Below are 57,671 nucleotides of genomic sequence, written 5' to 3' on the forward strand. Positions count from 1 at the left end.
ATAGTATTTCCACTTATGGCTGGTTTGATATATTTCAGTATTGCTCAAAAATCTTTAGGAGCAATGGTTGCTAATGGCTACTTGCCTAATATACTAGGTAAACTAACTCCAATTACTAAAAAGCCAGTGTATGCTATAGGTTTTAACTTTTTAATTGCTCTAGTAATGTTTGCACCGTTTCCGGGATGGCAAGAAATGGCAACTTTTTTAACGTCTCTTATTGCCTTAACATATGTTACTGGATCGACATCTACAATGGCATTGAGACATCATCTACCTGATATACATAGGCCTTTCAGACTTAAATTTGCTTATTTAATATGCACTTTAGGTATATTTGCTGCAAGTTTGGTATTTTTGTGGAGCGGCTGGGTTATTATATCTAAAGCAGGTGTGGCATTGATTATTGCTATAGTAATGTTAGGTGCTTATAGAATATTTAGACATGATAAATCAGAAGACATTCATTGGAATTTTAGAGAGTCTATATGGTTCTGGTTTTATATTGTCGCTGTTACATTAGTGTCGTATTTCAGTACATTTGGTGGAACGGGACTACTTAATTTCTATTATTCAACATTAGCTTTATTGGTAATAAGTTTTATAACAATAACTATAGCTAAATATCTTTGTTTATCAGGAGATGAAATGCTTGAGGGTATAAAGCAAGCTATATCTAATGATAATTACGTATAATAAGTTCGAAAAACTTTTCATTTTATTGTCTACTATTTTATAAACCTGTATTATTAGTTCAGAATTTAAAAATATTATATTTTATGATAAAAATTTCTTTTCAAGGTGAGCATGGAGCTTATTCTGAGCAGGCTATAATAAGTTTTTTCAACTCTCAAGGCATAGATAATATTGAAACAAAACCGCGTTTGTCTTTTTATGATGCAATAGAAGAGGTTGTGAAAGGTGGGGCTGATTTTGTAATGTTACCTGTGGAAAATTCTTTGGCGGGATCAGTTATTCCAGCATATGATGAGTTGATAAAAAGCAACCTCAAAATAAAATCTGAAATTATATTGAGAGTGGAGCATTGTTTAATGGGGTTGGCAAACAGTAGCCTTTCAAAGATTGAGGGAGTGATATCTCATCCTCAAGCATTGTCACAATGCTCAAATAGTCTTAAAAAAATGGGACTATCTCCCCAAGTATTTGGTGATACAGCGGGTGCAGCTAAGTATATTTCAGAGAGAAAGAAAAAAAATCTTCTGGCAATAGCTAGTAAATTAGCAGCTGAAACTTATAATTTAGAGATTATACAAAGTCAATTCGAGGATGAAAGCTTTAATTTCACAAGATTTTTCCTAATGGGTTACTCAAACATAGATAAGACAAATACTTCTAATAAATATAAAACATCTATTATATTCTCAGTTGAGGATAAGGCTAATGCACTTGTTGGGATACTAAATATTTTTGGTAAATATAAAGTTAATTTAACAAAAATTGAATCTAGACCTTCGCGTGACAGGGCTTGGAATTATTTATTTTTTATTGATTTTGAAGGCTCTGAAGATGATGAAAATGTTCAAAAAGCTTTATTAGAGACTCTAAAAAATAGTACCTTTTTGAAGGTACTTGGATCTTACCAGACTAATCAGTATTAGGATTTAAATGAAGAAAATAGTTTTTTTTATAATTTTTTGTTTTAGTTTTTCTATAGTATTTGCTTATGATGATATGACTGTATTATCGTTAAATGATTTTCATGGACAAATGCAGCCTAGCAGGAACATGGTAGGAGCTGCAAAAATAGCAGCATTTATTCAAGATTATAAAAAAACGCATCCAAATTTAGTGGTGGTATCTGCGGGAGATAATTATCAAGGAACAGCTATTTCAAATATATCTCATGGAAAAGTAGTAAATGAGTTTTTTAATTATATTGATTTAAAGTTTTCTGCTGTGGGTAATCATGAGTTTGATTATGGTCAAGAATGGTTCAAAGTTTGGGCGAATAATGATTTTGAATATTTAGCGTCAAATATATTTTATGAGGGATCAGAAAAACCACTTGATTATACTCAGCCTTATGGATATCAAACATTTGATGATGGTAAGACTATATATTTTATAGGTTTGGCTACTTTAGAGACTCCAGAAACAACAGCAGAAAAAAATATAAGTAATCTTGAATTCACAAATCCAGTACCGAGCTCTAATAAGTGGGTTGAATATATTAATAATTATGAAAAAAATGGGTTGCCAAAGCCAGATGCTATAGTTCTTTTAACGCATATTCCTACAGAGCAAGATGCAAGTGGAAAAATTTTCTATTTATCTACAAGAGAAGAGCTTAATAATGAAACAGAAATAGATTATGTAACTAAAAATATAAAAGGAGCTTCAGCGTTAATTTCTGGACATAGTCATAAGCTTGTAAATGGTTTTCTTAATGGTAAAGCGATTATACAAGGAGCTAGCCAAGGTAAGGATATTGGAGTTTTACATTATGATTGCCATACTAAGAAAGACTTATGTGCAGTTGCACCTGAAGTTATTAATTTAGCAGCAGCAACAGAAAATCTAAAAAATGATCCAAAAGTTTTAGAGATTATTGATAAATATTATAATCAAGCAAAAGAAAAGCTTAATGAAGTTATTGCAATATCAGAAGAGGCATTATCAAATGAGCCAGCAGATAATGGATTTTATAACATTCAGCTTACATATTTGATAGCTAATATCATGAAAGAAGCTACTAATAGTGATATAGCTTTGCAAAATACATATGGTGTTAGAAGGTCGCTACCAGTAGGTCAAATTACATATGGAATGATTTATGAGGCTCTACCTTTTGATAATATGGTTGTAGCCCTAAAGCTAAAAGGTAGCGATATTAGAAAAATTGTGGAACATAGTCTTCCTAAAGGAAAAGAAGAGCTTGGGGTGATTGCAGGTATAAAAGTATTTATTAGTTCTGATGGAGAGATTCAAAAAATTCTTATAAATGATAAGACTATAGAAGATGATCGTTTATATAAGGTGGCAACTGTTGATTTCTTAGCAACAGGTGGCGATGGTTTTGATTTTTCAAATATGAAGGATTATAAGGATACTGGAGAACCATCTAGGGATTTTGTTATAAGCTATTGGAAACAAAATGGTGTGCATTTGCCTAGAAGTTGGAAAAATATAACTATTACTAAGTAAAGAATGTTTGAGAAAGTAGAAATAACGTATAAAAGAGTTAAAAACTTAAAAATATCTGTAAAAGCTTCAGGCGTAAATGTTGTAGCTCCAATAGGTATTTCTCAAACGAAAATCTTAGATATATTGAAAGAAAAAGCTAAATGGATAGAAAAACAGCAAAATAGAATTAGTTTAAATAATAAGTTTGACTATTCTCAAGTAACATTTTCTAATATGGATGAAGTATATTTTCTTGGAGAGAAGCATACAATTCAATTAATAGATTCGGTTAATAATTTAATTCATGAAAAAGATGGAGTTTTAAAATTTTACTTAAATAGTAGCGTTATAAATAATGTTAAATTCAGACAGAAGTTGTTTCATGAATTTATCTTTGATAGAGCAGATATTATTTTAAATAATTTAGTCGCTAAATACTTAAAAATTACAAATCAAGAAATAGAAAGAGTATCAATAAAGAAAATGAGAACACGATGGGGTTCTTGTAATCATGTGAAGCGAACTATTAATTTAAATGTTGATTTGATTTTAAGAAATATAAAATCAATTGAATATGTAGTTTTACATGAGATCGCTCATTTAACTCACCCAAATCATAGTAGAGAATTTTATAAATATATAGAGCAATATATGCCTGATTGGAAGGCTAGAGAACGCGCTATTAAATAAAATTACATTATTACCAAATTGTGATATCATGATTTTCGGTTAAAAATAGCTTTATATGTTATGGTTATTCATCTGAAAATGCTGCTTTTTTAAAAAGTACTCTAGCGATGAAAGAAATATCATTGAAGATTAAAACGGTATATTATTAAATAAAAAAGGGGTGTTTTATGGAAAGCACTTTTGAACTTTTTTCAATAGGTATAGGTCCCTCATCTTCTCATACAATAGGCCCAATGAGAGCAGGTTGTGATTTTGTTTCTATAAATGAAAATTTTCTAAAAGATACGACCAGAATAAAAATAGATTTATATGGCTCTCTTGCTTTAACAGGTAAAGGTCATAAAACAGATTATGCTGCTATTTTAGGGATTATGGGATTTTTACCAGAGTCAATAGATATTGAGTTGGCTAAAAAGTTATACGAAGAGTGTCTTCTAAATAAAAAAATAAGTTTAAAAAACGAACATGTATTAGATTTTGATTATGATAGGGATTTAGAATTTCATTTTAAAGAGTTTTTGCCAGAGCATGCTAATGGCATGAGATTTTCGCTTTTCAATAATGATGAGCTTCTCACCTCTAAAGAGTATTTTTCCATTGGTGGAGGATTTATTGTCGATAAGAAACAAATTAAAAAAGATGAGATTCCTACAGAAATAACTTGTAATAAACCATATCGTTTTGCGACTATGAAGGAATTAGCTAACCTTTGTGAATCAGCTAATAAAAGTATTGCTCAATTAATGTTTGATAATGAAATAGCGGTATTTGGTGAAGGGGTTGCTATAGAGAAGCTAAATGCTATTTGGAATGTGATGGAGCTTTCTATAGAGAAAGGTCTAACCTCTAAAGAGGGGATTTTGCCTGGAGGATTAAAGGTAAGGAGACGTGCCCCAAGCTTATATAAGAAACTTAGAGATTTAAATACAGAAATAACAGACTTTAATTATCTAAATGCTTATGCCATAGCTGTGAATGAGCAAAATGCTTGTGGTGAAAGAGTTGTTACTGCACCAACAAATGGAGCTGCTGGAGTGATACCAGCTGTTTTGAAATACTATTTAGAAGTTAATAATATCGCTGATGAGTCAAAGAGACTGAAAGTAATTAAAGAGTATTTATTTACTTGTGCAGCAGTAGGTATTTTATATAAAACAGGTGCTTCAATTTCCGCAGCTGAGGTTGGATGTCAAGGGGAAGTTGGAGTAGCTTGCTCCATGGCGGCAGCAGGATACTGTGCTTTGCTTGGTGGCGATGTTAATTCTATTGAATCAGCGGCTGAAATAGCTATGGAGCATAATCTTGGACTTACTTGTGACCCTATTGGTGGATTAGTGCAAATTCCTTGTATAGAAAGAAATGCGATGGGAGCTGTTCAGGCCATAAATGCTGCAAAGCTTGCTCATCTAGATAGTGGAGAAAAACATTTTGTCGGTTTAGATTACGCTATTAAGGTTATGTTTGAAACAGGCTTGGATATGAATACTAAGTATAAAGAAACCTCTCTTGGTGGTTTAGCTGTTAATGTCCCTATTTGTTAAATTTCAATAGTGGTAAAATTATACTAATCTAGTATAATTGTTTAGTTCCTTGTTTTAGAATAATTTAAGTATTTAAAATAATATGTATGATGTTATAAAAATAAGAAAAGATTTTCCTTTTCTTAGTCAAACTATAAATGATAAGCCTGTTATCTTTTTTGATACGGGAGCTTCTGCACAAAAGCCTAAAGTGGTTATAGATGCAATAGCAGATGCATATGCTTTTAGTTATGCAAATGTTCATAGAGGGGTGTACTTTTTAAGCCAAGAAGCAAGTGGTAAGTATGAAAGAGTTAGAGGGTTGGTTAAAGAATTTATTAACGCATTTAGAGAAGAAGAGATTGTTTTAACAAAAGGAACAACTGATTCAATAAATATATTGGCTTCTTCACTAGGAGAATGGTATTTAACCAAAGGCGATGAAGTTATTGTTACTGAGATGGAGCATCATGCAAACTTTGTACCATGGCAAATGTTGTGTTACAAAAATGATCTAGAATTTAAAGTTGCAAAAGTGAAAGATAATGGTGATTTAGATATAAAACAACTTCTATCTTTGGTTACTAGTAAAACAAAGGTTTTAGCTATCACACAGTGTTCAAATGTGTTGGGAACTATTAATCCAATAAAAGAGATTGTTAAAGAAGTTAAGAAAATTAATCCAAAAATTTTAGTTGTTGTTGATGGTGCGCAAGCTATAATACATCAATCTGTGGATGTGCAAGATTTAGGTTGTGATTTTTTTGTTTTCTCAGGACATAAGTTATATGGAGCTACTGGAGCAGGAGCTTTGTATGGGAAGTATGAACTTTTAGATCAAATGCCTCCAGCTAGGTATGGTGGCGATATGGTTGATATGGTTAGTATTGAGAAAACTACTTTTGCTAAGGCGCCACTTAAGTTTGAAGCAGGAACGCCAGATATCATAGGCACTGTTGGGCTTGGGGAAGCGATTAAGTATATAAATTCCATAGGGATGAAAAATATAGAAGAGCATGAGCAAAAGCTTCTGAAATATGCGACTAAGTTATTAAAAGAGATTGAAGGCTTAAAAATCATTGGTGAGTCTGAACACAAAGCTGGTGTGATCACTTTCATTGTTGATGGTTGTCACTCTAGTGATATAGGCGAATTGTTAGCTATTAAAGGCATTTGCGTTAGGACTGGGCAACATTGTGCACATCCACTTATGCAAAGATTTGGTTTAACTTCTACAGTTAGAATGTCTTTTGGAATGTATAATACTTTTGATGAGATTGATACATTTGTGTTAGCTTTAAAAAGAGTGATAAAACAATTAAAATAACATTTATATTTTAAAGAGGATTTATGGTTGAAGTATTTGACCCTAATAAGAATATTTTAAATATTACAGAAGCAGCAGCTAAACATTTTAGAAAGCACTTAGAAAAAGAAAGTGGAAGTGTGGGTGTTTATATAGGCACTAAACTTATGGGATGTTCTGGACTTGCGTATGATGTTGAATTTGTTAAAGAAAAACCGGCCGATGTCACGGAAACAAATTTGTTTGATATAAAGTTTTTTATTTCAAATAAATCTAGAGATTTTCTCAACGGTTTGAAAATAGACTATGTTAAGCATGATTTTGGCTTATATAAATTAGAATACACAAATCCAAACGAGTCAGCTCGTTGTGGTTGTGGTGAAAGTTTTACTGTATAGAGAGTGATTTAATGAAACCGACTGATGTTACTATTATAAGACGAGAGGTTGTAGCTGTTGCAGTTCCTTTCGGTAATGAAATTACATTAATGCCAGGGCAAGAGGCACTAGTTACTCAAGATAAAGGAGGGAGTTTTACTTTAAATGTAAATGGCAATCTTCTTCACTTGGATGGCAAAGACGCTGATGCAATTGGCAAAGCGATAGTTAAGTATCCAGTAGAAAAGTATGATATCAAACCGGGAGATCCAATAAACATGGATGCTATTTGGGATCAGATGAAAACTGTATATGATCCAGAAATTCCTGTTAATATAGTTGATTTAGGTTTGGTTTATAATGTTTCTACTAGAGAGTTAGAGAGTGGCAATTTCCATGTTATTGTTGATATGACATTAACAGCTCCTGGATGTGGAATGGGCCCGATTCTTATGAAAGATGTAGAAACTAGAGTGGCTATGCTACCAAATGTTGATAAGGTTGATGTTATAATGGTGTTTGATCCACCATGGAATTCTGAATTAATGACAGAAGAAGCTAAGTTAGAGTTAGGATTATTTTAGACTATATGAAGCAAAAAATAGCAATCTATCCTGGAACCTTTGATCCCATTACAAATGGACATTTTGATTTAATCAAAAGAGGTTTGTGTATTTTTGACAAGATTATTGTAGCTATATCTACAGGTTATGGAAAAAATACTTTATTTGACTTAGAAGATAGAAAGAAACTAGTAGAAACTGTTTTTAAAAATGAAGATAGAGTTGAAGTTATAAGTTTTACAGGACTTTTGGTAGATACTGCAAAAAAACATAATGTTTGTGCGATCTTAAGGGGCCTGAGAGCTGTTTCTGATTTTGACTATGAATATCAGATGTCTAGTATAAATAGTAAATTAGATGATTCTATTCAGACTGTTTTTTTAACTCCTAGTGAGAGTTTTTCTTGTATTTCTTCCACTATGGTTAGGGCTGTAGCAATCCATGATTATACTAGACTTAAGGAATTTGTTCCTGAGTGTGTATATGATGAGCTGAAAAATAAAGTGCAAAGAGGATAGTAATGGCTTTATTAATAACAGATGATTGCATAAATTGTGATATTTGTGAGCCTGAATGTCCTAATCAAGCAATTTCACAAGGTGAAGAATATTATGAAATTGATCCTGATAAGTGTACTGAGTGTGTAGGGCATTTCTCTGTATCTCAATGTACAAAAGTTTGCCCAATTCGATGCATAATCGTAGATCCTGATCATATTGAAACAAGAGAAGATTTAATGTCAAAGTATAAAAAGCTTACTTCAAATTAATTAATAAATATTTTTATAAAAACTAAGCAATTTTATGTCAAATATTCTTAAAACATGTATTTTAAAATAACGTAAAAATATATTGGTAGCTTTAGTTTAACAAGGTTTCTTAATTTATTTCTGAATTGAAAATCTTATTAACTTAAATTTTTCTTAAAATTTTTCTTGATTATAAACTTTCTTTTATCTAGAATATTTGCATTGACTATTTCCAGTCAAGAAAATTTTATTAAATGTTATAAAATCTATAGAGGAGATTTTTGATGAAATTAAGAAGTATGGCTATTGCTACGTCTTTGTTGTTTGGTTCAGCTAGTTTTTCTTTTGCTGATAATATAATCGATGCATTTGGAAGTACTTGGGGAAGTATTACTAATAGCGATAACACTTGGGGTCCTCAAGATAGGACGGGTCAATGGTATTTAGGTGTAGATGCTAATGGTCTTGCTGGAACTCCTAACTCTCCATCAGGTGCTGGCGCTAACTTCATAATGGGTTATAACATTAATAAATATTTTGCTGTGCAATATAACCAATTGGTTGGTAGAGACTTTGCTGGTCTAGGTGAAGGTGTTATCAATTTTAGTAACAGTACAATGTTTACTCCATACGCTGCAGGTGGTGCCGGTTGGGCAAACTTAGCAGGTCAAGCAACTGGGGCTTGGGATGTTGGTGGAGGTCTTAAGTTTGAACTTTCTAGAAATGTTCAAGCGAGTGTTGATTATAGATATATTCAAACAATGGCACCTAGTAATGTTTCTGGGGCAAATGGTAGAGCCGGTACTAATATGATAGGTGCTGGATTAACTTGGTTCTTTGGCGGAAAAGAAGATAATACAGTTAATACATCTAATATTAAAGATAATGGTGCTACAACTGCTGCAGAAACTACTGGTGCATCTGCTTTACCAACTATAGATGAGGGTAAATACAATCTTCCTGAAGGTATTAAGCAATGTGAAGGTAACTTCAACTTAACAAAAGATGGAGTTGCTTGCTATACAGTTGATGGCGATGATGTTACTGTATATTTAGATACTAAGTTTGCTTATGATAGTGCTGAGTTAAATACTAAAGGCAAAGCGGCAATAGCTAGTTTTGTTAAATTTGTAAATAGTTATGATATAGCTAAAGTAACAGTTAAAGGTTATGCTTCTCAAGGTAAAACTGGTCCTCTTTATGAGAAGTATAATAAAGACCTTTCTGAAAGAAGAGCAGCATCTGTTTCTAACTATATGAAGCAATTAGGTCTTGATGATACAAAAATTGACACTAAAGGCTTTGGTTATGAGTTTCCATTAGTTCCTAATACAAACTCTGAGAACAAAGGTTATAATCAAAGAGCTCAAGCAAGTGTTTCAGCGCCTTTAAAAGAAGAAGCTTCTAACTAATATATTTACTACAATCAATTATTTATTCTTAAAAGCTTAGAGTTTATAATATTTAGACTCTAAGCTTTTCTTATTTTTAGATATGTTAAATATTGTTCTTTATGAGCCTGAAATTCCTCCAAATACTGGCAATATAATTCGTTTATGTGCTAATGTGGGTGCAAGTTTGCATCTTATTGAGCCACTAGGATTTAAGCTTGATGATAAGCAGTTAAGAAGAGCGGGTTTAGATTATCATGAGTTTGCAAGTATTAAAATATATAAAGATTTTAAAGATTTTATTGAGCAAAACAAAGATAAGCAGATTTGGGCTTGTACCACTAAAGCTAGTAGTTATTATCATCAAGTAAAGTTTTCTAAAGATGATATGCTTTTGTTTGGTCCAGAGACTAGGGGGCTACCTGCTGAGATTCTAGAATATTTGGGAGAAACACAAATTAAAATCCCTATGAATAAGAATAGTAGAAGTCTAAATTTATCGAATGCAGTGGCTGTTATTTTATATGGGGCATTAGACAATATTGGTTTTGAAAACTTACAATTAATTTAATTTGTTTTCTTTATAAAATTTTGGCTCAAATCTTATACCGTATTTTACATTCATCCACATTCTACTAATAAATGATTGTGTTTCAGCATCGTGAATATTTAATACATACATTTTTTCTAACATTTCATTAGTGGGTTTTATATTTGTATCATTGAATAGTTTTGATAGGTATTTTTCATTACCAGTCATAGCATTTGGTTGATATAAATAATTACTATTTTGAGCTGCAACATAAGGATCAATTATGTAATTTATAAGCTCATAAACTTTATCTAAATTTTTAGCACCTTTAGGAATCATTAACATATCAAACCAGATGTTAGTCCCTTCTTTAGGAACAATATATTCTAGTGTAATATCTGGATTTATTTCTTTTGCTCTCTCAACAGATCTTACCACATCACCAGAATATCCCATTACTAAACAGAGATTTCCAGCTGTAAAGTCATTTTGATATTTATTACTATCAAAATACTTAATGTAAGGCCTTACATTATCAATCAGATATAGTGCGGCTTCTTCATAGGCTGCTTTATCTGTTGTATTTGGGTCTATACCTTTATAGAAGAAATAGTTGCCAAAGATTTGTTCAGGTTCATCTAATAGGGATATTCCACAATTGGAAAGCTTACTTAAATATTCAGGATTAAAAACATAATTCCAGCTATTTGGTATAGCATCTTTACCTAGCCTTTCTTGAATTTGCTCTTTGTTATAAGCAAGTCCAGTTGTGCCATAGCTATAAACTATTCCATACTTATTGTCAGGATCATTTATTTCTGAGATTTTATTGTAGATAATGTCATTTTTATATTTTAAATTTGGTAGCTTTGATTTATCTAATTCTATAAGAGCATTAGATTGGATTTCACTTGGTAGATATAGTGAGCCTTGTTCAATTAAATCAAAACCTGATGAACCTGTTAAAACTTTTGTTCTTGTCATGTTGTCATCAGATGTGTAAATATATTTTACTTGAGTATTACTAAGCTTAGAAAAACAAGGGATAATATTGGGTGAAATATAGTCAGCCCAATTTGTAAAATTTAGCATCTGTCTCTCATCAGTTTTTGTAAGAGGGGTCTTTAAGATACTATTCTTACAGATATATTTACTATCTTTAGCGTATAAGCTTGAAGCTGAAGTAAGCATTAAAGCAAGTGTTAAATATTTTACTTTTTCCATCTTAATTTAAACTTAATGATCCCTTGTTCTAATTCGGTATAAAGTATATACTAAAATGCTATATCGTATAAACTTTTTTAAGATCTTTGTGGAACAAATCCTGACTAGTAAAAAACTAGGTCTTATTCGTCTAGTTATGATTAATATAATAGCTGTCGATAGTTTGAGAAATATTTCAATAACAGCTCAAGCTGGCTGGATTGTAATAAGCTTTTACATTCTTGCAGCTATATTTTTTCTAATACCTTGTGCATTGTTGACGGCTGAAATGGCTACGGGCTCTTCAGATGAAACAGGTGGTATTTATATTTGGGTTAAAAAAGCTTTTGGAAAAAGATTTGGTTTTGTTATTTTATGGCTTCAATGGGTTTATAACCTAGTATGGTTCCCATCAATATGTGGTTTCTTTGCAGGAGTCATTGCCTATGTTATGGCACCTTTATTAGGGCAAAATGCTAATGATCTAGTCTCTAATCCTTGGTATATGATGTCGATGAGCTTGGTTATGTTTTGGAGTGCTACAGCTATAAATCTTTTTGGAATAAAAACATCTAGTACAGTTAGTACATTGGGAGCTATTATAGGAACATTATTACCTATGATAGTTATAATTTTAATAGCTTTTGTATGGTCAACAACTCATACAAATAATATAACAATGCCAAGCCTTAATGATTTTGTTCCTTCAGAAAATAATGTAGGAAGTTGGGCTTTATTTATTACAGTAATGTTTAGCTTGTTTGGTTTGGAGATGAGTGCAATTCATGCAGCTAATGTAAGAGATGCTAAGAAAAATTTTCCTAGAGCTTTGTTGATTTCTGGTTTTGTTATTTTATTAACATTAATTTTGTCAAATATTGCTGTAATCTTAGTAAGTGAACAGCTCGAGATAGGAGATGTTGATATTGTGACAGGGCTTATGGTTTCATTTCATTATTTTTTTTCACAGATAGGTATGCCTTGGTTGTCTTATTTAATAGCGGTCACATTAATTTTTGGGGCATTTACAACAACATCTGCATGGATAATGGGGTTATCTAGAGCTTTTATGGTTGTTAGTAAAGATAACTTGCTACCAGCTGTTTTTAGTCAAACCAATAAAAATGATGCTCCAGATAAGATTTTAGTATTCCAAGGGCTTATATTTACTATATTTTGTTTCTTTTATATATTTATGCCTTCTGTTCATTCAGCATATTGGTACTTGAGTGATCTTACTGCTCAGTTAGCAGTAATTGCATATATGGGGATGTTTGCTACAGCACTCAAGCTTAAGTTGACTCAGCCCTTGCAGGAAGGTCAATTTGAAATTTTCAAAGGAGCTATAGGCACATTTGTTATGTCTACTTTGGGTATCATTGGATGTGTTATAGCTGTTGTAGTTGGCTTTATTCCATTAGACAGTTCTGAGATGTCTGTGTTGTATTTTGACTCTTTACTCCTTGGTGGAATAGTATTAGCCCTGGTAATTCCTTATGTATTTACCTTAAAAATGGCTAAGTAGTCCTATTTCTCATAGCCTACATATTTAATATCTTTATTATTTATTTCAAATTTAAATACTATTCCTCTAAAGTAAAAATTAAAGTTGTTACGATCCTTTTCTTGATGTGCTCTATCCAAAACTTCTTTTTTTAAAGCATCATCTGTGTAGTGACATAAAGTAAAAAAATTTTGAAAATCAGAATAAAGTTTATCAAAGTTAACATCATTCATTTGCAGTATCCTTACTATTAATCTTAACTTTAAAAAAGTTTAAAAAAAATTATTTGTTACTGTATAATACATCTAGTTAAATATTAAATACAAATAAAAGGTTTGTGTAGTGAGACTATTAGTTGTAGAAGATGATTTGAATTTGGGTGAGGGACTATTAGAAGCTCTCCAAAAAGAAGGTTATTCTGTTAATTTAGTTTCTGATGGTGAGGCTGCTCAATTATTTATCGAATCAGGTCTTTATGATGTTGTTGTGCTTGATGTTGGTTTGCCTATAAGAACAGGTTTTGAAGTGCTAAAACATGCTAGAGATAAGGGTGTTAAAACACCTATATTATTATTGACTGCTAGAGATAGTTTAGAAGAGAGAGTTAAAGGCTTAGATTTAGGGGCTGATGATTATTTAACTAAACCGTTTGAGTTAGAAGAATTAGTCGCTAGAATAAAGGCTATTTCTCGTAGAGTTGCAGCGAAAACCAATAAAACGTTAAATGAAGAAGTTAAATTTGGAGATTTTTGCTTTAATTCAGCTTCTGAAACTGTAACTAGAAATGGTGTGATAATCCCTATTTCTAAAAAAGAATTAGCTTTACTTTCTATCTTATTAAATAATGCTGGTCGCGTGGTACCTAAGACACAGTTATTAGAGGAAGTTTATTCGACTGATAAAGAAATGGATACAAATACTCTTGAAGTTCATATGCATAATCTCAGAAAGAAAATTAATATGTCTGATTTTATTCAAACAATAAGAGGTGTAGGCTATTTCATTCAAAAAGATAAAATTGAAAAGTAAAAGAGCTAATAGCTTGTATATTGTTGAATGTATAAAAAATTAAGTTTTATAAATGAGTTTTAATTTTACTTTCTGGTTATTGTTTCTTTCTATTGCTTCAGGAGTTATTTACTTAATTGATTTGTTTTTCTTTCAAAGAAAAAGACTTAAGCCGTATAAGGCTGAATTAAAAAAATTATCTAAAAAAGAGAAAAGACAGTTTTATAAAAACCATAATTTAAAAGCACCATTAGTAGCAGATTATGCAAGATCTCTTTTTGGTGTTTTTGTAGCAGTTTTTATAATAAGAACTTTTTTAATTGGAAACTTTTTAATCCCTACAGCATCAATGACACCAACACTTCCTGTTGGAGATTTTATTTTTGTCGATAAAACTGCTTATGGGGTAAGAGCTCCTTTTTCTAATAATGTGTTAATTCCGATTGGAGAACCAAAAAGAGGAGATATAGTGGTATTTCATTTCCCTGTGAATCCTAAAGTTGATTTTATAAAAAGAGTTATAGGAGTTCCTGGAGATGTGATTTCTTATAAAGATAAGAGATTAACTATTAATGGAAAGCCTTTAAAATATACAGATTGTGATTACCATACAAAAAATTACTATAATCAAGGCGGAAATAGAGAGTCGCAGGATATAGTCTGTGTAGAGCATTTAGGTGATATTCAATATAAGGTTGATTGGATGAGTATAGCAGAGCCTACCAATTTTGATGGAGTAACTGTGCCTGAAGGAAGCTATTTTGTTATGGGAGATAATCGTGATAATAGTGAAGATAGTCGCTATTGGGGATTTGTTTCTAATAAAGATTTAGTTGGTAAAGCTAAAATAGTCTGGTTCAGCTGGGATAGTCATGATAAATCAGTAAGACTAGGTGAAATAGGTAGGACTTTTTAGATAATGTCTAAAGACTATATATCTCTATATAAAAAAATTAATTATTCATTTAAAGATCAAGCTTTTGCGATAAGAGCACTAACTCATCGTAGTAAAGGTAAAAAAAACTATGAACGGTTGGAATTCTTAGGGGACTCGATATTAGGATTTCTAATAGCAGAGGTGTTGTTCTCTATGTTCCCTGAACAATCTGAAGGTAAACTTTCTCAGATAAGAACTAAGTTAGTGAAAGGATATACTTTAGCACAGCTAGCTCTAAAGTTAGGTCTTGATGAGTATATAATTTTGGGCGCAAGCGAGTTAAAAGGTGGGGGACATAAGAGGGAGAGGATTCTTGAAGATGTCTTAGAAGCTTTAATCGGTGCTATATATTTAGATAGTGATTTTGAGACAGTTAAAAAATGTGTGATTAGCTGGTATAGGCCTATATTAGAAAATATAGATCTTGATGTTGTTAAAATAAAAGATAACAAATCAAAATTACAGGAAATTTTATTACAAAATACTTATGAGTTACCCGACTATGCTCTTGTGAAAACTGAAGGGGAAGATCATCAGCAAATATTTACTGTAAAGGTTTTAGTGAAAGAGCTTGATTTGGAAACAGAGGGTGTCGCAGATAGTAAAAAAAAGGCTGAGCAATTAGCTGCAGGAGAGATGATTAGATTCCTTGCAGAAAAGGAGCTGTATGAAAAAAAGAAATAAACTCAATTTGAACGGGGTGGTAGTGATTAATAAACCCCGGGGTTTATCATCAAATAAAGTTCTTCAAGAGGTTAAGCATCTATTTAATGCTCAAAAAGCTGGTCACACAGGCACTTTAGATCCAATGGCTACAGGAGTTTTACCTATTTGTTTTGGTAGAGCAACTAAAATAGCGCAGTATTTATTAGACTCTGATAAAGAGTATATGGCTACAATTAAGTTAGGTGTAGAAACTGATTCGGGAGATGCTGAAGGGCAGATTATAACTGAAAGTAAGCAAGTACCTAGTTTAGATGAGAGTTTAATAGAGAAAATATTAAGTAAATTTAGAGGAAAAATTGAACAAGTTCCACCAATGTTTTCAGCTTTAAAATATAATGGACAACCTTTGTATAAACTAGCTAGAGCTGGCGAGAAGGTTGAGATAAAGCCAAGAAATATAAACATATATAAGTTAGAGTTAAAATCTTTCGCAGAAGATAATATAAAAATATTAGTTAAATGTTCTAAGGGGACATATATTAGGAGTTTAGCTATAGATATTGGTAGAGAGTTAGGGTGTGGCGGGCATTTGATAGAACTTCATAGAGTTGCAAGTGGACCTTTTAATATTCAGCAAGCTTTTGAGCTAGAAAATTTAAAATCATTAAGTTTAGTGCAAAAAATTGATACCATTAATCATGTAGAAAAAGTTTTTGAGGATAAGCCAATTTATTATTTGGCAGAAAACCTTAAAGATGATTTGTTAAAAAGAGGGAAGTTACCTGTTAAACTGGAATTAGATGGAGTGGTGAGAATTTATAGTGACGATATATTTATTGCAATTGCAGAGTTTGATCAGGGTAAATTAAAAAATAAAAAGTTCTTTGAACAGGATATATTTATAAGTGAGTAAATACAATATTGAAAATGACCCTAATAAAGAGTTAGAGGCACAAAAATACACCAACCCAATTCCAAGTAGAGAGTTTATTCTCAAATACCTTAAAGATCTTGGTTTTCCAGCAACGATAGAAAATATTGCACAAGCTTTGGAAATAGATAAAAGATCGCAGCTTGAAGGCCTTATCAACAGACTTGGGGCTATGGATAGAGATGGGCAAGTTGTTAAAGATAAATCATTTTATAGATTGGCTGATTATAAGCATCTATATATAACATCAAAAGTAAGATCTGATAAAGATGGGCGACTAGTCTTATTTTCCCATATTGAGCAAGCTGAAGTAGTTATTTCATCAACATATTCAAAGATGTTATTTGTGGGAGATGAGGTTGCAGCTAAGATTATTGGTTTGAATAAGAAAAATCAGTTAGAAGCAGAAGTGACAACCATTTTAAAAAGAAATACAAAAACTTTAGTTGGTTATTATGATACCTGCTTTGATGGTCATTTTTTAAGACCGGTAAGTAAAAATATAAGTTCTAATATTATCTTATTGCCTCCTAGAGAAAAAATAGAACAACATTCGCTTATTGAAGCTGAGATTATAGTTCAACCAAGTATTATAGGCGCAGCTGTAGGAAGGTTTTTAAGAACTGTGGAAGAAATGTCTCCTGTTAAAGAAGCTATGATGATAGCTAGTAAGAAGTATGATTTAACAGAGGAGTGGAGTAAAACGGCCTTAAAATATTTAGAAAAAATATCTGAAGATGTGAAGTTAGAAAATAGAGTGGATTTAAGATCGCTAGACTTTGTAACTATAGATGGTGAAGATGCTAAAGATTTTGATGATGCTGTTTATGCAACAAAAACAAAGAGTGGTGGTTGGAAGTTATATGTTGCGATAGCAGATGTTTCTAATTATGTAAGAAAAGATACTGCTTTAGACCTGGATGCTAAAAAGAGATCCACATCAGTATATTTCCCTGGCTATGTAATACCAATGCTACCAGAGAAGTTATCAAATGAACTATGTTCGTTACAACCTAAAGTCGATAGATATTCACTGGTATGTGAAATGAATATTAGTAGTAATGGGACACTTTCAAGATATAAGTTTTATTCTGCGGTTATTAGATCAAAAGCAAGACTTACTTATACTGAGGTTGCTAACTTGTTGGATAAGAAGAAAAACTCTATTGTAGAAAAATCCCCAGAAGTTATCCCTAGCTTATTTACTTTATATGATTTATATAAAATATTACATCAGGCTAGAGATGAGCGTGGCGCTATAGATTTTGATACGGTTGAAACGCAAATACTTCTTGATGAACATAATCATATTGAGTCAATAGTTCCAAGGCATAGAAACGATGCGCATAGATTAATTGAAGAATGTATGCTTATAGCAAATACAGCAGCAGCTAAGTTTATGATTAAGCATAAAAAAACTTCACCATTTAGAGTTCATAGTGAACCTAAAGAAGAAAAAATGCTTGCGCTAAAAAAATATTTGGGCTCTCAAGGAATACATCTATCACAAGGTAAAGATGGAAAAGTCACACCTCAAGCAATATCTGAAATGCTTGAAAGTGTTAAAGATCGTAAAAACTTTGACGATATACAATTGATGACTTTAAGAAGTATGAATCAAGCTGTTTATAGTATTGATAATCAGGGACATTTTGGATTAGCATATAAAGCTTATACTCATTTTACCTCTCCTATAAGAAGATATCCTGATTTAGTAGTCCATAGGCTTATAAAATCAACAATTGATGAATATGGTTACGGAGGTAGTGACTATAAAGCAGGAGAATTAGCTGCTATTTGTGATAATGCATCTAATCAAGAAAGAAATGCTGACGGCGCTTCTAAACAAGTTGAAAATTGGCTGAAGTGCTACTTCATGAAAGATTATATCGGAGAAGTTTTAGATGCTCATATAGCACATATTAACGGTTTAGGAATATTCGCTGAATTAAAAAATATGTACATAGAAGGGCTTATCCATGTTTCGGCTATTAAAGGAGACTATTATATTTTTGATGAGCCTAAAAATATTCTTATAGGAAAGAGAACTAATAGAGTATTTAGGTTAGGTCAAGAAATAACAGTACGTGTTGTAAGGGTTGATCTTGATAAAATCCATATAGATTTTGAATTGGTTGATAGTAAGACTGATCCTGAATTGGAAAAATCTTTAACGCCAAGAAAAAGCAAAAGAGCTAAATTTAAAGCATCTAGAAAACGTTCAGAAAGGAAAAAAAGAGCAAAAAAGAAAAAAATAAGTGAGCTTGAGTCTTAAAAATTAAAACCATCTTTTTTGCAAGCATCTAAGAATTCTGGTCTTTGAGATATTTGCTTAGCTAAACGTTTTACATTTTCACCAGTGGTAACAGTTAAGTAAGGAAAGAACTTAGCTGCCCATTTGGTATATATGGTTATTAAATAGTCTACAATTGTTGCTTCATTGCCAAACATGAATTCATTTTCAGAGAGGTGATTGTCAACTATTACCCATAGTTCAGAAATTTTATCAGCTAGTTTTTGTAAAACTTCTATATTCTTATTTTCTCCCATAGCGTTAGCTGTACCTGTGGCACGGGTGTAAGAAGGATGAAGGGTAGCATAGTTAAACATTAATTTTTGATAAAACTCTCCCTTATCCTCTATAGATATTTTTTTTAATGAATCACAATGTTTATCTAGTAGATATAAAGTAATAGCAGCACCTTCAGAAATTACTCTTTTGCCAGTGTCTAAAGCAGGTACTTGGTTAGTTGGTACTATTTTAGAATAGTTCGGAACATCCTTGCGATGGATTATTTTGTAATCTACTTTTAATTTTTCTAGTAGAACAGCTATTGCTGTAGAACATGATCCTGGAATTGAATAAAGAATATACATATTTTCTAAGTTTTTTCTTTTTGGTGAAAATATTATATATATTTCTGATTTAGATGAGTAGTTTATTCAAATACTTAATATTTATGAATATTTGGTTAGATATGGGTTATGAAAGCTTTGGAATAAGTGCTTTTAAAGCTTTTCCTAGGATTATTTTTTTGAAATGTTTTTTCATAAATTTCTCCTTTAAAATGTTTTATTAATTTAATAAAGGAATGAAGTCTTCCTTTTATATATAATTGTAAGTGGAGAGAAATATATTGTCTCTATACAAAATTGTATATCTGCTATACAAAAAGGAATATAAGGTATGAATTATAATGATTTATTTTTGTTTATAAAGCTTATAAAACTAGGATCATTTACAGCTCTTGCTGAATCACTGAATACTTCGCAAGCCACTGTATCTAGAAGAATAAAGCAATTAGAGGAATCATTAGGAATAAATCTAATGAGAAGAAACTCTAGAGGGCTTATTGAAATGACATCTCAAGGTAGAGAGGTTTTTGAAAGGTTTGAGGGAATAGAGCAGAATGCTAGTGATGCATTACAAGACATTGTTAATAAGACAAAAGATGTTGAGGGTATACTAAGAATAGCCTTACCAAAACAATTCTTTGATAATATTTTATTAGAAAAATTAAAGCACTTTTATTTAAAATACCCAAAAGTTGTATTAGTCTTCTCTTATAATGGAGGGGCAATAGATCTATTAAAAGAAAACTGTGATATAGGGATTAGTTTTCACAAGCCAGTCGCTCAAAGCAATACTATAAAGTTGTTAATAAAGACTAAAAATAAATTATATGTTTCACGAAAATATATGGAAGCTCATGGTATTCCAGAAACACTACAAGAGTTAAAAGATCACCGTCTAGTTGGATTTTTACAAAATGGTGAAATACAGACAAAGCTAATTGCAACATCTGAAAAAACTAATAGAAAAGAGGAATTCAATTTTAAACCTAGGTTTATACTAAATAATGCCTTTTGTGATGTTAAAATCGCATTTAGTGATGCAATTGTTATTAATACTTTTGACATTTTCATAAACCCTTCTGATGAAAAAAAGTTAGTACCAGTTTTAGATGATTATCACTTTGGAGAGTTTAATTTTTATTTGATTAGAGGTGCGGGAGTAAGAAGTAAATTGGAAGATACTTTTGTAGATTTCTTAAAAGTTTGTTTATCAAAAGAGAATTAAAATACTCTATAGTTGCTTCAACTATTATAATCTTTTTATCAATGCTATAATTTTCTTAATTATTCTTTGAAATATATAGATATGAAAAAAAATAATTTAATTTTTGGTATTTTGGTTGCAACAATATTTCTTTTGTCTTCTTGTAGTAAAACAAGTGTCAATTATGAAAAGTCTGATAGTGTAGATACAACTTCGATTAACTTTAGTTCAACAGATCTTCAAGCTATGACTAAGGATATGGTTGAGGATATGTTATCGTCAAAAGCTGTTGTGAGAATAACATCTATGGAAAGACCAACTTTATTCTTTAGTAATATTCGTAATGAAACGAGAGAGCATATAAATACAAATATGCTATCTAATACAGTGCAAACCCAGCTTATAAAGAGTGATATGTTCCAAGTTACAGATATGGAGCAAATTAAGAATGTTAGAGAGCAGCTGGGATATCAAGCAAATAGTGGTATGGTTGATCAAAATACAGCTATAAAGCTAGGGCAGCACATTGGTGCTAGGTATATGGTTTATGGTAGCATTCAAGATATTGATAATACAAATGTAGATGGCGATAAAAGGTCTAAGTTCTTTTTAGCAACATTAAAAATGATGGATTTACAAACAGGCTTAATAATTTGGCAAGATGATAAGCAAATACGAAAATCACAAACTAGATCAACATTTGGATGGTAATTCTTTAAGATATGTAAATGGAGAGTAATATGAAAAAGAAAATTTTAACATCTTTGCTTTTAGCATCACTTTTTACGAGCACTGCATTTGCTCAAGAAACTAATGATACACAATCAGTTCAACAGCAAACCACGTCAGACTCAAAAAATATAGAGACTGATAATGTTTCGGATTTAAATAATTCTATTAGTTCTGATGCTAAGCCTGTCCAAAACCAAGACGGTAGAACTGCTGAGCAAATATTAGAAGATGTTATGGAAGCTTATATTAATGAAAATAATTTAAGAGATAAATATGCTTATGTTGGTTCAGCTGTTGGAGAAGCTTCTTTTAATCAGACTAACTCAAACTATACAGATGGTGTGCAAATAGCATTTGAAAAATCTTTAATAAAAGCACAAGCAGAATATATTTCATTTATCTCTGCAAACACAAAGGTTGATAAATCTTTAAGTATAAATAGTAATCAGGGTACAGGAGCTAATGAACTAAATACTGATTCTGATAAGCCTAAAGCTGGTACACAGGCTGCGATAGATGCTAAAACTATGGCGTTAAGTGAAGCTGAACTAGATGCAAAGCTTAAAGCAAATGGTGTTAATCCTAATGATATTGCCTCACCAGATGAAAAGAGAAAACTTTTACTTAATCAGCAAATGACAATTCAAAGTTTAACTACTGGATTTGGAAACTTATCAGGATTGTTGCCAATAAAGACTTTTGTGGTTGAAAAAGATGGTAATGCTGCAGTAGGTGTAGTGGTTATCTACTCTGATAAAATTAAAGGGATGTTTGAAGATATTAAACACGGCAATGAACCTGTAATAAAAGGTAAGGGTGGGAAGCCAACAGCAGATTTATATAAAGATAAATCTGGTGAAGATATGATGGGAGATTTTGGTATTAGAGTTGGTTTTGATGAAAATAATCAACCATATATTTTATCTTTTGGTCAAGGATCTTATACTGGAGCTAAAATTCAAGGTGTTTCAGCTTCTAGTTATGCTTATAAACAAGCAGAGATTCAAGCAAGAGCTAATATAGTAACCTTAGTTGCTGGACAAATGTCTACAAAAGAGGCTTTAACTCTATCAGAAAATATAGCGAGTACATTAGTTAAAAATACACAGACAGATCAGTTAAGAAGAGATGATACAACTGATATAGAAAAAGCTCTTTCAACTTATTATCAGACTCATGCTCAGCTTGATTTAATAGGTTTGAAAACAGTTAAAAAATGGAGATATACACTACCAAGTACTAGCAATACAGTATATGGCGTAGTGATAAGATGGAATCCAGAACAAGTTAAAACAGCTAATGCTATCAAAAATTTTGATTATGATAAATATCGTAGAGAACATGCTCAAACTAGTGATAGTGGAAAAACTTCACTAAATGGTCAAGTTATCATTAGGCAAAGTGATGATAATGAGTATTTAAATCAATTCTAATTTTGAGATAAGTATTATGTTAAGAAATGTGCTTTTAGTATTTACTACATTCTTGCTTGTAGCATCGTTGTCTTTAGCTGGTGATCATATATTGGTTGATGGCTTTGGAAAAACAAGACACAATGCTATTATAAATGCTTTGATTCAAACAGTTAATAAAAATGAAAAAGCCAATGAAGCAGAAATTGAGAAAGAAATAGATAATCTAAATACTCAAATGCCAAATACTTCAGGAAGTTTAGAAATAGCTCTTACAGAAAACTTTGAAAAAGAAATTAGAAAAATAACTAAAGGCTTGATCATATCTTATACAATAGAAAATGAAATCAAACATCAAGAAGGATATGAGGTTAGATTATCTATAAATTTAGGACAGTATCAGCCAGTTGATGAAAGATCTAAACTTAATATGTATAAAGTTGCAATAGTTCCATTTAATGTTAAGCAAGATGCTATAAATGCTGGTGATACAACAACTTCAGTAGTGAAAATAGGTTTAGAAGAAGCTATAAAAGCTCAATTTACTCAATCTAGAAAATTTAGAATAGTAAATCGAAATGAAGATGATGAAGCAATTTATCAGTCTGAAATAAAAAAAATAAACTCCTCGACTTCAGCAGAAGAAAAACTAAAACTAGGTCAGAAAATTGGAGCAGATTTTATTTTGACTGGTGATGTTTTAGCTTTAAGTATAAATGAGAAAAAGTCATCTTATTATGGAGAGAATTTTGCTAATTGGAGAGTTTCAGCCACAGTTTCTTATAGAGTGATTGAATTAGCTACTATGGAAGTAAAATGGTCTAATACTGTTACAGTATCTCTGCCATCAAGTGAAGCAAATGAATATATAGAAGCAAATAATGGTTCTTTATTAGAAGTTGAAAATAGACTGTACCATAAGATAGGTAAAGAAATAGCAGATCAAGTTATAGGAGCTATTTACCCACTGTCTGTACTTTCTGTTGTAGATAATAATATATATCTTAATCAGGGTGGTGAAAGAGTCAAAAGAGGAAGTATCTATACTATAAGGTATAGTATAGGAACAGTAGAAGATAGCTCTACAGGTCAACATACTGTATTAGATAGTAAGCCATCCGCTAAAATTAGAGTTATAGATGTAATGCCAAAATATTCTATAGCTGAGGTTATAGAAGGTGGAATCAATAATATACAAAAAGGTGATAGAGCATATTTATCTAACTAAATATTGAGCATGAAAAAAATATTCCTAAAATTATTTCTCTATATATCTTTTTTTAGTTTTATTACTAGTTGTGCAACTCTTAGCTCTAGTCATCCTGACAAAATAAAGCCAGCTAAAGATTCTATAAGATCAGGAGTTCCGAAAAAAGAAGAGCAAAATTTAAGAAAACTATTTTTATCAGAAAGTGTGGATTCACCAATTGGATTTCTTGAGGTTGGAAGATTTGAGCAATTTGCTGGTAGTGTTGATACATCACAAAAAAATTATAATAAAGCTACAGACTATATAGCAAAAACTCAAACTCAAGCGTTAATTAGAGTAAGAGATATTCTTTCAGGTATTCAATCAGTTGCTTTAAGTGATAAAGAAAGGCAGTACCGTATTCAAGATTATGAAATAACTTTTTTATATATCTATAGAGCATTAAACTTTTTGATTAATAAGAACATTGAAGATGCTGCTGTAAGTATAAGAAATTTATCTTATGCTCAATATGCTACTTTTGAGTCAAAACAGTTAGCTCAAGATATTCAAAGAACAACAAAACAGGACATTAGAGGTGGTGAATCTCAATATATCACTAGAGATTTTGTTAATACTAAGCAGTTTAGGGATACTCAAGAGATTGCTAGTAAAGTAGTTAATTCTTATGAAAATGGTTTTGGATATTATTTGGAGGCTCTAATATACCAAGCCTATGATAATAACCTAAATAATGTGCATTTATCTATGAAAAATGCTTCTGGAATATTGCCAAACAATCCATATGTGAGTAAAGATTATGAGCAAGTAAGAAAGGCATTCTATGGTGAAGCGCCTTTATATAAAGATAATCAAGGAAAATTAGTTCTTATATATGAGCAAGGACTTGTTGAATCAATAAAAAGATTTGATCTGCCAATAATAATCTTTGCAAGAATGGCAGGAGTGCAAAAAATATCTCTTCCTTATTATGGTAAATATGTTTTAGATCCATCAATAGATGTAAAAGTTTTTAAAGATAATAATTTAGTAGGCTCAGGTAAGACATCTTTATTGGTTGATACTACTGCTATGGCTGCTAAGTCATTAAGTGATGATTATCCTGCTATTCTTTCTCGAGAAATAGCTAGAGTTATAGCAAAAGTAACTGCTTCTGTAGTAGCAATACAGTCATCTGGTGATTACGGTGCTTTAGCAGCTATTGCTGCAACTGCTTATTCTCAGCTTACTACAGTTGCAGATCAGAGAAGCTGGTTGCTATTACCAAATAATGTCCAGTTATATAGTATAAATTTAGATCAGGGTTACTATAATATTGAAATAGATGGAAAAATAAAGAAAGTTAAAGTTGAACATGGTAAAAATTCTTTGTTATGGATTACTAAAGTCGATAAATACGATCAAGTAATGTTCAATAGTGTTTTATAGAGGTGGCTGGAATTTTACTTAGGTTCCATATATCATTATAGGGTTATATTTTTTATATTCTTGGAGTTTATTTATGAGAATAGTTTCTGTGGATGATATGGCTAAAATTGTCCAAAAACATGGTTTTGATCATTTTGTAAAAGATCTTGTTCAGTATACAAAAGAAGATTTTATAAGATGGAATAAGTTTGATAAATCACCAAGGTACGCAGCACATGTTCCTGGTGGAGTTTTAGAGCTTATGCCAACTGCGGATGATAAGTTATTTACATATAAATGTGTGAATGGACATCCTGGAAATCCATTTGATGGAAAACAAACAGTTGTAGCTACTGGGCAACTTAATGAAATCAAATATGGATATCCTTTATTAATATCTGAAATGACACTTTTAACTGCTTTAAGAACAGCGGCAGCAACTATTTTAGCAACTGATTATCTGGCAAGAAAAAAGAGTAAAACTCTAGCTCTAATTGGTACTGGTGCTCAAAGTGAGTTTCAAACTTTGGCACATAAACTAATAAGACCAATAGAAACTGTGAAATACTATGACACAGATCCTAAGGCAATGGTTAAGTATGCTAACAATATGAAAAATTCTGGCTTAAACCTTCAACCATGTGAGAGTGCTAAAGAAGCATGTGAAGAAGCAGATATTATAGTTGTTTGTACAGCTTGTAAGCTGCACGCGATTGTTATTGAGAATGATTGGATTAAAGAAGGTGTACATATAAATGGTCTTGGTGGAGATTGTCCAGGTAAGACAGAGTTAGATATGAAAATACTATTCCGTGGTAAGGTTGTTGTAGAGTACAAAGAACAATCTATGATTGAAGGAGAGATTCAAAATCTTTCTCCACAAGAAGTAAAAGAAGTTCTTCATGCCGAAGTTTGGGAAATACTTTCAGGCAATAAGGCTGGTCGCGAAAGTGATGATGAAATTACAATCTATGATTCAGTTGGTTTTGCTATTGAAGATTTTTCAGCATTAAGGTTAGTTCTGGATTTGGCCGATAAATATAAGATTGGCAGTGATATGAATATGATCCCGCCTATTAAAGACCCTAAAAATTTATATTCAGTCCTATAGTAATTTTGGAGTAATAATATGAGAAAAGTAGAAGCAATAGGAGTTTCTATTGGTAATGCTGGACGTAAAATAGGATGTGGAAGAGCACCTTATGTATTATTAAATCTTCTAAGAGATAGAAGAATAGATGCTCAAATTTTTAATTATATTGGTGGTCGTGTTGAAGTTGATACGATGGAGAGATATTTTACTAAAGTAGCTAAGAAAATATCTAGTGTGTTATCTGAAAACAAATTTCCTTTAGCATTAGGAGGAGACCATTCATGCGCTATAGGTACATGGAGTGGTGTTTATGATCATTTAAAAAAACAAGGAAATGATCTTGGATTAATATGGATAGATGCTCATATGGATAGTCATCGTCCAGATACATCTGAAACTGGTAATATCCATGGCATGCCTGTAGCCCACCTACTTGGTTATGGATATGAAGAATTTACACACATATTAAATAATGAGCCAAAATTGAAACCAGAGAATATTGTCTTTTTTGGTATACGTTCTTATGAACCAGCAGAAGAAGAGTTTTTAAATGAGCTTGGAGTAAAGGTTTATTATCAAAAAGATTTGAATAGTCAAAATTTTGAAAAACTCTTTTTAGAAGAGTTTGACCGTCTTGCAAAAGCAACAAATGGTAATGTTGGCATAAGCTTTGATTTAGATGGTTTAGATCCTGTCATGATGGATGCAGTTGGCACTCCAGTGGAAAATGGAATTCAGCCGGAAGTTTTCTATGAGACTATCTCTAAAATTGATTATGATAATTTAGTATGTTTTGAAGTAGCTGAATATAATCCAATGCTTGATAAAACTGGGCTTTCTTTAGGCTATATGGAAAAAGTTTTAAGACTTGTTGAAGGAAAAATAAAAGAGGGTTAGAAGCAATAGTTTTTATATCAGAGGGTAATAAGATATAATGATCTAACTACCTTTTAGATTTTAGTAGCTTAATGACTGATCAAAATATCCTTTTAATGACAGATAGTTATAAGCATTCACATCCTTTTCAATATCCTGAAAATACTAATTACCTTCATTTTTATATAGAAAGTAGAGGAGCATCAGGCCCTTATCTTAATGAGGAAACAAAGTTCTTTGGTCTTCAATATTATATTAAAAAATATTTATCTAAACCGATAACTATAGAGATGGTAAATGAAGCTAAAGAGCTTCTAGCTTTACATGGTATTCCTTTTTATGAAGATGGATTTAGAAAAATTATAGATAAATATAATGGTTATTTACCAGTTAGGATAAGAGCTATTAAAGAGGGTGTTGTTATCCCTACTAAAAATGCTCTTATGACTATAGAAAGTACAGATGAAGAGCTTTTCTGGTTACCAGGATTTTTAGAAACTCTTTTGCTTAAAGTTTGGTATCCAATTACAGTAGCAACTCTTAGTTATAATATAAAAATAGAAATTCAAAAATATCTAAAAGAGACGGCAGATACTTTAGATAAATTACCCTTTATGTTACATGATTTTGGATATAGAGGTGTTTCAAGTGAAGAGTCTGCTCAGATTGGTGGGGCAGCACATCTTACTAATTTCATGGGTACAGATACATTAGCCGCTTTAAAATTTTGCAGAGATTACTATTCAGAAGAAATGGCGGCATTTTCTATACCAGCTAGTGAGCATTCTACAGTTACATGCTGGGGTCATGGGCTTGAGAATGAGAAAGAGGCTTTTGAGAATATGATTAATAAGTTTGGCGATAATAGCCTTTTATATGCCTGTGTGTCTGATAGCTGGGATTTTAAAGGAGCTATACAAACATGGACTGATTTAAAAGATAAAGTTTTATCTAAAAAAGCAAACCTTGTTATACGACCAGACTCTGGTGATGCAATTGATAATATTACTTATGCCTTAGCTGAATTAGAAAAAAGCTATGGTGTAAAAATTAATTCAAAAGGATATAAGGTTTTAAATAAAGTTGCTTTGATTCAAGGTGATGGCGTCAATCTAACTCTAGTTAAGAAAATCTTAGAAGCAATGAAAAAAATAAAGTTCTCAGCTGAGAATATAGCCTTTGGTATGGGTGGAGCATTACTGCAAGGCAATTTTGAATCCTCTATAAATAGAGATAGTTTTAAATTTGCAATGAAATGTTCTGCTATCAGAAGAGGAAACGAAATCTTCGATGTGTATAAAAATCCAATAACAGATAGGACTAAAAAATCTAAAAAAGGGCGTCTTGATCTTATTAAAGATGAGAATGGAGAGTATCAGACTATAGTTTTAAATGAGAGCTTTAAAATTGGCCAATATCATCCTAAAAGTGAATTTGTGACATATTATGAAAATGGTCAGCTATTGTTTGAACAAAGCTTAAAAGATATAAGACAAAGAAGTTAATTTTGGTAATTAAATTACAGGAAGGTAGGTATGGGTTTAATAAAAGATTGGTCTTTTTTTTGGGATAATAGAGAGAAGTTTAGATTAGGTCATTTGACCACAGAAAAACCTAATCCTAAAACTATAGGATTAGCTGAAAAATCTCAGATAGATCTTGAGCTAGCTATAGAAATGATTCGATCAGTTGATATAGATGCTATTGAAAAACTTAAAGAATATTCTAAAGAGTTTGAGTTATTAAAATCCGATATTTCTAAGGCACTAAATGCTAATAAGGTTTTTATCTCTGGATGTGGTGCAACAGGAAGACTAGCACTTTTATTAGAAAGTCTTTGGAAAAGATATGCACCAGCAAACCTGAAAGATAAAGTTATAGGATTTATGGCGGGAGGTGATGCTGCCTTAGTTAAATCAGTTGAGGGTTTTGAAGATCATCCTGAGTATGCTACTAGACATGTGAAAGAGCTTGGATTTTCTGAGAATGATTTAATGGTTGGGGTTACAGAGGGAGGGGAAACTCCTTTTGTATTGTCAACAGTTGAATATGCAAAGGCTAATTCTAAAGTTGAGCCATGGCTTATTTATTGTAATTCAGATGAATCTTTGAAATCAGTTAAAAGATCAGATGATTTGATAACTTCCGATGATGTAAAGAGTTTAAGTTTGACTATAGAGTCTATGGCTTTAGCAGGTAGTACTAGAATGCAAGCAACAACTGTACAAACATTGTTTGTTGGTTTAGCGTTATTTGCACAATTTGAAAAAATTAATTTCTTAAAAGAGTTAGCTGCTCTTTTAGACGGAGTGAAGTCTATAAATGCTAGTGATGTTAAAGATTTTACTACATTTGAATCTGAATGTTATAGGAATGGTGGTTTTACAACTTACATAACAGATGATGAGTTAGGTTTAACAATACTTACAGATACAACAGAAAGAGCGCCGACTTTTAGTGTTACACCATTTGAAAATATTAATAATAAAGAAGATAAAACAAGCTATTGTTATTTATCGATAAAAGACTCTAATACTAATACATGGTCAAAAATTTTAAACCATAAACCTAGAACGCTAGAATGGGATTTCTCAATAGCAGATACAGGAATTGAAAGATTAGAGGGCTTTAATATTTCAGCTCAAGCTGTTAAAAGAAGATCTAGCTTAAATAATCATAAAGTAGTTGAAGTTATTAAAAATGAAAATGGTTATACAGTTGTTTATGACGATAAAAGCTTTTCTATAAAGCATAAAAAAATGTCTGAGGTTACATCTCAAGTTTTATTAAAAATTTTACTAAATACTCATTCGACTTTATTAATGGGTAGGTTAGGTAGATACACAAGTAATATCATGACTTATGTATCTCCAGCAAATAATAAGCTTATAGATAGAAGCACTAGATATGTAGAGTACTTATTAGAACAAACAGGGCATCCTAAAGTGGAGTATGATGATTTAGTCCAGAAGCTATATGAGATATCAAAAAACTTAACAAAAACAGACTCAATAGTAATGGAAACCTATAATCAGATAATAACCAAGGAAGCCTAATGATAGTAAATAAATATCAGAAGTTAGTTCTAGGCCTTATCGTTTTAACAGGGCTTTGTTCTGGCTTTGATATAGGTGTTATTTCAGGAACACTACCTTTAATAGAACAAGAGTTAATGTTGAGTCCTTTGCAACTTTCACAAATTGCGGGAGTAGTTTTTTTTGGTGCATTAATATCTAAGTTTATCTCAGGCTTTTTAATGGATTTATTTGGTAGAAGGAATACTATTTCTTTAGGATCATTTTTATTTGCAATATCCATAGTATTGATGATCTTGTCACAAAGCTATATGTCTTTATTATTATCTAGATTATTTCAGGGTATATCCGTAGGTTTTCTACTTACAGTAATACCTATATATATAGCAGAAGCTAGTTTTGTTAATTTCAGAGGAAGAGCTACAGGGATATTTCAGCTATCATTAGCTAGCGGGATATTTATTGCGAATTTATTAGCAAGTTTGTTGGCGGCGAACTATGGTTGGCGTTTAATATTTGCTTTTGCAATACCTTTAGCTATTTCATTGCTATTTGTAAGCTTTATAGCGCCATTTTCACCAGCATGGCTTTATTCTAAAGGTAAAACTGCTTTAGCAGATGAAACCAATAAAAGACTTTTTGCAGACTCACAACCGTCATCTTCGATAAGAGAGAAAATAAGATTTATAGATTTTATTGGGGCATTAAAAAATAAAACCTATTTCCTTCAATTACTTTTAATAAGCTTCTTAACAGTTCTAAATGGTTTTGTGGGAATTAATTTATTTATAAGCTATGGTCCAACAATATTTGGACAAGTTCTCCCTAACCTAAAAATTCATGCAAGTGACTATGGTTCAGCTTTGACACTTGTAAATCTATTAGCAACAGTAGTGGGTATCTTCTTTGTAGATAGAGTAGGACGTAGGAAATTAGCTATATCAGGTTTGTTAATTGCTTTTGTGTTTACTATTCTCACTATTATTGCATTACAGTGTGATCTAAAAATTATAGCTCTTATAGGTATAATTATAGTTGTATTTGGTGGGGCGGTTGGTCCAGCTGTATGTATTTGGCTGATTCTTTCAGAAGTTTTACCTATACATCTAAGAGGCATGGGTATTTCTATAGCATTGGTTTCTAAAGCGCTATTAGAAAGTATATTTATTTCTAGTTTCTTAGAGTTAGTAAATACTTATGGTTATCCACTAATCTTCTCATTTATGGCAGGTTGTATGTTGCTATTTGCAGTATTGGTTTATAAATTTTTACCAGAAATGGCAAATAAAGAATTAAAATAAGAAATAAATTGTTCTAAATATTTAATTTTTCATGCTTTGTGAAATAAGATCATCAAGATTATAACTAGCTATATCTTTTGCTTTAGCGTGTTGTTCTTCTAGAAGAGCAAAATCAGCATCGGCATAAGCACATAACTCATGATTTTCATTATATATATCAACTTTCATCCACACAGTTGTTCGGCTTTTACGAATAAGTGTAGTTTTAAAAATATATGCTAACTTACTATAAGCAGGCTTTAAATACTTCACATTTAGATTGCGTGTTACACAAAAAGATTTTGCAGCCATTAGAACGTGCTTTCCTAATATATCGTCACATATCAGTGCTATGATGCCACCATGAATGACATTCTCCCAACCAACATGGTGTGGCAAGCATTTAAACTTCGTATATAGATGATTGCTAATGTGATATAGAGGTAATTGCAAACCAATAGGATTTTTATCTTTAGAGCTAAAGCAAGTATAGTTCCAGTGAAAATCTATAGGTTTGTAGTCATCTAGATTTATCATAATAATAAATACCTTATTTAAATTAGTAACAAGCTTCAATAATTCCAGCTGCACCCATACCTGTACCAATACACATTGTGATCATGCCATATTTTTTACCAGTACGACGTAAGCCATGAAGAGCTTTTACAGTTAATATTGTACCAGTTGCTCCAAGAGGGTGTCCAAGAGCAATAGCTCCACCACAGGGGTTAACTTTTTTCTCATCAAGCTCTAAGTCATTAATCACAGCTATTGACTGAGCAGCAAAAGCTTCATTAAGTTCAATCCAATCTATATCATTCATAGTTAAATTAGTCTGCTTAAGTACTTTTGGAATAGCTTTTACTGGACCAACACCCATAATGCGAGGTGGTACTCCAGCAACAGCAAATCCTAGAAATTTACCAAGTGGTTGTAGATTATGTTTTTTTAGATATGATTCACTAACTAAAACTACAGCTCCAGCACCATCAGAAACTTGAGAACTATTCCCGGCAGTAACAGAGCCTTTAGCAGCAAAAGCTGGTTTTAGTTTAGCCAAAGCCTCTATAGATGTATCCTTACGAGCACCTTCATCAATAGCAATAATTTTTTTATGATCAACTATTCCACCAGTTTCTTCATCAGGTTTACGATGACTTACATCTATAGGTAAGATCTCATTATCAAAATAACCATTTTCGATAGCAGTAACTGCTTTTTGATGACTCTTAAGTGCAAAAGCATCCTGCTCTTCACGAGAAACATTCCAGTCTTTTGCCACATTTTCAGCTGTAATACCCATACCGTAGGCGATAGCAACATGCTCATCGTTAGCAAAAATTTCTCTACTGAAAGAAATGTTATTACCACCGAATGGAATCATACTCATACTCTCTATTCCTGCTCCAATTGCTACATCAATATTTCCTTGAGCAATTTCATTTGCAGCAATAGCGATAGACTGTAAACCTGAACTACAATAACGATTTATTGTAAATGCTGGTATAGAATCAGGTAAGCCTGCTAGTAGTGTTGAGATTCTAGCGACGTTCATACCTTGCTCAGCTTCAGGCATGGCACAACCAACTACTATGTCATCTATATCTTCTGGATTAATACCTGATTCTTCAACAGTCATTCTTAAGACATCAGCTAATAGATCATCAGGGCGTTTCTTTGCAAACCCACCTTTTTTACCTTTTGTAACAGGAGAGCGTTTTGCAGCTACTATATAAACATTTTCACTCATGTGAATTACTCCTTAAAATTAGTTTCTTAACGGCTTACCTGTTTCTAACATATATTGCATACGAGCAGCACTTTTTTCTGATGATGCTAACTCAATAAAGTTTTCTAACTCTTTTTCTAGCAGCCAATCTTCAGAAACCATAGTATCTTTTTCAATTTCTCCTCCGCACATAGCATCTACAAGATTAGATGCAATTTTATAATCGTGGTCTGAGATTTGATTACCTTCTTTCATATTTATTAGTAAGGCTTTAACTGTAGCAATACCAGTTTCACCAAATACTTTGATCTTTTGTTTTAACGGAGGTTGATATTCTGAGAATGCCATAAGTTGAGCTTTTTTAAGTGCAACAGCTAAGATTTCCTTTGTATTCATAACAATGATATCGCTCTCACGTAAGAAGCCCATTTCTTTTGCTTCATAAGCACTTGTAGCAACCTGTGCCATAGCTAAATTTTTGTAGCGTTTTTCAAAATCTTTCCATGGATCTTGAGCTTCACTAGCACGTTTTGCCATTTCTTTTGAGCCGCCCCAGCCAGGTATAATTCCTACTCCAGCTTCAACTAATCCGATATAGCTTTCATAAGCAGCAACAGCAGCATCACAGTGAAGAATAGTTTCACATCCGCCACCAAAAGCAAAGCCTTTAACAGCAGCAACAGTAGGGATCTTACTATAGCGTAATTTTTGCGTGATTATTTGATGTCCTTTACGAATAACTTCTTCGATAGCAGTTTTACCATTCATGGTAAACTTAATACCAAACTCTTCTAAGTTTGCTCCAACAGAGAATACATCTTGCTCTTGCCAGATGACCATTGCTTGACACTTCTCTTCAGCGATATCGATAGCTTGAGAAATTCCATCAAGAACATCATCACCAATTGAGCACATTTTACTTTTAAATGATAATATTCCGATGCCTTTATATTCATCAACTTGCCATAGTTTAACTCCATCATTTTCAAATAGAGTCTCAGTAGTTATATTATTATGTTCACCAATAACCATTTCAGGGAATAGTTGACGTTTGTAAACAGGTAGACTCTCACGAGATACTAATTTTTTATCAGAATAACTAAACTGTTTATTATCTGCATATACTCCATTTTCTAGAGTATCAACCCATTCAGGAAGAGGTTGTTTCGATAAAGTCTTACCAGATGCAATTTCTTCTTTTAGCCAACTAGCTACTTTATGCCAACCAGCTTGTTGCCAAATTTCGAAAATACCTTCTTTCCATCCAAATCCCCAACGGATAGCCATATCCATATCTCTTGGGAAATTAGAAATATCACCAACTAAAACAGCAGCATAGTGGAACATCTCTCTGAAACATACCCATAAAAAACGAGCTTGTTGATTTTCGCTATTACGTAATGCCTCAAGTTTTTTGCCCCAATCTTTTTCAGATAGGATTTCTAAGACTTCTTTATCAGCTTTTTTCTCAGAAGGGCGATACTCTTTTGTTTTTAGATCTAATACTTTGATGCCATCTTTCTCTTTTATATATAGACCTTTTTTAGTTTTTTGCCCTAAAGAGCCTTCTTTTATTAGATCATCAATCCATTGAGGCAGTTGGTAAACATGCTCCCAACCATCTTTTAGATTTGTTTTCATAGTATCAACAACATGGGAAAGTACGTCTAATCCAACAACATCTGCAGTACGATATGTTGCACTCTTCGCACGTCCAAGTTTTTTGCCAGTCAAACCATCTACAACCTCAAGAGGAATATCCATATCTTCTGTGTAATAACAAGTTATTAACATAGAAAATACGCCTAATCTGTTTGCGATAAAGTTAGGAGTATCTTTTGTGCGGATTATACTTTTGCCAAGTTTAGCTGTTAGGAAAGTTTCTAATTTATCTAATATCTCAGTTTTTGTATTAGTATGAGGTATTAGTTCTACTAAAGGCATGTATCTTGGAGGGTTGAAAAAATGCGCCCCACAGAATTGACTTTGTAAGCTCTCAGGAAGATAGTCTGCTAGAGTTTTAATACTTAAACCAGATGTATTAGTAGTTAGAATAGTATTTGGATCTATGTGATTAGCAATTTTTGTATATAAGCTTTTCTTGATATCTAAACGTTCTGCAACCGCTTCAACAATCAAATCACAGTCTTTTAAAAGCTCTAGATGATCATCATAGTTTGCTGGAGTTATATAGTTGATTGAATCTTTTGATCCAAAAGGAGCTGGTTTAAGTTTTTTTAATTTCTCTAAAGCGCCTTCAGCAATAGCATTTGGTGATTTATCTTCAGATTTTAAATCAAATAGAATTACAGGAAATCTAGCATTAGCAAAGTGTGCAGCTATTTGAGATCCCATAACACCAGCACCTAATACAGCAACTTTATCAATAGCTTTACGCTTAGAATTTTTTGTAACTTCTTTAGTTGAATGCTTTAGTGTATTAGAAGATGAAGAGGATTCTTCTTTTGATGAACTATCATCTTCTGGAAGATATTCAGGGCCAAAAACTCTTAAATATCCTCTCATAGCATCTTCTTTACTCATTCCTTTAATAGCATCCCATGCCATCCATTTAGCACGTTCAACCATTTTTAATACAGAAGGGCATTTACCTTGAACATCACCTTCCATTACTTGCTTATAGAAAGCGTATAGTTTTAATTTTTGGCTATTATCTGGCTTAAAGTCAATCGTTGCATCACGTACTGCTTCAAGCATTTCATTAAATTTTTGTTCTAACTTTGACATTGCTTTCTCCTAGTTAGCTTTATTTTTCTGCCATTCTGGATGGGCATTTTTAGGTCCAAGGGCATAGTCATCAAACTCATCTGTTTGAATAACTTCATTAACTTTTTTTAGCATTTCTTTGACTTCAACTGATTCTTCAGTGGAAATAATATTTTGTTCGATTGCTTGATCAACTAATGATGACCAATTTGCTTTTGGAAGCTTATCGTTTTTAATTGCTTCTATAATTTTATGTTTGATTGAATTTACCTCTAAGGCGCTTAAGTAAGCATTTTCTACACGTCCAACAGGATCATTATCATCATTAGGAATATAACACTTAGCTTTCATCCAATTTCTAGTAGAACCATTTTTTACAAGCTCTTTACAAATTTTAGCCTCAAGCTCATCAGAAGGTTTTCTGAATTTCTTACCATATGGAAATACAAAAAGCTTCATTTTTAATGCTAAAAGTCTATTCGGGAAATTTCTAAATAGATCTAACATAGCTTGTTGAGCATTATATAGACAATATTGTAAACTCCATTGAACAAATAAATCATCATTTTCAGACTCACCAGAATCTTTATAATATTTCAGTACAGCACAAGCCATATACAAGTAACTCATAACATCACCTAGTCGAGCAGAAAGCCTTTCTTTTCGCTTAAGGCCGCCGCCTAGTATGACTAATGATAAATCATTGATATATGAAAAAGCAGTACTCATATGAGTTATATATTTGTAGTAGCGGTTAAATTTGCTTTTGTATCCTGTAGCTGTAATACCTCCAGTTAAACCATACCAAAGTGTACGACCACCATTGCTAAACATATAAGTAATATGTTTTTTCATTAGGTCATTAAAAGCTTTTTTTCCTTCTTCTTCATTTGGATTCATCAAGCTTTCAGCTTCAGAACGAATATATGGATGACAACGCATTGCACCTTGACCGAATATCATGAGATTACGAGTCATGATGTTTGCACCTTCAACAGTAATTCCAATAGGTGTTGCCATATATGGGATTGCTAGATAGTTATTTTTACCCATGATAATTGCACGACCACCGTGGATATCCATAGCATTATTTATTGTTATTCTTCCCATTTCAGTTAGATGGTATTTAGAAATAGCAGATGCTACAGATGGACGAATCCCTCCATCGATGGCACTTACGGTAAATTCACGAGTTGCATTTGCTAAATAGGCAAAGCCTCCTATTTCTGCTAGCTTTTCTTGAACACCTTCAAATTGAGCAATAGGAACTTTAAACTGTTCTCTAACACTACTATAAGCAGAAGTGATCACAGCTGACATAAGAGTATTAGCTGTACCACATGCAGGTAGTGAAATAGCGCGCCCAATAGATAGACATTCAACTAACATTCGCCAGCCTTCGCCAGCCATTTTTTGTCCACCAATAATCCAGTCTATAGGAATGAAAGCTTCTTTAGCCTTGATATAACCATTCATAAAGGCTTGCCCTAATGGAAAACCGCGTTTCCCAATCTCTAAACCTTTATGATCATGAGGTAATAGTGCACATGTTATACCTTCTTCACCAGTACCGTTTAATAATCCTTCAGGATCTTGTAGTTGAAAAGCTAGTCCAACTAAAGTTGCTACAGGAGCAAGTGTTATATATCTTTTATTAATATTTTCTAAACGTATGCCTAGAACTTCTTTTCCATTATGTTCACCATAGCAAACTGTTCCTTTATCAGGAAGCGAGGTCGCATCAGAGCCAGCTGTTGGGCCAGTTAAAGCAAAACAAGGAATTTCTTCACCAGATGCTAAACGAGGTAGATAATGATTTTTTTGTTCATCAGTACCGTAATGATGTAATAATTCACCAGGCCCTAAAGAGTTTGGAACCATGACAGTAATTGCAGCAGTAACACTTTTAGTAGCTACTTTCATTACAATCTCAGAATGTGCTGCTGCTGAAAAACCTTTTCCACCATGTTCTTTACGAGTTATAAGACCAAAAAATCCTTTTTCTCTTATGAAATTCCAAGTTTCTTCTGTTAGATCTTTATCTTCATAGTTGATTTTCCAATCATCTAACATGTTGCATAACTCAACTACTTCATTATCTAGGAAAGATTTTTCCTCATCAGATAATACAAATTTCTGTAAGCTATGTAATTTGTTAAAGTTAGGTTTTCCTTGAAATATTTCTTGCTCAAACCAGCAGTCACCAGCATTTAATGCAGTCTGCTCAGTTTTAGAAATAGGAGGAATTGATTTTTTACTCATTTTGTAGATTTTGTTGAACATTTTTTCTCCTCAAATAGAAATAAACGTAAAATTAAAAATTCTTACTGATAGTTTTCAGTATACTCCTTCTGCAATGATTTAATACTTATTTTCCCAACTGTATCCTTAGGAAGAGTATCTTTGAAAATCACTTTTTTTGGTATTTTGTAATGTGCTAATTTAGAGGTGCAATAAGCTTGTATTTTTTTACTAGTTATCTTTTGGCCCTCTTTTAATACGACAAAAGCCACAGGCATTTCACCAGTTTCTGATGATGGAGCTCCTATAACAGCAGCTTCCTCTATTTCTTCTTTATCAAGTAGGGCAAGTTCAATCTCTTTAGGAAAAACATTAAACCCAGAAACAATAATCATATGTTTAATTCTTCCAGATATAACTAGTCTTCCTTCTTCATCAATATAGCCTACATCACCAGTCTTTAACCAACCATCATCTGTGAAGTGTTCTTTATTTATTTTCGGAAGACACCAGAACCCTGGAGATTTTTGAGGTCCGGTTACCCAAATTTCCCCAACCTCTCCTTGTGGCAAATCATTTCCTTCAGTATCTCGTATTGAAACATCAGTATTAGGCAAAGGAAAGCCAACAGACCCATTAAATGGGGCATCATTATCTAAAGTATTCACACTAACTACAGGAGACATTTCAGATAACCCGTAACCTTCTCTGATGCTGACACCTGTGACTTCTTTCCACTTATCTGCAATAGACTTCATGGTTGGCATACCACCACTTATAGAAAGTTGAAAGTTAGGGAATTTACTTTTTATAAACTTTTTGTTGTTAAGTAGAGCAATGTATAAAGTATTCACCCCAAAGATTGTACTAAAGTTATATTTTCTCATCTCGCTAACTAGAGAAGATATATTTTTAGGGTTTGGAATCAGAATTTGTAAAGCTCCAGAAAAGTAAAATAGGAATAAGTTGGCTGTCAAACTGAATATATGATAAATAGGTAGGGCATTTATAACTATTTGTTTACTTACATCAACATCAAATCCATCTGTCCAAGCCTTGATTTGATAGACATTAGCAACGATATTTCTATGTAACAAAATTGTGCCTTTAGGGGTACCAGTTGTACCGCTAGAATATTGTAGGGCTACCATATCATCTGGTGATATTGTGATATTACTATAATCTGGAGTGTGTTTAGATTCCAAAGCCTCACTAAAACTATCAAACCTTTCTTTTGAAAACTGGTCTTTCATTTGCTTAAAATATTTAGCAACAAAAGAGATTATTTGTTTTCTAGGGGTCGAATATAAATCAACAATATTTGCTGTCATCATATGCTTAAGATCTTCGCATTCATGAGCTATAGCTTCTACATTATGTGCCAAGAAAGAAAGGACGATTATACCTTTAGCTTTTGAGTCTGTTAGAATGCCTTTGACTTCACGACTAGTATACAGAGGGTTTATATTTACAAATACACAGCCTAGTTTTATGAGCGCAAAGATGATGATAGGGAACTGTAAAATATTTGGTAACATAATTGCAATATGATCGCCTTTTTTAACGTCCCATTTCTGTTGCAGATATCCGGCAAAGGTATCAGAGAGTTCATCTATTTCCTTGAAAGTAAGCCTTTCCCCCTGACATATTAAGGCATCATGTGAAGCAAAATCTTCAGTAGCTGACTTTAGCATATCTTTTAGAGTAATATTTGGAATATCTATATTTGTTGAAATTTGTGAAGGGTAGTTTTTACTCCAAAGTTTATGTGACATAAACTCTCCTATTTGTTGGTTAGCGGATTTTTACCTTAACTTATGATTTTTTATAATTTTGAAATCATCCATAAAACAATTATTTCCTTAACTTTATTATAGTGAACATCACAGAGCCTTCAAATGTTTTTAGGTTAAATTGTGAAAAAACATTAAATTTTTATATTTTTATCAAATTTAAATTTAATAAGTATTAATTTTTAAAGGGTGTGAATTAGTGTTTTTATTGGACTTTATAAAGTTATATTTCTTTGTTAGTTTATTTATAATGTATCTATTATTGGGTAGAAAATTATTTCTATGAAAATTTATCATAATCCAAAGTGTTCAAAATCTCGTCAAGCTAAGCAAGCCTTAGATGAAAGGAATATAAATTATGACGTACATTTGTATCTAGAATATCCTTTGAAAGAAGAAGAGTTAAAAAAACTACTGATAAAGCTAGATTTATCTATAAAGGATATTATTCGTACTAAAGAAGATATTTGGAAAGAAAATTTTAAAGATAAAAACTATACTGAAGAAGAGCTTATAAAAATAGTAGCCGATAATCCAAAATTATTAGAAAGGCCAATTATTGAGCATGGTAATAAAGCTGTGGTCGCAAGGTCAGATGATAAAATTGCTGAAATATTAAATACTTACTAGTTTTATGGTAGTATTCTGTTAGTAAAATATTTTTCAATTATCCTTTAACAGTCAAGGAGATGTTTATATGTCTAAAATTTTTTATACAATAACTGATGAAGCTCCAGCGTTAGCAACAGGCTCATTTTTACCTGTGGTTGAAGCATTTGCAAAAGCTGCTGACATTGATGTCGAAACTAAAGACATATCTTTAGCAGCTAGGGTGCTAGCTAATTTTTCTGATTATTTAACAGAAGATCAAAAGTGTTCAGATGACCTAGCAATTTTAGGTGAGTTGGCTAAAACTCCAGACGTGAATATTATAAAACTTCCAAATATCAGTGCATCAGTACCACAACTTACTGCTGTTATTGCAGAGTTACAAGCAAAGGGTTACAAGATACCTAACTATCCAGCAGAAGCAAAAAATGATGAAGAAAAAGAAATAAAAGCTCGTTATGCAAAGATTTTAGGTAGCGCAGTTAATCCAGTTTTAAGAGAGGGTAACTCTGATCGCCGTGTTGCAGCACCTGTAAAAGCTTATGCAGAGAAACATCCGCACTCTATGGGAGAATGGTCAAAAGATTCAAAATCTCATGTAGCTAGTATGTCTAGTGCTGATTTTTATGCGAATGAGAAATCATATATAATTCCTAAGCCAACAACAGTGAGAATAGTTCACACCTCTTCTAAAGGTAAAGAAACTGTACTAAAGGCAGGTCTTGCCTTAGAAGAAAAAGAAATTATTGATGCTACTAAAATTTCTGTAAAAGCTTTAAGAGAATTTTATAAAACAGAAATAGAAAAAGCTAAAAAAGAGGGAACATTACTTTCACTACATTTAAAGGCAACGATGATGAAAATTTCTGATCCAATACTTTTTGGACATGCTGTAGAAATTTTCTTTGAAGATGTTTTTAAGAAATACGCAAAAGAATTTAAAGAGCTTGGTGTTAATCCACGAAATGGATGGGGTGATGCTGTTGAAAAGATAAAACAGTTACCTAAGTCTACCCAAGATAAAATAAATGCAGATATTGAAAAGGTTTTTGCTAAACAACCTGATCTTGCTATGGTTAATTCTGATAAAGGCATTACTAACTTAAATGTTCCTAGTGATGTAATTATTGATGCATCTATGCCTGCAGCAATTCGTTCCTCTGGTCAAATGTGGAATAAAGATGGTAAGCTACAGGATATGAAAGCTATGATTCCAGATAGGTGCTATGCCGGAGTATATGCTGCAACGATTGATTTTTGTAGAGAAAATGGCGCTTTTGATGTAGCTACTATGGGAGATGTTTCAAACGTTGGCTTAATGGCTAAAAAAGCAGAAGAATATGGTTCGCATGATAAAACATTTGAAATAGAGTCTGATGGAAAAGTACAAGTTATAGATTCAGATAATAATATTATTCTTGAACACGATGTTGAAAAAGGTGATATTTGGAGAGCATGTCAGACTAAAGATGTAGCAGTAAAAGATTGGGTTAAATTAGCTGTTAATAGAGCTAGAATTACTCAGAATCCTGCTATATTCTGGCTAGATTCAAAAAGGGCGCATGATAGAAATTTAATAGCAAAAGTACATGAGTATTTAACTCTACATGATACGACTGGTTTAATTATTGAAATACTTTCTCCAATTGAAGCTACTAAATATTCTTTAAAAAGAGTAAAAGCTGGTAAAAATACAATTTCAGTAACAGGTAACGTTTTGAGGGATTATTTAACAGATCTTTTTCCTATACTAGAGCTTGGCACAAGTGCAAAAATGCTTTCTATAGTTCCTTTACTTGCAGGAGGAGGGCTTTTTGAGACAGGTGCTGGTGGCTCAGCTCCTAAACATGTTGAGCAACTTTTAACTGAGAATCATTTAAGATGGGATTCTTTAGGAGAATTCTTAGCATTAGGGGCATCATTAGATGATCTGGCTATTAAAACTAGAGATAAGAAGATTAAAGTATTAGCAGAGACTTTAGATAAAGCTAATGGGGAATTTTTAGACAAGGATAAATCTCCTCTTCGTAAGGCTGGCGAACTTGATACTAGAGGTAGTCATTTCTATTTAACTTTATATTGGGCGAAAGCTTTAGCAAATCAAAGTGATGATCAAGAATTAAAAGCTAAATTTTCTCCTATTTATAAAGAGCTTGCGGCTAATGAAGATAAAATAGTTAATGAGTTAAATGGTGTTCAAGGTAAGTCTGTTGATATTGGTGGATATTACTATCCTTCTAAGGATCTTGTAGCAAAAGTAATGCGTCCTAGTAAAACTCTTAATTCTATTTTAGCTAAAGTCTAATTTATTCTATTTTCGCTTCTTTTTGGTTTAATATACTAATTATTAATTTTAGTATTAAAAAATAAGAGTCTATTTTTTATTATTTATGAAAATGTCTACTTTAGATAAATGTTATGAATTATTAAATAAGATCCCTACTAAATTTAGAGGGAAATATATTTCTATACTTAAAAAAAATGAAAACAATAAGCTTTTATTTGATGAGCTTAATTCATTAGCATTAGAGATCGAAAGTAGAAGTCTTCCTAAAATAACTTATCCTGATTTACCAGTTGCTGAAAAAGTTGAAGATATAAAAAAGTTTATTCAAGACAGTCAAGTTGTTATAGTTGCTGGTGAAACAGGTTCGGGTAAGTCAACACAACTTCCTAAAATATGTCTTGATTTGGGGTTGGGTAAAAGAGGTTTGATAGGACATACTCAACCAAGAAGATTGGCGGCTAGAGCTATAGCTAGCAGAGTTGCTTCTGAAATAGGAGATCAATCAAAAGTTTCATATAAGATTCGTTTTTCAGATCAAACATCAGAGGAAACTCTAATCAAAGTTATGACTGATGGAGTTCTTTTATCAGAAATAAAGAATGATAAATATTTGTCTCAATATGAAGTAATAATTATTGATGAAGCTCATGAAAGAAGTTTGAATATTGATTTTCTCTTAGGCTGTATAAAAAAGATTCTGCCTTTTAGACCGGATTTGAAAGTTATTATTACTTCTGCAACTATTGACCATCAAAAGTTCACTAGCTATTTTAATCGAGCTAAAGACATTACTATATCTGGTAGAACATATCCTGTAGATATACGTTACCAGAATGATGATGAGTTTTTAGATTTTTCGCTACAAGAGAGAATTTTGTATGCTATAGATGAGTTAGGAAGAGGCGATATATTAGTCTTTTTACCTACAGAAAGAGACATTCATGAAACCTTGGCTTATTTAAATAAGCAGCAGCTTAAATTTACAGAAGTTTTGCCCCTTTTTTCAAGACTTTCTAATAAAGATCAGAATAAGATTTTTAACCCTCAAGATTCTACAAGAAGAATTATTTTAGCGACAAATGTTGCTGAAACATCATTAACTGTGCCAAGAATAAAATATGTTATTGATTCTGGATTGGCTAGAGTTAGTCGATATAGTTATCGTACAAAAGTCCAAAGATTACCTATAGAGAAAATATCTCAAGCAAGCGCTAATCAAAGAGCCGGGCGTTGTGGGCGTTTATCTGCAGGTATTTGTGTAAGGTTGTATAGTGAAGAAGATTTTTTATCAAGAAAAGAATTTACAGATCCAGAGATTCTACGTACAAATTTAGCATCTGTAATATTACAAATGTTATTTTTGAAGCTGGGAAATATAAATGAATTTCCTTTTATAGATAAGCCAGATTTTAAGTTTATTAAAGATGGATATAGATTGTTATTTGAGCTTCAGGCTATAAAAAAGCTAAATTACTCTAATCCTGAAATTACTGACGATGGTTTAAAAATGGCAGTAATGCCTTTGGATCCTAAGTTAGCAAAAATAGTAATTGAGGGATGTAGACAAAATTGTTTGAAAGAAGTTATATCAATAGCAAGTTTCTTGAGTATACAAGATCCAAGGGAGAGGCCTTTAAACTTTCAAGAAAAAGCAGATATAAAACATTCAGCAGATAATGATAAAAACTCAGATTTTATAACAATTCTAAATCTAGCTAATAGACTTAGTACAGATTTAAAGGATTTATCAAATAAAGATAAAAAAGGGTATTTTAGAAAAAATTTTATATCACCTGTTAGGTTTAATGAATGGAATGATATTTATAGGCAAGTTATAGAGACAGTACACAGTTTTAAATGGAAGCTAAATTCTACAAAAGAGTTAAATTATGAGAATTTCCACAAAGCTTTAATTAGCGGTTTTATAGGTAATATTGGCTATAACTATGAGAATGTTGAATATCTAGGAGCTAGAGGATTAAAGTTCTTTATTTTTCCTGGGTCATCACAGTTTAAGAAAAAGCCAAAATGGATACTAAACTCTGAGATTGTTGAGACTACAAAAATATATGCTAGAAATGTGGCAAAAATTGAGCCTGAATGGATTGAGAATTTAGCACTACACCTTGTGAAAAAACACTATGATGAGCCGGTATGGAGTAAGAAAAGGAAGTCTGTGATCGTTAATGAAAGAGTTTCTTTATATGGTTTAGAAATTATTTCTAAAAGAACAGTTCAGTATGGAAAAGTTAATCCTGAGGAAGCTAGAGAAATATTTATTAGAGAAGCTTTAGTTAATGGAGAGTTTGAGTCAAGTGCATATTTTTTTAATCAAAACCTTAAGTTAGTCCAAGAGATTGAAGACTTGGAAAGCAAGTCTCGTCGTAGAGATATTCTTGTTGATGAAGATGTAATGTATAAACATTATGACAAAATTATTCCAAATTATGTATATGATGGTGTTAGCTTTGAAAAGTGGGTTAAAAAACTAGAAAAAGAAAAGCAAAGAAATTTTGTTTTTGATGTTCAAGCATTGATGCAACATGATGCTAGCAATATCACTCAAGAAAAATACCCAAACACCTTTAATGTTAGGAATATGCATTTACCATTAGAGTATAATTTTGATCCGCTATCTGAAAAAGATGGTGCTACATTAACTTTACCAGTAGCTTTTTTGAATGATATTAATCCTATTGTTTTAGAGTGGGGCGTTTATGGATTTTTGTATGATAAGATAGTAGCCCTTCTAAGAGCATTACCTAAAAATATACGAAAAGCTTGTGTGCCTGTTCCAACCTATGCTCAAGCTATTATAGAGTCGATAGATTTTGAAAAAGATAGATATAGTCCATTAAAGTCTATCATTGCTAAACATATTACTAGAATTGTTGGTTTTGTAGTTAATCAAGATGTTTGGCAAGATGAGCAAATAGAAAATTATCTTATTCTAAATATTAAAGTTATTGATCAAGATGGGAAAACTTTAGCTGTAAGTAAAGATATTAGTGAACTAAAGAAAAAGTTTAAAGGTTTTGCTCTATCGATAGAAACTAACGAGGATGATAGAGTCTATTATGATTGGAGTTTTGAAAATATAGATAGAGTTCAACAAATCAAAGAATATGGTATTAATGTAGAGGTATATAATTGTCTTGAAGAATTTAAAGATGGTGTGAAATTATCTTATAAAGCTTCAGAAAATGAAGCACTATTAGCTATGAAAAAAGCTTTAGCTAAAATTGTGAAATTAAGATTAAGTAAGTCATTAGATAATAGAATAAAGCAAAATGATTTGGCAAGCCTATCAACATCTATAAAATTAAATGATTCAAAAAATATTGTTATTGATAAGGCTATAGAGTTAAGTTTCTTTGAAGATGAAAATATTCTATATACAAAAGAAGATTTTGAAATTTTCTATGATCAAGGATTAAAAAGTTTTGAGCAAAATAGAAAGAAGGTTGAGAGTTTGGTTGTAGATATTTTTAAATATAAGCATCAACTTGATAATAAGCTATCTGAAAGAAAAATTCCCTTAAACTTTATAGAGCTGTACTCAGATGTAAAAAAAGAGTTAGACAAATTATTTGAAGGTAATTATTTGAATTACCCATTTATTTATTTAGAAAGGTATAAATATTATATTCAAGCACTAGATAATAGACTCGAAAAAGCAAAGCAAAATTTGCAAAGAGATAGAGCTTATAGAATTGAAATAGAAGTTTTAGAGAATAGGCTAATAAATGTTACGGCTAGTAAATGTTTAGATAAACAATCGGAAAGTTTATTGAAAGTACATTTCTTAATTAAAGAACTTTGGATTTCATGGTATTTGCAGAGTGTGAAAACTATAGAGTCAGTGTCATATAAAAAAATAAATGGGTATTTGAGATGTTCTAGTTTAGAGAGTTAATTTTTGTTATAATATGAAAAATTCTTTTTTGTGACTCATAGTGTTTTTACTTAATAAGTTTGATAAAAGATTTCTAAACTTTGCTGTAATTATTTTTTTAACAATAGTTACAGTCTCCTGGAGTTTTTTTATATTTAATTGGGAATATGATTTATATTTTCTATTAACTATTATTTTTTTGAGATGTATGACATCATTTTTTTTATTGCGTGATTATTCAGCAAGCTGGTCTAAGTCAACACAAAAGACTTTTTTAAGAAAAATTTTTGTTAATTTTCCTGTTTTTTGTATAGTTGCTTTAAGTTTTTATGGCAAGGTTCCTTTTGCATTAATATTTTCAGAATTTCTTTTCTATTTACTTGCTTTGAATTTTAGTGTTTATTCCTATTATTATTTAGTGAATAGAAGCTTTGTTGCTAAAACTAAACTCGCGGTTATATATGGTGCTGGGGCTGCAGGAACTAAAATTGCTTTAGAATTTATAAATACTGAATATCGAGTTAAATATTTTGTTGATGATGATATAAGATTACAAAAGAGATCTATAGGAAGTGTCAGAGTTATATCTAAAGAGAGATTAAAACATGAACTTTTGTCCCAAAAGTTTGATCTGTTTGTCATAGCTCTTCCTAGGGAGTCTCAAAAAGTAGTTAAAAATATTATTGATGAGTTTCAAGATGATTTTTCTCAAATTAAAATTATGCCATCTCTTGAAAATATACTTCAAGATGAAAGTTTTTTATCTCAGTTAAAACCAGTTTCTTTATATGATCTTTTGTCAAGAGGTTCTAAGAGCTTAGATAAAAAAGCTATTTCAAATTTTATAAAAAATAAGGTTGTTTTAGTTACTGGAGCAGGTGGTAGTATAGGCTCAGAAATTGTTAGACAATGTGTTAAGTATGAAGCTGATCAAGTAATACTCTTAGATCATGGTGAGTTTAATTTATATAAGATTACTGATGAATGTGAGTCTTATAATATTAAAAGCATATTGTGCTCTGTTAGTGACAAAAAAGGCTTAGAAGAGGTTTATAAAAAATATACTCCGAATATTATTTTTCATTCGGCAGCCTATAAACATGTCCCATTAGTTGAGGGTAATGTTGATAAAGCTATAGTAAATAATATTATGGGGACTAAGAATGCTATAGATTTAGCAGTTGAATATGGCATTGGATCTTTTATATTGATATCTACAGATAAAGCTGTTCGGCCAACAAATGTTATGGGAGTTACGAAACGTATTTGTGAGCTATATTTACAAAATGTAGACCCTAAGAAAACTAAGTTTGCAGCAGTTAGGTTTGGTAATGTGTTAGGAAGCAGTGGTAGTGTCATTCCTAAATTTGAAGAACAAATTAGAAGAGGCGGCCCTCTTACTGTCACTCATCCTGATATTACTAGATATTTTATGCTTATTTCTGAAGCTTGTGAGCTTGTTTTGCAGGCAGGGGCCATGGCTAAAAATTCAGAAGTCTTTGTTTTAGATATGGGTAAGCCTGTTAAGATACTTGATCTTGCTAAGCAATTTATCAAACTATCTGGTCGAGATGATATTACTATTAAGATAGTTGGCTTGCGTCAGGGAGAGAAGCTCTATGAAGAACTTTTGATAGAAGAAGGTGATACTAGTACTGACTATAAAGATATATTTGTTGGTAAAAAGACATTTTATGATATCAATACTCTAAATCAAGATATTGAATCATTGATGGAAGATAATATCGATCAGTTAAGAATGTTAAAGAAAATTGTTCCAGAGTTTGAGCACAGGTTAAATGGGTAGAGATTATGTTTTATAGGATATTTAAAAGATTGCTTGATATCTTACTTTCTTTTATTGGTATAGTGTTGTTGAGCCCGTTTTTTCTGATTATTATTTTTATGATAAAAAAAGATTCAAAGGGGCCTATATTTTTTAAGCAAAAGCGTTATGGTAAAGATAAGCAGTTTTTTTATATATATAAGTTTAGAACTATGTATATAGATGCTCCAGGAGATATGCCAACGCATTTGTTGAAGGATCCATCAAAGTGTATAACTAAGTTTGGAACAGTTTTAAGAAAAACATCTCTAGATGAGTTACCGCAGATCATAAATATTTTAAAAGGGGAAATGAGCATAGTAGGCCCACGACCAGCATTATGGAACCAGGATGATTTGATTGTTGAGCGTGATAAATATGGAGCAAATAATGTGCCTGTGGGACTGACTGGTTGGGCTCAAATAAATGGCCGTGATGAATTAGCTATACCCGACAAAGCTAAGCTTGACGGGGATTATGTGAAAAATAAAAGTGTATGGCTTGACTTGAAATGTATTTTTTTGACTGTTGTCATAGTTTTTACAAAGCAAGGTGTGGTAGAGGGGGAAGAAGCATCGAATAATAAAAGAGTTAGCGATGGGAAATAAAATTCTTATAACTGGAATGAATAGCTATGTTGGAAATTCTTTTGCATTTTATTGTAAAGATGATTTTGATATGACAAAAATAAGTTTGAAAAATAATGCTTGGAAAGATTTAGATTTTTCAAAATTTGATAGTATTTTACATGTTGCTGGAATTGCACACGTATCAAAAAAGCATAGTCTAAAAGATAAATATTATGAAATAAATACTAACTTAACTTATGATTTGGCACAAAAAGCAAAGAAAGAAGGGGTTAAGCAGTTTGTATTTATGAGTAGTATCATAGTTTATGGCGATAGTCCTCCTATTGGTCAGCAAAAGATTATAAGTAAAGAAACTATACCGGAACCAAATGATTTTTATGGCGATAGTAAGCTACAAGCTGAAAAAAAATTGAATAAACTTAAAGATCATGATTTTAAAGTAGCTATAATTCGATCTCCAATGATATATGGAAATGGTTCAAAGGGTAATTATCAAAAGTTAATTAAATTAGCAAAATATGCTTTTATTTTTCCTGATATAAAAAATCAAAGAAGTGTTCTTAGTATTGATAATCTTAATAAGTTTTTAAAAGAAATTTTTCAGAATCAGGAGAGTGGAATATTTCTCCCTCAAGACGAAAAATATTTTTGCACTTCAGCATTTATAAAAGAATATCGCAAAAATATTGGCAAAAAAACTATTTTAATCAGAATGTTTAACCCATTAATTAAGTTATTATCAAAAAAAATAAATTTATTAAAGAAGATTTGGGGAAGCTTCGTTTATCAAAAAAAATAGAACTTTTGTGTTTCAAGGGAGTTATTAAAATAGATTTTTTTTTAAAAAAAAGTTATTCTTTCAGGAGTTGGGGTTTAAAGTTAAAGTTTTTTATGCAAGTTGTACCGGTGATTTTAGCAGGTGGTAGTGGTTCTCGTTTGTGGCCACTGAGTAGAAAAATGTATCCTAAGCAATTTTTGCCAGTGGTGGGAGAAAAAACTATGCTTCAGGATACGGTTGTTAGAGCTTCTAAACTTACTAAGGATGGTGCTATAGTTGTTTGTAGTGAAGAACACCGTTATTTAGCATCAGAAGAACTCTTGAGTTCTGGAATTAAGGATGCTGAGTTTATTTTAGAAGCATTTCAAAAGAATACAGCAGCATCAATAGCTTTAGCAGCGCAACATATAATTAATGTTAGAGAGGATGCCGTAATGGTTGTGCTACCAGCTGATCATTATATGTGTGATGAAAACTATTTTTATGAAATAATGTCTAAAGCTATTGAGCTGGCAAAACAGGATCATATTGTTCTCCTTGGAATTGAACCAACTTCTCCAGAAACTGGCTATGGTTATATAAAAAAAAGTGATAAAGAAATTTCTCAAGGTGCTTATGTTATTGACTCTTTTAAGGAGAAGCCATCTAAGGAAATAGCAAAAACTTTTTTAGAGAGCAGTGATTATTTTTGGAACTCGGGAATGTTTATTTTAAAAGCATCTGTATATTTAAGTGAGTTGCATAAATATAGGTATGATATATATGGAGCTTGTGAGCAAGCAATGCTTTCTTCATCTAAAGATAGTTGTTTTATAAGGCCTAATGGTGAGATTTTTTCAGAATGTCCAGAGGAATCTGTAGATTTTGCTGTTATGGAAAAGACTAAAAAAGCTCTTATTTTACCTTTTTCGTCCTATTGGAGTGATGTTGGTTCATGGTCTAGCTTATGGGCAGTGAAAAAAAAAGATCAAAATGATAATGCTATAACTGGGAATGCATTTTGTTTAGATACAAAAAACACGTTAGTTGATAGTAGAGAGAAGCTTACTGTAACGCTTGGATTAGATAATCTTATAATAGTTGATACGAAAGATGCTTTATTGGTTGCTCATAAATCTAGAGATCAGGATGTAAAAAATATTGTTAATGAGCTTAAAAAAGACTCAACGCATGTTCTAACTGAGTTGCATAGAGATGTTCATCGTCCATGGGGTAAGTATGACTCGATAGATAAGGGCGATAGATATCAAGTTAAGCGAATAACGGTTAAACCTAAGGCAAAATTATCAGTACAAATGCATCATCATAGATCAGAGCATTGGATAATTGTTAGTGGAACGGCAAGGGTTTCTGTTGATGGTAAAGAAAGCTTATTAACAGAAAATCAATCTATATATATTCCAGTAGGATCTATCCATTATCTTGAAAATCCAGGAAATATTCCTTTGGAGTTGATTGAGGTTCAGAGTGGGTCTTATTTGGGTGAGGATGATATTGTTCGTTTTAATGATATATATGGAAGAGCTTAATGAAGCAGTGGTTAATAAGTATTTATCTGTATAGAGGGTTTATAATAAGTTCAACAAGGAGAGAGTTATCTGCTGCTTTTGCTAGGAGCAAGTTAGGAGGGCTGTGGACTATTATCAATCCATTAGCACAGGTTTTGATTTATGCTTTAATTCTTTCAAATGTGCTTGCTGCAAAATTACCAGGTATTGATAATAAATATTCTTATGCAATATATCTTATGGCAGGAACTTTGGCTTGGAATTTGAATAGTGAACTTATATCAAGAGGGCTTAATTTATTTACATCAAATGCTGATGTATTAAAAAAAATGAATTTCCCAAAGATTGTATTGCCATGTATAGCTGTCGTATCTGCTGGAGTAAATAATATTTTATTGTTTTTGGCTGTGATGATTATTTTCTTTTTGTTAGGTCATGGATTTAACTTAACAATATTTTGGTTAGTACCTCTTACATTTGTCGTTGCGCTACTAGGTATTAGTTTAGGTATGATAGCTGGTGTTATAAATGTTTTTCTAAGAGATGTTGGACAGTTTGTTCCTATAGTGCTACAGGTTTGGTTTTGGTTTACTCCAATTGTATACCCTGAGACAATTATTCCAGAGAAGTATCGAGAATTGCTATCGCTTAATCCTATGTATCCTATAGTAGATGCATATCACAATATACTAGTTTATGGTGTTAGACCTCATCTTTTTAGTTTGTTTTATATAACTTTATTTTCTTTGTTTTTATTGATGTTTGCTTTATTCTTATTTAAACGCTCTAGTACAGAGATGGTGGATGTATTATGAGTTTATTAAAAGTAGAAAATGTGGGTAAAGCATTTTACTCATATAGAAGTGAGTGGGCACGTTTTGCAAGGTGGTTTGGATTTAGGACTAAGGCTAGTTCAGCCACTTGGGTTTTAAAGGACATTAGTTTTGAAATTAATAAAGGCGAGGCTATTGGTATTATTGGTGTGAATGGTGCAGGTAAATCTACTTTACTAAAACTTATTACAGGCACATTAATGCCTAGCAAAGGGAGAATCTCTGTTAATGGCCGTATTTCAGCAATGCTAGAGTTAGGTATGGGTTTTAATCCTGATTTAACAGGAAGGAGTAATGTTTTTCATGCTGCAGGGATGATGGGGTTCTCTACTGATCAAATTTTGCAAAAAATCGATGAAATTGAAGCTTTTGCAGAGATTGGTGAATATTTTGATCAATCTGTAAGAATGTATAGTAGTGGTATGCAGATGCGAGTTGCTTTTGCTGTGGCTACAGCATTTAGACCTGAAATATTAATTGTAGATGAGGCTTTAAGTGTTGGTGATGCCTATTTTCAACATAAAAGTTTTGCGCGGATACGTCAATTTCAGAAGGAGGGAACCACTCTTTTAATCGTTTCTCATGACAAATCGGCGATACAGAGTCTTTGTAATCGTGCAATTTTGTTAAATAGGGGAGAGGTTGTAAAAGATAGCAACCCTGAAGAGGCTTTTGATTATTATAATGCAATCATTGCTGAAAAAGAAGGGCAAAAAATAGAGGTGAAACAGCATGAGTCGGGTAAAGAGCAAGTTGTGTCAGGCAATGGCTTTGCTACGGTAGATGGCATAAGGTTACTGAACCATAAAGGTCAAGAGGTAGAGGTTATTAATGTGGGAGAAAACATTTGTTTAGAGGTAAAAGTTAAAGTAAACAAAGTTTTAGATAGTTTAGTGCTGGGTTATGGTATAAAAGATAGGATTGGTCAAGTGATATATGGAACTAATACCTATCATACTAAGCAAGTTCTAGAATGTGTTAATAAGGGTGCTTTGAAATTTAATATTAACTTTATTGCAAATTTAGGGCCAGGTAGTTACTCTATTCAAACCGCATTATGTGAAGGCGAAAGCCACATGAGTAATAGTTATGAATGGAAAGATTTAGCTTTAGTATTTGAAGTAATAAATTCCAAAGAGCATTTTGTAGGTAGTAATTTTTTACCTCCTTTAATTGAAATAGAAAAAGGTTAGTTTTTGATGATAAGTTATGCACAAAATTTTGAAGATGTTATACTGTGGCGTGTACTTAAGCATATAGAAAATGGTTTTTATATTGATATAGGGGCTTGGTCACCAGATGTTGATTCAGTAACAAAATGGTTTTATGATCAGGGGTGGCATGGTATAAATATTGAGCCAAATCCAGATTTTTATAATAAATATATTTCTTCTAGACCTAATGACAAAAATATAAAAAAAGCTGTTAGCTCAGAAAAAGGTGTAATGGATATGTTTTTTTGCGATAATCCAGGGCTTTCATCTTTAGATGAGTCTGTGGTGAAGCAGCATGAAAGACTTGGCTTTGGCTCACAAAAAGAAGAGGTGGAGGTTACAACTCTAAATGATATTTTTCAGAAATATGTAAAGGTGGATTCTTCTGTACATTTTTTAAAGATTGATGTTGAAGGTTTTGAAAAAAATGTTATTAAAGGCAATGATTGGGAAAAAAATAGACCTTGGGTTTTGGTTGTTGAGGCTACATTGCCAATGAGTCAGGAAGAAAATTATATTGAATGGGAACCAATACTACTAAATGTTGGCTATCTATTGGCATATGCAGATGGGTTAAATCGGTACTATGTTGCAAAAGAGCATGGTGAGCTGTTGGAAAAGTTTAAATATCCTCCAAATGTGTTTGATAATTTTAAATTATTTTCTCAGCTGAATGCAGAACAAAGAGCAGATCAAGCTGAACGAAGAGCAGATCAAGCTGAACGAAGAGCAGATCAAGCTGAACAAAGAACTGAAAGAGCAGATCAAATAGTCGAAGGAATGAATAGTTTGGTAAATGCTTTAAATTGCGAGTTACAATCAATATATAATTCTATTAGTTGGAAAATTACTAAGCCGATTAGGATAGCTAAAAGAATGGCTAAACGGTTTTGGTTAGGATTTGTGGCATGGATTACATTTAAACGAGGATCAAGACCTAGAAGAGTGATCTTGCGACTTTTATGGGCTCTTAAAATTTATATTGATAAAAGTCCTTATTTGCGAACTAAAATAGTAAATCTTCTTAATAGGTGCCCAAAAGTCAAAAATAGATTACGAATAATAGAGTCAAATATTAGTGATTATTACACTAGCTCTAGTTCAGAGCAAGACAATTATCTTGGCCTAAGAGCAAAAGAGATATATATTAAATTAAAAGCTGAGATAGACAACTTTAGAGAGAGTTAGTAAATGAGAATAGTAATTGATCTTCAGGGAGCACAAACAGAAAGTAGGTTCCGTGGTATTGGTAGGTACTCGCTTTCAATAACTAAGGCTATAGTCAGGAACAGGGGTGAGCATGAAATTATAGTAGCATTATCTAATTTGCTTCCAGATGCTATAAACGATATTAGAAATCAGTTTGTAGGAATTTTGCCTAAAGAAAACATTGTAGTTTGGGATGCTATTGGACCAGTAGCGATAAACGCTAGGTATGGTGATTTTAGACGCAAAGTTGGCGAAGTCTTGCGAGAAGAGTTTTTAGCAAAATTACAGCCAGATTTTATCCTAGTTTCTAGCCTTTTTGAAGGAGGTGTTAATAATGCATTAACAAGTATAAAGCAGTTTGATAAACATACTAATGTTGCAGTTATTTTATATGACTTGATTCCATTTATTCAAAAAGAAACTTATTTGCATCATGACAATGCTTATGCTGAACATTATAGTCAAAAAATAAAATATCTAAAAAAGGCTGATATATTACTAGGGATATCAAAAAGCTCATGTAATGAAGCAATAAAATATCTGGAGATTAATAAAAATAATATTTTTAATATTTCATCAGCAGTTGATGAAAACTTTACTCCTCTACATATAAGCCAGCAGGATAAACAGGAGCTATATAATAAATATAAGATTACTAAGAAAATAATAGTTTACGCACCTGGCGGTTTTGATATTCGAAAAAATTTTGAAAATACAATTAAAGCATATGCAAAACTTCCAGAGGATATTAAGAATAAGTATCAGCTTGTAATAGTTAGTAAGTTAGATGATGTAAATAGGAAAACCTTTCTAAAAATAGCTAAAAACGAGAAGTTGAGAAAAAATGATCTCATTCTTACAGGTTATGTGAAAGATAAAGAGCTTATAAGTTTTTATAACACTTGTGATCTTTTTATATTTACTTCAATTCATGAAGGTTTTGGACTTCCTGTTCTTGAGGCTATGAATTGTGGAGCTGTAGTTATAGGTTCAAATACTACAAGTATTCCTGAAGTAATAGGACATAAAGAAGCATTATTTGATCCTTATTCTGTAGAGTCTATGCGAGATAAACTGGTAGAGGTATTAACTGATAAGGAGCTTCAAAATAGATTATTAGAACACAATCAGAAACAGGTTAAAAAGTTTTCTTGGGATAAAGGTGCTAAAGAGGCGATTAGAGTAATGGAGAATTATTCTAGGAATAAGCAAACAAGTAATAAAAGTTTTTTAACTTCGCAAAAAGATGGTTGTATAAGAAAAATAGCTGAAATTGCAAGTGTCATAGAGTTTAAAGATAATGATTTAATCCAAATTGCAAAATGCATAGAAAAAAATGAAAGAGCTATCAATATGTATGCTTTGAAGTGGAGGCTAGAGGGGCCATTTGATAGTAGCTATAGTTTGGCATTACTGAACAGAGAGACAGCTAGAGCATTAGAGTACCTAGGTCATTATGTAATATTACAATCAACAGAGGGCCCAGGGGATTTTGTCCCAAATGAATCCTTTTTGCATCATAACATAGATATAAGAAAAATGTATGATAGAGTTTTAAAGTATCCTCATGAAAGTGTTGATGTAGTTAGCAGAAATCTATATCCGCCTAGAGTTAATGATATGAAGGGTGATTTTAATATTTTGCATAGTTATGCATGGGAAGAATCTGGTTTTCCACAAAAATGGATTTTTGATTTTAATCAACATTTGAATGGAATAACTTGTTTGTCAAAGCATGTAGAAAAAATAATGATAGATAATGGTGTATTTTTACCTATTTCAACGTCTGGATGTGGTGTAGATCATTGGGAGAGGGTAGTCTCTGATAAGAATTATAATCTTAATATGAACGGTTTTAAATTTTTACATGTCTCATCATGTTTTCCACGGAAGGGTGTGGATATTATGCTAGATGCATATGGTAAAGCTTTTACTGATGATGATGATGTTGTGCTATTTATTAAGACATTTAAAAATCCACATAATAGAATACATGAATTATTAGAAGATGCTCAAAAAAGAATTACAAAATACCCTAAGGTAATTATTATTGAAGATGATTTGCCTGATGAACAATTAAAATCCTTATATGAACAATGTGATGTATTGATTGCACCAAGCCTAGCTGAAGGTTTTGGGTTGCCAATGGCCGAAGCAATGTTAAGTGGACTACCTGTCGTTACAACAAATTGGGGAGGACAGCTAGATTTCTGCACTAATGAAAACTCATGGTTAATAGATTATGAATTTGAAAAAGCAGATACCCATTTTAAATTATTTGACTCTGTATGGGCTAAACCATATGTTCATGAATTAAAAAAAGCCTTGTTAGAGGCTTATTCTATGAGTAAAGAAGAGTTAGTTGAAAAAGCACTAAAGGGTAAAGAGTTGCTTCTACGTGATTTTAAATGGGTAGATGTAGCAAGTAGGTTGGTTAATTTCGCTTATGTAAATAAAAAAGTATTGCCAGATAATAAATTAAAAATCGCTTGGGTTAGCTCGTGGAATACAAAATGTGGTATAGCTACTTATTCAAAATTTCTTTTAAATTATATGAAAGATGATTTTGATGATTTAATTATTTTAGCTAATAAAAGTGATGATATTATTGAACTAGAGGCTGAAAGAAACGTTATTAGGTGTTGGACAGATGCTAGTGCTGTTAATAATGATGAGTTAAAAATAGCTTTAGAAAGAAATGACGCTGATATAGTTTTCTTTCAATATAATTTCGGATTTTTAAATCTTTATTCACTCAAAGATATAATAGTTAATCTGTTGAAAAATGGCAAGAAGGTATATGTTACT

At 31.9% G+C, this 57,671-nt stretch carries 47 protein-coding genes (2 of these 47 cut by a window edge); 39 read left to right on the forward strand and 8 right to left on the reverse strand.

The window, feature by feature from the left end:
• The 12 genes from DNK87_RS06025 to trmL all read left to right on the forward strand — a co-directional run.
• Nucleotides 1-696: the 3' end of an APC family permease gene (locus DNK87_RS06025; RefSeq protein WP_119329975.1), read on the forward strand. 915 nt of this gene lie to the left of the window's left edge; 696 of the gene's 1,611 nt are visible here — the last part of the coding sequence; its start codon lies off the left edge, out of view; the stop codon is at nucleotides 694-696.
• A gap of 83 nt (nucleotides 697-779) precedes the next feature.
• Nucleotides 780-1,619 (forward strand): prephenate dehydratase, encoded by an 840-nt coding sequence (pheA, locus tag DNK87_RS06030; protein ID WP_119329976.1) that lies wholly within the window; start codon nucleotides 780-782, stop codon nucleotides 1,617-1,619.
• Between the two features lie 7 nt (nucleotides 1,620-1,626).
• The gene (locus tag DNK87_RS06035) at nucleotides 1,627-3,165 is read left to right on the forward strand and encodes a bifunctional metallophosphatase/5'-nucleotidase (protein WP_119329977.1); all 1,539 of its coding nucleotides are present in this window, start codon (nucleotides 1,627-1,629) and stop codon (nucleotides 3,163-3,165) included.
• 3 nt (nucleotides 3,166-3,168) lie between these two features.
• On the forward strand, nucleotides 3,169-3,834 hold the full coding sequence (locus DNK87_RS06040) for a M48 family metallopeptidase (protein WP_119329978.1): 666 nt from the start codon (nucleotides 3,169-3,171) through the stop codon (nucleotides 3,832-3,834).
• 167 nt (nucleotides 3,835-4,001) lie between these two features.
• A complete protein-coding gene (locus tag DNK87_RS06045) occupies nucleotides 4,002-5,375 on the forward strand; it encodes an L-serine ammonia-lyase (protein WP_119329979.1) in 1,374 nt (457 codons plus the stop codon).
• Nucleotides 5,376-5,457: 82 nt separating this feature from the next.
• Nucleotides 5,458-6,681 (forward strand): aminotransferase class V-fold PLP-dependent enzyme, encoded by a 1,224-nt coding sequence (locus tag DNK87_RS06050; RefSeq protein ID WP_119329980.1) that lies wholly within the window; start codon nucleotides 5,458-5,460, stop codon nucleotides 6,679-6,681.
• A 23-nt stretch (nucleotides 6,682-6,704) separates the two neighbouring features.
• Nucleotides 6,705-7,058: a HesB/IscA family protein gene (locus DNK87_RS06055; protein WP_119329981.1), complete on the forward strand. Its 354-nt coding sequence runs from the start codon at nucleotides 6,705-6,707 to the stop codon at nucleotides 7,056-7,058.
• An 11-nt stretch (nucleotides 7,059-7,069) separates the two neighbouring features.
• Entirely contained in the window at nucleotides 7,070-7,621 is a 552-nt protein-coding gene (gene sufT, locus DNK87_RS06060) for a putative Fe-S cluster assembly protein SufT (RefSeq protein ID WP_119329982.1), read from the forward strand.
• A 5-nt stretch (nucleotides 7,622-7,626) separates the two neighbouring features.
• The gene (gene coaD, locus DNK87_RS06065) at nucleotides 7,627-8,118 is read left to right on the forward strand and encodes a pantetheine-phosphate adenylyltransferase (RefSeq protein ID WP_119329983.1); all 492 of its coding nucleotides are present in this window, start codon (nucleotides 7,627-7,629) and stop codon (nucleotides 8,116-8,118) included.
• A 2-nt stretch (nucleotides 8,119-8,120) separates the two neighbouring features.
• Nucleotides 8,121-8,369 (forward strand): YfhL family 4Fe-4S dicluster ferredoxin, encoded by a 249-nt coding sequence (locus DNK87_RS06070; protein ID WP_119329984.1) that lies wholly within the window; start codon nucleotides 8,121-8,123, stop codon nucleotides 8,367-8,369.
• Between the two features lie 263 nt (nucleotides 8,370-8,632).
• Complete coding sequence (locus DNK87_RS06075; protein ID WP_162523389.1) at nucleotides 8,633-9,760, forward strand: OmpA family protein; 1,128 nt, start codon at nucleotides 8,633-8,635, stop codon at nucleotides 9,758-9,760.
• 82 nt (nucleotides 9,761-9,842) lie between these two features.
• Nucleotides 9,843-10,310 (forward strand): tRNA (uridine(34)/cytosine(34)/5-carboxymethylaminomethyluridine(34)-2'-O)-methyltransferase TrmL, encoded by a 468-nt coding sequence (gene trmL / locus DNK87_RS06080; protein WP_119329986.1) that lies wholly within the window; start codon nucleotides 9,843-9,845, stop codon nucleotides 10,308-10,310.
• Here trmL and DNK87_RS06085 read toward each other — a convergent pair.
• The gene (locus tag DNK87_RS06085) at nucleotides 10,302-11,462 is read right to left on the reverse strand and encodes a polyamine ABC transporter substrate-binding protein (RefSeq protein ID WP_377654950.1); all 1,161 of its coding nucleotides are present in this window, start codon (nucleotides 11,460-11,462) and stop codon (nucleotides 10,302-10,304) included. The genes trmL and DNK87_RS06085 overlap by 9 nt on opposite strands.
• A 121-nt stretch (nucleotides 11,463-11,583) precedes the next feature.
• Between DNK87_RS06085 and DNK87_RS06090 the strand changes: the two genes are divergently transcribed.
• Nucleotides 11,584-12,999 carry an APC family permease gene (locus DNK87_RS06090; RefSeq protein WP_119330156.1) on the forward strand — a complete coding sequence of 472 codons (1,416 nt, stop codon included), beginning with the start codon at nucleotides 11,584-11,586 and terminating at the stop codon, nucleotides 12,997-12,999.
• Nucleotides 13,000-13,001: 2 nt separating this feature from the next.
• Here DNK87_RS06090 and DNK87_RS06095 read toward each other — a convergent pair whose 3' ends face one another.
• Entirely contained in the window at nucleotides 13,002-13,211 is a 210-nt protein-coding gene (locus DNK87_RS06095; RefSeq protein WP_119329988.1) for a hypothetical protein, read from the reverse strand.
• A 109-nt stretch (nucleotides 13,212-13,320) separates the two neighbouring features.
• Here DNK87_RS06095 and DNK87_RS06100 point away from each other — a divergent pair, with 109 nt between their 5' ends.
• The 5 genes from DNK87_RS06100 to rnr are packed head-to-tail and all read left to right on the forward strand — an operon-like array spanning nucleotide 13,321 to nucleotide 18,795.
• Nucleotides 13,321-14,007 carry a response regulator gene (locus DNK87_RS06100; protein ID WP_119329989.1) on the forward strand — a complete coding sequence of 229 codons (687 nt, stop codon included), beginning with the start codon at nucleotides 13,321-13,323 and terminating at the stop codon, nucleotides 14,005-14,007.
• A gap of 52 nt (nucleotides 14,008-14,059) precedes the next feature.
• Nucleotides 14,060-14,902 carry a signal peptidase I gene (gene lepB, locus DNK87_RS06105; RefSeq protein WP_119329990.1) on the forward strand — a complete coding sequence of 281 codons (843 nt, stop codon included), beginning with the start codon at nucleotides 14,060-14,062 and terminating at the stop codon, nucleotides 14,900-14,902.
• Nucleotides 14,903-14,905: 3 nt separating this feature from the next.
• On the forward strand, nucleotides 14,906-15,607 hold the full coding sequence (rnc, locus tag DNK87_RS06110) for a ribonuclease III (protein WP_119329991.1): 702 nt from the start codon (nucleotides 14,906-14,908) through the stop codon (nucleotides 15,605-15,607).
• Entirely contained in the window at nucleotides 15,591-16,502 is a 912-nt protein-coding gene (truB, locus tag DNK87_RS06115; RefSeq protein WP_119329992.1) for a tRNA pseudouridine(55) synthase TruB, read from the forward strand. The genes rnc and truB overlap by 17 nt, the downstream gene beginning before the upstream one ends.
• Nucleotides 16,495-18,795 carry a ribonuclease R gene (gene rnr, locus DNK87_RS06120; RefSeq protein ID WP_119329993.1) on the forward strand — a complete coding sequence of 767 codons (2,301 nt, stop codon included), beginning with the start codon at nucleotides 16,495-16,497 and terminating at the stop codon, nucleotides 18,793-18,795. The genes truB and rnr overlap by 8 nt, the downstream gene beginning before the upstream one ends.
• On the opposite strand, the gene DNK87_RS06125 is transcribed toward rnr, so the two are convergent.
• Entirely contained in the window at nucleotides 18,792-19,397 is a 606-nt protein-coding gene (locus DNK87_RS06125) for a glutathione S-transferase family protein (protein ID WP_119329994.1), read from the reverse strand. The two genes, rnr and DNK87_RS06125, sit on opposite strands and share 4 nt — an antisense overlap.
• Nucleotides 19,398-19,707: 310 nt before the next feature.
• Here DNK87_RS06125 and DNK87_RS06130 point away from each other — a divergent pair, with 310 nt between their 5' ends.
• From DNK87_RS06130 to DNK87_RS06175, 10 genes are all read left to right on the forward strand, one after another.
• A complete protein-coding gene (locus tag DNK87_RS06130) occupies nucleotides 19,708-20,601 on the forward strand; it encodes a LysR family transcriptional regulator (protein ID WP_119329995.1) in 894 nt (297 codons plus the stop codon).
• 81 nt (nucleotides 20,602-20,682) lie between these two features.
• Nucleotides 20,683-21,291: a penicillin-binding protein activator LpoB gene (lpoB, locus tag DNK87_RS06135; protein WP_119329996.1), complete on the forward strand. Its 609-nt coding sequence runs from the start codon at nucleotides 20,683-20,685 to the stop codon at nucleotides 21,289-21,291.
• 29 nt (nucleotides 21,292-21,320) lie between these two features.
• The gene (locus tag DNK87_RS06140) at nucleotides 21,321-22,745 is read left to right on the forward strand and encodes a DUF6844 domain-containing protein (protein WP_119330157.1); all 1,425 of its coding nucleotides are present in this window, start codon (nucleotides 21,321-21,323) and stop codon (nucleotides 22,743-22,745) included.
• 16 nt (nucleotides 22,746-22,761) lie between these two features.
• Complete coding sequence (locus DNK87_RS06145; RefSeq protein WP_119329997.1) at nucleotides 22,762-23,952, forward strand: CsgG/HfaB family protein; 1,191 nt, start codon at nucleotides 22,762-22,764, stop codon at nucleotides 23,950-23,952.
• Nucleotides 23,953-23,961: 9 nt separating this feature from the next.
• Nucleotides 23,962-25,362 carry a COG3014 family protein gene (locus tag DNK87_RS06150; RefSeq protein WP_119329998.1) on the forward strand — a complete coding sequence of 467 codons (1,401 nt, stop codon included), beginning with the start codon at nucleotides 23,962-23,964 and terminating at the stop codon, nucleotides 25,360-25,362.
• Nucleotides 25,363-25,435: 73 nt separating this feature from the next.
• Nucleotides 25,436-26,452 carry an ornithine cyclodeaminase gene (locus tag DNK87_RS06155; RefSeq protein ID WP_119329999.1) on the forward strand — a complete coding sequence of 339 codons (1,017 nt, stop codon included), beginning with the start codon at nucleotides 25,436-25,438 and terminating at the stop codon, nucleotides 26,450-26,452.
• 18 nt (nucleotides 26,453-26,470) lie between these two features.
• The gene (locus DNK87_RS06160; protein WP_119330000.1) at nucleotides 26,471-27,331 is read left to right on the forward strand and encodes an arginase; all 861 of its coding nucleotides are present in this window, start codon (nucleotides 26,471-26,473) and stop codon (nucleotides 27,329-27,331) included.
• Between the two features lie 71 nt (nucleotides 27,332-27,402).
• Nucleotides 27,403-28,815 (forward strand): nicotinate phosphoribosyltransferase, encoded by a 1,413-nt coding sequence (locus DNK87_RS06165; protein ID WP_119330001.1) that lies wholly within the window; start codon nucleotides 27,403-27,405, stop codon nucleotides 28,813-28,815.
• A 30-nt stretch (nucleotides 28,816-28,845) separates the two neighbouring features.
• Complete coding sequence (locus tag DNK87_RS06170; RefSeq protein WP_119330002.1) at nucleotides 28,846-30,366, forward strand: hypothetical protein; 1,521 nt, start codon at nucleotides 28,846-28,848, stop codon at nucleotides 30,364-30,366.
• Nucleotides 30,366-31,646, forward strand: coding sequence for an MFS transporter (locus DNK87_RS06175; protein WP_119330003.1), 1,281 nt, complete (start codon nucleotides 30,366-30,368; stop codon nucleotides 31,644-31,646). Before DNK87_RS06170 ends, DNK87_RS06175 begins: the two co-directional genes overlap by 1 nt.
• A gap of 21 nt (nucleotides 31,647-31,667) precedes the next feature.
• Here the strand turns inward: DNK87_RS06175 and DNK87_RS06180 are convergent, their stop codons facing one another.
• Genes DNK87_RS06180 through DNK87_RS06200 form a run of 5 tightly spaced genes read right to left on the reverse strand, consistent with a single transcriptional unit; the run spans nucleotide 31,668 to nucleotide 40,097 of the window.
• Nucleotides 31,668-32,162 (reverse strand): PaaI family thioesterase, encoded by a 495-nt coding sequence (locus DNK87_RS06180; RefSeq protein ID WP_119330004.1) that lies wholly within the window; start codon nucleotides 32,160-32,162, stop codon nucleotides 31,668-31,670.
• Between the two features lie 22 nt (nucleotides 32,163-32,184).
• Nucleotides 32,185-33,375, reverse strand: a complete 1,191-nt coding sequence (locus DNK87_RS06185) for an acetyl-CoA C-acyltransferase (RefSeq protein ID WP_119330005.1) — start codon at nucleotides 33,373-33,375, stop codon at nucleotides 32,185-32,187.
• An 18-nt stretch (nucleotides 33,376-33,393) separates the two neighbouring features.
• Nucleotides 33,394-36,102 (reverse strand): acyl-CoA-binding protein, encoded by a 2,709-nt coding sequence (locus DNK87_RS06190; protein ID WP_119330006.1) that lies wholly within the window; start codon nucleotides 36,100-36,102, stop codon nucleotides 33,394-33,396.
• 9 nt (nucleotides 36,103-36,111) lie between these two features.
• Nucleotides 36,112-38,364 carry an acyl-CoA dehydrogenase gene (locus DNK87_RS06195; RefSeq protein WP_119330007.1) on the reverse strand — a complete coding sequence of 751 codons (2,253 nt, stop codon included), beginning with the start codon at nucleotides 38,362-38,364 and terminating at the stop codon, nucleotides 36,112-36,114.
• A gap of 41 nt (nucleotides 38,365-38,405) precedes the next feature.
• Complete coding sequence (locus DNK87_RS06200; RefSeq protein ID WP_119330008.1) at nucleotides 38,406-40,097, reverse strand: long-chain-fatty-acid--CoA ligase; 1,692 nt, start codon at nucleotides 40,095-40,097, stop codon at nucleotides 38,406-38,408.
• A gap of 300 nt (nucleotides 40,098-40,397) precedes the next feature.
• Here DNK87_RS06200 and arsC point away from each other — a divergent pair, with 300 nt between their 5' ends.
• From arsC to DNK87_RS06255, 11 genes are all read left to right on the forward strand, one after another.
• The gene (gene arsC, locus DNK87_RS06205; protein ID WP_119330009.1) at nucleotides 40,398-40,745 is read left to right on the forward strand and encodes an arsenate reductase (glutaredoxin); all 348 of its coding nucleotides are present in this window, start codon (nucleotides 40,398-40,400) and stop codon (nucleotides 40,743-40,745) included.
• Between the two features lie 67 nt (nucleotides 40,746-40,812).
• The gene (locus tag DNK87_RS06210) at nucleotides 40,813-43,029 is read left to right on the forward strand and encodes an NADP-dependent isocitrate dehydrogenase (protein WP_119330010.1); all 2,217 of its coding nucleotides are present in this window, start codon (nucleotides 40,813-40,815) and stop codon (nucleotides 43,027-43,029) included.
• A gap of 91 nt (nucleotides 43,030-43,120) precedes the next feature.
• The gene (hrpA, locus tag DNK87_RS06215; RefSeq protein ID WP_119330158.1) at nucleotides 43,121-46,927 is read left to right on the forward strand and encodes an ATP-dependent RNA helicase HrpA; all 3,807 of its coding nucleotides are present in this window, start codon (nucleotides 43,121-43,123) and stop codon (nucleotides 46,925-46,927) included.
• A gap of 187 nt (nucleotides 46,928-47,114) precedes the next feature.
• The gene (locus tag DNK87_RS06220) at nucleotides 47,115-48,713 is read left to right on the forward strand and encodes a polysaccharide biosynthesis protein (RefSeq protein WP_244614626.1); all 1,599 of its coding nucleotides are present in this window, start codon (nucleotides 47,115-47,117) and stop codon (nucleotides 48,711-48,713) included.
• Nucleotides 48,714-48,718: 5 nt separating this feature from the next.
• Nucleotides 48,719-49,339: a sugar transferase gene (locus tag DNK87_RS06225; protein ID WP_119330012.1), complete on the forward strand. Its 621-nt coding sequence runs from the start codon at nucleotides 48,719-48,721 to the stop codon at nucleotides 49,337-49,339.
• Nucleotides 49,329-50,120: an NAD-dependent epimerase/dehydratase family protein gene (locus tag DNK87_RS06230; RefSeq protein WP_119330013.1), complete on the forward strand. Its 792-nt coding sequence runs from the start codon at nucleotides 49,329-49,331 to the stop codon at nucleotides 50,118-50,120. The genes DNK87_RS06225 and DNK87_RS06230 overlap by 11 nt, the downstream gene beginning before the upstream one ends.
• Before the next feature lie 92 nt (nucleotides 50,121-50,212).
• Nucleotides 50,213-51,628 carry a mannose-1-phosphate guanylyltransferase/mannose-6-phosphate isomerase gene (locus tag DNK87_RS06235; RefSeq protein WP_119330159.1) on the forward strand — a complete coding sequence of 472 codons (1,416 nt, stop codon included), beginning with the start codon at nucleotides 50,213-50,215 and terminating at the stop codon, nucleotides 51,626-51,628.
• Nucleotides 51,628-52,422, forward strand: a complete 795-nt coding sequence (locus DNK87_RS06240; RefSeq protein WP_119330014.1) for an ABC transporter permease — start codon at nucleotides 51,628-51,630, stop codon at nucleotides 52,420-52,422. Before DNK87_RS06235 ends, DNK87_RS06240 begins: the two co-directional genes overlap by 1 nt.
• Nucleotides 52,419-53,633 (forward strand): ABC transporter ATP-binding protein, encoded by a 1,215-nt coding sequence (locus DNK87_RS06245; RefSeq protein ID WP_119330015.1) that lies wholly within the window; start codon nucleotides 52,419-52,421, stop codon nucleotides 53,631-53,633. Before DNK87_RS06240 ends, DNK87_RS06245 begins: the two co-directional genes overlap by 4 nt.
• 6 nt (nucleotides 53,634-53,639) lie before the next feature.
• Complete coding sequence (locus DNK87_RS06250; protein ID WP_119330016.1) at nucleotides 53,640-54,842, forward strand: FkbM family methyltransferase; 1,203 nt, start codon at nucleotides 53,640-53,642, stop codon at nucleotides 54,840-54,842.
• A gap of 3 nt (nucleotides 54,843-54,845) precedes the next feature.
• Nucleotides 54,846-57,671, forward strand: the 5' portion of a protein-coding gene (locus DNK87_RS06255) for a glycosyltransferase (protein WP_119330017.1). It continues 777 nt past the right edge of the window; 2,826 of the gene's 3,603 nt are visible here — the first part of the coding sequence; the start codon lies at nucleotides 54,846-54,848; its stop codon lies off the right edge, out of view.

Source organism: Pseudofrancisella aestuarii (assembly GCF_003574475.2).
GTDB lineage: Bacteria > Pseudomonadota > Gammaproteobacteria > Francisellales > Francisellaceae > Francisella > Francisella aestuarii.

What these genes read in the sequence shown, in the direction of transcription:
- pheA (WP_119329976.1), top strand. Translation starts at nt 780, where the DNA reads ATGATAAAAATTTCTTTTCAAGGTGAGCATGGAGCTTATTCTGAGCAG.
- DNK87_RS06035 (WP_119329977.1), top strand. Translation starts at nt 1,627, where the DNA reads ATGAAGAAAATAGTTTTTTTTATAATTTTTTGTTTTAGTTTTTCTATA.
- DNK87_RS06040 (WP_119329978.1), top strand. Translation starts at nt 3,169, where the DNA reads ATGTTTGAGAAAGTAGAAATAACGTATAAAAGAGTTAAAAACTTAAAA.
- DNK87_RS06045 (WP_119329979.1), top strand. Translation starts at nt 4,002, where the DNA reads ATGGAAAGCACTTTTGAACTTTTTTCAATAGGTATAGGTCCCTCATCT.
- DNK87_RS06050 (WP_119329980.1), top strand. Translation starts at nt 5,458, where the DNA reads ATGTATGATGTTATAAAAATAAGAAAAGATTTTCCTTTTCTTAGTCAA.
- DNK87_RS06055 (WP_119329981.1), top strand. Translation starts at nt 6,705, where the DNA reads ATGGTTGAAGTATTTGACCCTAATAAGAATATTTTAAATATTACAGAA.
- sufT (WP_119329982.1), top strand. Translation starts at nt 7,070, where the DNA reads ATGAAACCGACTGATGTTACTATTATAAGACGAGAGGTTGTAGCTGTT.
- coaD (WP_119329983.1), top strand. Translation starts at nt 7,627, where the DNA reads ATGAAGCAAAAAATAGCAATCTATCCTGGAACCTTTGATCCCATTACA.
- DNK87_RS06070 (WP_119329984.1), top strand. Translation starts at nt 8,121, where the DNA reads ATGGCTTTATTAATAACAGATGATTGCATAAATTGTGATATTTGTGAG.
- DNK87_RS06075 (WP_162523389.1), top strand. Translation starts at nt 8,633, where the DNA reads ATGAAATTAAGAAGTATGGCTATTGCTACGTCTTTGTTGTTTGGTTCA.
- trmL (WP_119329986.1), top strand. Translation starts at nt 9,843, where the DNA reads ATGTTAAATATTGTTCTTTATGAGCCTGAAATTCCTCCAAATACTGGC.
- DNK87_RS06085 (WP_377654950.1), bottom strand. Translation starts at nt 11,462, where the DNA reads ATGCTTACTTCAGCTTCAAGCTTATACGCTAAAGATAGTAAATATATC.
- DNK87_RS06095 (WP_119329988.1), bottom strand. Translation starts at nt 13,211, where the DNA reads ATGAATGATGTTAACTTTGATAAACTTTATTCTGATTTTCAAAATTTT.
- lepB (WP_119329990.1), top strand. Translation starts at nt 14,060, where the DNA reads ATGAGTTTTAATTTTACTTTCTGGTTATTGTTTCTTTCTATTGCTTCA.
- rnc (WP_119329991.1), top strand. Translation starts at nt 14,906, where the DNA reads ATGTCTAAAGACTATATATCTCTATATAAAAAAATTAATTATTCATTT.
- truB (WP_119329992.1), top strand. Translation starts at nt 15,591, where the DNA reads ATGAAAAAAAGAAATAAACTCAATTTGAACGGGGTGGTAGTGATTAAT.
- DNK87_RS06125 (WP_119329994.1), bottom strand. Translation starts at nt 19,397, where the DNA reads ATGTATATTCTTTATTCAATTCCAGGATCATGTTCTACAGCAATAGCT.
- DNK87_RS06130 (WP_119329995.1), top strand. Translation starts at nt 19,708, where the DNA reads ATGAATTATAATGATTTATTTTTGTTTATAAAGCTTATAAAACTAGGA.
- lpoB (WP_119329996.1), top strand. Translation starts at nt 20,683, where the DNA reads ATGAAAAAAAATAATTTAATTTTTGGTATTTTGGTTGCAACAATATTT.
- DNK87_RS06140 (WP_119330157.1), top strand. Translation starts at nt 21,321, where the DNA reads ATGAAAAAGAAAATTTTAACATCTTTGCTTTTAGCATCACTTTTTACG.
- DNK87_RS06145 (WP_119329997.1), top strand. Translation starts at nt 22,762, where the DNA reads ATGTTAAGAAATGTGCTTTTAGTATTTACTACATTCTTGCTTGTAGCA.
- DNK87_RS06150 (WP_119329998.1), top strand. Translation starts at nt 23,962, where the DNA reads ATGAAAAAAATATTCCTAAAATTATTTCTCTATATATCTTTTTTTAGT.
- DNK87_RS06155 (WP_119329999.1), top strand. Translation starts at nt 25,436, where the DNA reads ATGAGAATAGTTTCTGTGGATGATATGGCTAAAATTGTCCAAAAACAT.
- DNK87_RS06160 (WP_119330000.1), top strand. Translation starts at nt 26,471, where the DNA reads ATGAGAAAAGTAGAAGCAATAGGAGTTTCTATTGGTAATGCTGGACGT.
- DNK87_RS06165 (WP_119330001.1), top strand. Translation starts at nt 27,403, where the DNA reads ATGACTGATCAAAATATCCTTTTAATGACAGATAGTTATAAGCATTCA.
- DNK87_RS06170 (WP_119330002.1), top strand. Translation starts at nt 28,846, where the DNA reads ATGGGTTTAATAAAAGATTGGTCTTTTTTTTGGGATAATAGAGAGAAG.
- DNK87_RS06175 (WP_119330003.1), top strand. Translation starts at nt 30,366, where the DNA reads ATGATAGTAAATAAATATCAGAAGTTAGTTCTAGGCCTTATCGTTTTA.
- DNK87_RS06180 (WP_119330004.1), bottom strand. Translation starts at nt 32,162, where the DNA reads ATGATAAATCTAGATGACTACAAACCTATAGATTTTCACTGGAACTAT.
- DNK87_RS06185 (WP_119330005.1), bottom strand. Translation starts at nt 33,375, where the DNA reads ATGAGTGAAAATGTTTATATAGTAGCTGCAAAACGCTCTCCTGTTACA.
- DNK87_RS06190 (WP_119330006.1), bottom strand. Translation starts at nt 36,102, where the DNA reads ATGTCAAAGTTAGAACAAAAATTTAATGAAATGCTTGAAGCAGTACGT.
- DNK87_RS06195 (WP_119330007.1), bottom strand. Translation starts at nt 38,364, where the DNA reads ATGTTCAACAAAATCTACAAAATGAGTAAAAAATCAATTCCTCCTATT.
- DNK87_RS06200 (WP_119330008.1), bottom strand. Translation starts at nt 40,097, where the DNA reads ATGTCACATAAACTTTGGAGTAAAAACTACCCTTCACAAATTTCAACA.
- arsC (WP_119330009.1), top strand. Translation starts at nt 40,398, where the DNA reads ATGAAAATTTATCATAATCCAAAGTGTTCAAAATCTCGTCAAGCTAAG.
- DNK87_RS06210 (WP_119330010.1), top strand. Translation starts at nt 40,813, where the DNA reads ATGTCTAAAATTTTTTATACAATAACTGATGAAGCTCCAGCGTTAGCA.
- hrpA (WP_119330158.1), top strand. Translation starts at nt 43,121, where the DNA reads ATGTCTACTTTAGATAAATGTTATGAATTATTAAATAAGATCCCTACT.
- DNK87_RS06220 (WP_244614626.1), top strand. Translation starts at nt 47,115, where the DNA reads ATGACATCATTTTTTTTATTGCGTGATTATTCAGCAAGCTGGTCTAAG.
- DNK87_RS06225 (WP_119330012.1), top strand. Translation starts at nt 48,719, where the DNA reads ATGTTTTATAGGATATTTAAAAGATTGCTTGATATCTTACTTTCTTTT.
- DNK87_RS06230 (WP_119330013.1), top strand. Translation starts at nt 49,329, where the DNA reads ATGGGAAATAAAATTCTTATAACTGGAATGAATAGCTATGTTGGAAAT.
- DNK87_RS06235 (WP_119330159.1), top strand. Translation starts at nt 50,213, where the DNA reads ATGCAAGTTGTACCGGTGATTTTAGCAGGTGGTAGTGGTTCTCGTTTG.
- DNK87_RS06240 (WP_119330014.1), top strand. Translation starts at nt 51,628, where the DNA reads ATGAAGCAGTGGTTAATAAGTATTTATCTGTATAGAGGGTTTATAATA.
- DNK87_RS06245 (WP_119330015.1), top strand. Translation starts at nt 52,419, where the DNA reads ATGAGTTTATTAAAAGTAGAAAATGTGGGTAAAGCATTTTACTCATAT.
- DNK87_RS06250 (WP_119330016.1), top strand. Translation starts at nt 53,640, where the DNA reads ATGATAAGTTATGCACAAAATTTTGAAGATGTTATACTGTGGCGTGTA.